The sequence below is a fragment of the Klebsiella sp. GG_Kp175 genome, from assembly GCF_040062325.1.
Lineage (GTDB): Bacteria > Pseudomonadota > Gammaproteobacteria > Enterobacterales > Enterobacteriaceae > Klebsiella > Klebsiella quasipneumoniae.
Window position 1 is genome coordinate 113,135 of sequence record NZ_JBEAFX010000001.1, and the last position, 54,986, is coordinate 168,120.

Annotated in this window: 61 protein-coding genes, 1 other RNA gene and 1 pseudogene (2 of these 63 running past the window's edge); 19 read left to right on the forward strand and 44 right to left on the reverse strand. The window is 57.1% G+C overall.

Annotation, left to right across the window (positions count from 1 at the left end; all coding sequences use genetic code 11):
• From ABLU73_RS00575 to ABLU73_RS00610, 8 genes are all read right to left on the reverse strand, one after another.
• On the reverse strand, positions 1–334 hold the 5' portion of the coding sequence (locus ABLU73_RS00575; RefSeq protein ID WP_264923571.1) for a biotin-independent malonate decarboxylase subunit beta. It extends 596 nt beyond the left edge of the window; the window shows 334 of its 930 coding nt (coding positions 1–334); the start codon lies at positions 332–334; its stop codon lies off the left edge, out of view.
• Positions 327–659, reverse strand: a complete 333-nt coding sequence (gene mdcC / locus ABLU73_RS00580; protein ID WP_017899902.1) for a malonate decarboxylase acyl carrier protein — start codon at positions 657–659, stop codon at positions 327–329. The genes ABLU73_RS00575 and mdcC overlap by 8 nt, the downstream gene beginning before the upstream one ends.
• 11 nt (positions 660–670) lie before the next feature.
• A complete protein-coding gene (gene mdcA, locus ABLU73_RS00585) occupies positions 671–2,338 on the reverse strand; it encodes a malonate decarboxylase subunit alpha (RefSeq protein ID WP_264923572.1) in 1,668 nt (555 codons plus the stop codon).
• A 12-nt stretch (positions 2,339–2,350) separates the two neighbouring features.
• Positions 2,351–3,559, reverse strand: coding sequence for a Na+-transporting malonate decarboxylase, carboxybiotin decarboxylase subunit (madB, locus tag ABLU73_RS00590; RefSeq protein ID WP_043520977.1), 1,209 nt, complete (start codon positions 3,557–3,559; stop codon positions 2,351–2,353).
• A gap of 167 nt (positions 3,560–3,726) precedes the next feature.
• On the reverse strand, positions 3,727–4,605 hold the full coding sequence (citG, locus tag ABLU73_RS00595) for a triphosphoribosyl-dephospho-CoA synthase CitG (RefSeq protein ID WP_043520976.1): 879 nt from the start codon (positions 4,603–4,605) through the stop codon (positions 3,727–3,729).
• Between the two features lie 203 nt (positions 4,606–4,808).
• Positions 4,809–5,816, reverse strand: a complete 1,008-nt coding sequence (locus ABLU73_RS00600; protein ID WP_004206166.1) for an LLM class flavin-dependent oxidoreductase — start codon at positions 5,814–5,816, stop codon at positions 4,809–4,811.
• Between the two features lie 143 nt (positions 5,817–5,959).
• Positions 5,960–6,838 carry a U32 family peptidase gene (locus ABLU73_RS00605; protein ID WP_114465674.1) on the reverse strand — a complete coding sequence of 293 codons (879 nt, stop codon included), beginning with the start codon at positions 6,836–6,838 and terminating at the stop codon, positions 5,960–5,962.
• Positions 6,839–6,843: 5 nt separating this feature from the next.
• Positions 6,844–7,839: a peptidase U32 family protein gene (locus ABLU73_RS00610; protein ID WP_004206164.1), complete on the reverse strand. Its 996-nt coding sequence runs from the start codon at positions 7,837–7,839 to the stop codon at positions 6,844–6,846.
• Between the two features lie 221 nt (positions 7,840–8,060).
• Here ABLU73_RS00610 and ABLU73_RS00615 point away from each other — a divergent pair, with 221 nt between their 5' ends.
• Both ABLU73_RS00615 and ABLU73_RS00620 read left to right on the forward strand, forming a co-directional pair.
• Positions 8,061–8,585, forward strand: a complete 525-nt coding sequence (locus ABLU73_RS00615; RefSeq protein WP_002918231.1) for an SCP2 domain-containing protein — start codon at positions 8,061–8,063, stop codon at positions 8,583–8,585.
• A complete protein-coding gene (locus ABLU73_RS00620) occupies positions 8,579–9,082 on the forward strand; it encodes an N-acetyltransferase (RefSeq protein ID WP_004206163.1) in 504 nt (167 codons plus the stop codon). The genes ABLU73_RS00615 and ABLU73_RS00620 overlap by 7 nt, the downstream gene beginning before the upstream one ends.
• Here ABLU73_RS00620 and ABLU73_RS00625 read toward each other — a convergent pair.
• On the reverse strand, positions 9,069–9,359 hold the full coding sequence (locus tag ABLU73_RS00625) for a GIY-YIG nuclease family protein (RefSeq protein ID WP_025999208.1): 291 nt from the start codon (positions 9,357–9,359) through the stop codon (positions 9,069–9,071). The genes ABLU73_RS00620 and ABLU73_RS00625 overlap by 14 nt on opposite strands.
• A gap of 49 nt (positions 9,360–9,408) precedes the next feature.
• Between ABLU73_RS00625 and ABLU73_RS00630 the strand changes: the two genes are divergently transcribed.
• Positions 9,409–9,852, forward strand: coding sequence for a YhbP family protein (locus ABLU73_RS00630; protein ID WP_004206161.1), 444 nt, complete (start codon positions 9,409–9,411; stop codon positions 9,850–9,852).
• On the opposite strand, the gene ABLU73_RS00635 is transcribed toward ABLU73_RS00630, so the two are convergent.
• Positions 9,814–10,350, reverse strand: coding sequence for a type 1 glutamine amidotransferase domain-containing protein (locus ABLU73_RS00635; RefSeq protein ID WP_004206160.1), 537 nt, complete (start codon positions 10,348–10,350; stop codon positions 9,814–9,816). The two genes, ABLU73_RS00630 and ABLU73_RS00635, sit on opposite strands and share 39 nt — an antisense overlap.
• Before the next feature lie 128 nt (positions 10,351–10,478).
• Here ABLU73_RS00635 and ABLU73_RS00640 point away from each other — a divergent pair, with 128 nt between their 5' ends.
• The gene (locus ABLU73_RS00640) at positions 10,479–11,126 is read left to right on the forward strand and encodes an NAD(P)H-binding protein (protein WP_048325826.1); all 648 of its coding nucleotides are present in this window, start codon (positions 10,479–10,481) and stop codon (positions 11,124–11,126) included.
• A gap of 75 nt (positions 11,127–11,201) precedes the next feature.
• The gene (locus tag ABLU73_RS00645; protein WP_004206156.1) at positions 11,202–12,242 is read left to right on the forward strand and encodes a permease; all 1,041 of its coding nucleotides are present in this window, start codon (positions 11,202–11,204) and stop codon (positions 12,240–12,242) included.
• 121 nt (positions 12,243–12,363) lie between these two features.
• On the opposite strand, the gene dolP is transcribed toward ABLU73_RS00645, so the two are convergent.
• From dolP to ABLU73_RS00665, 4 genes are read right to left on the reverse strand one after another with little or no spacing between them, the layout of a single operon-like run.
• Entirely contained in the window at positions 12,364–12,939 is a 576-nt protein-coding gene (dolP, locus tag ABLU73_RS00650) for a division/outer membrane stress-associated lipid-binding lipoprotein (protein WP_002918214.1), read from the reverse strand.
• Between the two features lie 9 nt (positions 12,940–12,948).
• The gene (gene diaA, locus ABLU73_RS00655; protein ID WP_002918211.1) at positions 12,949–13,539 is read right to left on the reverse strand and encodes a DnaA initiator-associating protein DiaA; all 591 of its coding nucleotides are present in this window, start codon (positions 13,537–13,539) and stop codon (positions 12,949–12,951) included.
• Positions 13,540–13,564: 25 nt separating this feature from the next.
• Positions 13,565–13,951: a YraN family protein gene (locus ABLU73_RS00660; protein WP_004206155.1), complete on the reverse strand. Its 387-nt coding sequence runs from the start codon at positions 13,949–13,951 to the stop codon at positions 13,565–13,567.
• Entirely contained in the window at positions 13,909–16,017 is a 2,109-nt protein-coding gene (locus tag ABLU73_RS00665) for a penicillin-binding protein activator (protein WP_064187864.1), read from the reverse strand. Before ABLU73_RS00665 ends, ABLU73_RS00660 begins: the two co-directional genes overlap by 43 nt.
• 63 nt (positions 16,018–16,080) lie before the next feature.
• On the opposite strand from ABLU73_RS00665, the gene rsmI reads away from it, so the two are divergent.
• Positions 16,081–16,944: a 16S rRNA (cytidine(1402)-2'-O)-methyltransferase gene (rsmI, locus tag ABLU73_RS00670; RefSeq protein ID WP_004144878.1), complete on the forward strand. Its 864-nt coding sequence runs from the start codon at positions 16,081–16,083 to the stop codon at positions 16,942–16,944.
• A gap of 149 nt (positions 16,945–17,093) precedes the next feature.
• On the opposite strand, the gene ABLU73_RS00675 is transcribed toward rsmI, so the two are convergent.
• From ABLU73_RS00675 to ABLU73_RS00720, 10 genes are all read right to left on the reverse strand, one after another.
• Positions 17,094–17,867, reverse strand: coding sequence for a DeoR/GlpR family DNA-binding transcription regulator (locus ABLU73_RS00675; protein ID WP_004206153.1), 774 nt, complete (start codon positions 17,865–17,867; stop codon positions 17,094–17,096).
• 110 nt (positions 17,868–17,977) lie between these two features.
• Positions 17,978–19,021 (reverse strand): galactitol-1-phosphate 5-dehydrogenase, encoded by a 1,044-nt coding sequence (gatD, locus tag ABLU73_RS00680; RefSeq protein ID WP_114505707.1) that lies wholly within the window; start codon positions 19,019–19,021, stop codon positions 17,978–17,980.
• Positions 19,022–19,070: 49 nt separating this feature from the next.
• A complete protein-coding gene (locus tag ABLU73_RS00685; protein WP_004206150.1) occupies positions 19,071–20,453 on the reverse strand; it encodes a PTS galactitol transporter subunit IIC in 1,383 nt (460 codons plus the stop codon).
• A gap of 5 nt (positions 20,454–20,458) precedes the next feature.
• On the reverse strand, positions 20,459–20,743 hold the full coding sequence (gene gatB / locus ABLU73_RS00690) for a PTS galactitol transporter subunit IIB (RefSeq protein WP_002918119.1): 285 nt from the start codon (positions 20,741–20,743) through the stop codon (positions 20,459–20,461).
• A gap of 26 nt (positions 20,744–20,769) precedes the next feature.
• Positions 20,770–21,237, reverse strand: coding sequence for a PTS galactitol transporter subunit IIA (gene gatA, locus ABLU73_RS00695; protein ID WP_004206149.1), 468 nt, complete (start codon positions 21,235–21,237; stop codon positions 20,770–20,772).
• Between the two features lie 14 nt (positions 21,238–21,251).
• Complete coding sequence (gene gatZ, locus ABLU73_RS00700; RefSeq protein WP_004206147.1) at positions 21,252–22,523, reverse strand: tagatose-bisphosphate aldolase subunit GatZ; 1,272 nt, start codon at positions 22,521–22,523, stop codon at positions 21,252–21,254.
• Positions 22,524–22,699: 176 nt separating this feature from the next.
• Complete coding sequence (locus ABLU73_RS00705; RefSeq protein WP_032456650.1) at positions 22,700–23,515, reverse strand: HPr family phosphocarrier protein; 816 nt, start codon at positions 23,513–23,515, stop codon at positions 22,700–22,702.
• A 10-nt stretch (positions 23,516–23,525) separates the two neighbouring features.
• Entirely contained in the window at positions 23,526–24,938 is a 1,413-nt protein-coding gene (locus ABLU73_RS00710) for a PTS fructose transporter subunit IIBC (protein ID WP_264923573.1), read from the reverse strand.
• A gap of 10 nt (positions 24,939–24,948) precedes the next feature.
• Entirely contained in the window at positions 24,949–25,863 is a 915-nt protein-coding gene (gene pfkB / locus ABLU73_RS00715; RefSeq protein WP_004206143.1) for a 1-phosphofructokinase, read from the reverse strand.
• Positions 25,864–25,887: 24 nt separating this feature from the next.
• Positions 25,888–26,742 carry a tagatose bisphosphate family class II aldolase gene (locus ABLU73_RS00720; RefSeq protein WP_004206142.1) on the reverse strand — a complete coding sequence of 285 codons (855 nt, stop codon included), beginning with the start codon at positions 26,740–26,742 and terminating at the stop codon, positions 25,888–25,890.
• 350 nt (positions 26,743–27,092) lie between these two features.
• Between ABLU73_RS00720 and ABLU73_RS00725 the strand changes: the two genes are divergently transcribed.
• Positions 27,093–27,896: a DeoR/GlpR family DNA-binding transcription regulator gene (locus ABLU73_RS00725; protein WP_072140524.1), complete on the forward strand. Its 804-nt coding sequence runs from the start codon at positions 27,093–27,095 to the stop codon at positions 27,894–27,896.
• Positions 27,896–28,846, forward strand: coding sequence for a sugar kinase (locus ABLU73_RS00730; RefSeq protein ID WP_004206140.1), 951 nt, complete (start codon positions 27,896–27,898; stop codon positions 28,844–28,846). Before ABLU73_RS00725 ends, ABLU73_RS00730 begins: the two co-directional genes overlap by 1 nt.
• Positions 28,847–28,900: 54 nt before the next feature.
• Here ABLU73_RS00730 and garD read toward each other — a convergent pair whose 3' ends face one another.
• Positions 28,901–30,472 carry a galactarate dehydratase gene (gene garD, locus ABLU73_RS00735; protein WP_004206139.1) on the reverse strand — a complete coding sequence of 524 codons (1,572 nt, stop codon included), beginning with the start codon at positions 30,470–30,472 and terminating at the stop codon, positions 28,901–28,903.
• A gap of 564 nt (positions 30,473–31,036) precedes the next feature.
• Here garD and garL point away from each other — a divergent pair.
• The 4 genes and pseudogenes from garL to rnpB all read left to right on the forward strand — a co-directional run bounded on the left by garL (position 31,037) and on the right by rnpB (position 33,343).
• On the forward strand, positions 31,037–31,807 hold the full coding sequence (garL, locus tag ABLU73_RS00740; RefSeq protein WP_004206138.1) for a 2-dehydro-3-deoxyglucarate aldolase: 771 nt from the start codon (positions 31,037–31,039) through the stop codon (positions 31,805–31,807).
• A 26-nt stretch (positions 31,808–31,833) separates the two neighbouring features.
• Complete coding sequence (gene garR, locus ABLU73_RS00745) at positions 31,834–32,724, forward strand: 2-hydroxy-3-oxopropionate reductase (protein ID WP_004206137.1); 891 nt, start codon at positions 31,834–31,836, stop codon at positions 32,722–32,724.
• 67 nt (positions 32,725–32,791) lie between these two features.
• A pseudogene (locus tag ABLU73_RS00750) lies at positions 32,792–32,928 on the forward strand (glycerate 2-kinase); the annotation flags it as partial.
• A 32-nt stretch (positions 32,929–32,960) separates the two neighbouring features.
• An RNA gene (gene rnpB / locus ABLU73_RS00755) (RNase P RNA component class A) lies at positions 32,961–33,343 on the forward strand.
• Between the two features lie 109 nt (positions 33,344–33,452).
• Here rnpB and ABLU73_RS00760 read toward each other — a convergent pair.
• Positions 33,453–33,917, reverse strand: a complete 465-nt coding sequence (locus ABLU73_RS00760; protein WP_080936100.1) for an OB-fold putative lipoprotein — start codon at positions 33,915–33,917, stop codon at positions 33,453–33,455.
• Positions 33,918–34,231: 314 nt separating this feature from the next.
• Between ABLU73_RS00760 and ABLU73_RS00765 the strand changes: the two genes are divergently transcribed.
• Positions 34,232–34,642 (forward strand): Spy/CpxP family protein refolding chaperone, encoded by a 411-nt coding sequence (locus tag ABLU73_RS00765; protein ID WP_049093398.1) that lies wholly within the window; start codon positions 34,232–34,234, stop codon positions 34,640–34,642.
• Between the two features lie 73 nt (positions 34,643–34,715).
• On the opposite strand, the gene ABLU73_RS00770 is transcribed toward ABLU73_RS00765, so the two are convergent.
• Entirely contained in the window at positions 34,716–34,883 is a 168-nt protein-coding gene (locus ABLU73_RS00770) for a hypothetical protein (RefSeq protein WP_004206134.1), read from the reverse strand.
• A 24-nt stretch (positions 34,884–34,907) separates the two neighbouring features.
• Positions 34,908–35,609 carry a pirin family protein gene (locus ABLU73_RS00775; protein WP_004206132.1) on the reverse strand — a complete coding sequence of 234 codons (702 nt, stop codon included), beginning with the start codon at positions 35,607–35,609 and terminating at the stop codon, positions 34,908–34,910.
• A gap of 104 nt (positions 35,610–35,713) precedes the next feature.
• On the opposite strand from ABLU73_RS00775, the gene ABLU73_RS00780 reads away from it, so the two are divergent.
• Positions 35,714–36,610: a LysR family transcriptional regulator gene (locus tag ABLU73_RS00780; protein ID WP_004144865.1), complete on the forward strand. Its 897-nt coding sequence runs from the start codon at positions 35,714–35,716 to the stop codon at positions 36,608–36,610.
• Between the two features lie 40 nt (positions 36,611–36,650).
• Here the strand turns inward: ABLU73_RS00780 and ABLU73_RS00785 are convergent, their stop codons facing one another.
• The 11 genes from ABLU73_RS00785 to ABLU73_RS00835 form a co-directional block, all read right to left on the reverse strand.
• Positions 36,651–37,019, reverse strand: a complete 369-nt coding sequence (locus ABLU73_RS00785) for a DUF805 domain-containing protein (protein ID WP_017900662.1) — start codon at positions 37,017–37,019, stop codon at positions 36,651–36,653.
• A gap of 126 nt (positions 37,020–37,145) precedes the next feature.
• Positions 37,146–38,132, reverse strand: a complete 987-nt coding sequence (locus ABLU73_RS00790; RefSeq protein WP_064178183.1) for a glutathione S-transferase family protein — start codon at positions 38,130–38,132, stop codon at positions 37,146–37,148.
• Positions 38,133–38,208: 76 nt separating this feature from the next.
• Positions 38,209–38,601, reverse strand: a complete 393-nt coding sequence (locus ABLU73_RS00795; protein WP_002917920.1) for a DoxX family protein — start codon at positions 38,599–38,601, stop codon at positions 38,209–38,211.
• A 350-nt stretch (positions 38,602–38,951) separates the two neighbouring features.
• Positions 38,952–39,248 carry a YqjK-like family protein gene (locus ABLU73_RS00800; RefSeq protein WP_017900664.1) on the reverse strand — a complete coding sequence of 99 codons (297 nt, stop codon included), beginning with the start codon at positions 39,246–39,248 and terminating at the stop codon, positions 38,952–38,954.
• Positions 39,245–39,643 (reverse strand): phage holin family protein, encoded by a 399-nt coding sequence (locus ABLU73_RS00805; protein ID WP_004206125.1) that lies wholly within the window; start codon positions 39,641–39,643, stop codon positions 39,245–39,247. Before ABLU73_RS00805 ends, ABLU73_RS00800 begins: the two co-directional genes overlap by 4 nt.
• 2 nt (positions 39,644–39,645) lie before the next feature.
• Entirely contained in the window at positions 39,646–39,951 is a 306-nt protein-coding gene (locus ABLU73_RS00810) for a YqjD family protein (protein ID WP_002917916.1), read from the reverse strand.
• Between the two features lie 45 nt (positions 39,952–39,996).
• On the reverse strand, positions 39,997–40,365 hold the full coding sequence (locus ABLU73_RS00815) for a DUF1090 domain-containing protein (protein ID WP_004206124.1): 369 nt from the start codon (positions 40,363–40,365) through the stop codon (positions 39,997–39,999).
• A 149-nt stretch (positions 40,366–40,514) separates the two neighbouring features.
• Positions 40,515–40,892, reverse strand: coding sequence for an EnvZ/OmpR regulon moderator MzrA (mzrA, locus tag ABLU73_RS00820; protein ID WP_348850059.1), 378 nt, complete (start codon positions 40,890–40,892; stop codon positions 40,515–40,517).
• Between the two features lie 8 nt (positions 40,893–40,900).
• Positions 40,901–41,563 (reverse strand): DedA family general envelope maintenance protein YqjA, encoded by a 663-nt coding sequence (gene yqjA, locus ABLU73_RS00825; RefSeq protein WP_004206121.1) that lies wholly within the window; start codon positions 41,561–41,563, stop codon positions 40,901–40,903.
• A 341-nt stretch (positions 41,564–41,904) separates the two neighbouring features.
• Complete coding sequence (exuR, locus tag ABLU73_RS00830) at positions 41,905–42,681, reverse strand: transcriptional regulator ExuR (RefSeq protein ID WP_004206120.1); 777 nt, start codon at positions 42,679–42,681, stop codon at positions 41,905–41,907.
• Positions 42,682–42,811: 130 nt separating this feature from the next.
• Complete coding sequence (locus ABLU73_RS00835; RefSeq protein WP_004206119.1) at positions 42,812–44,113, reverse strand: MFS transporter; 1,302 nt, start codon at positions 44,111–44,113, stop codon at positions 42,812–42,814.
• A 480-nt stretch (positions 44,114–44,593) separates the two neighbouring features.
• Between ABLU73_RS00835 and uxaC the strand changes: the two genes are divergently transcribed.
• From uxaC to ABLU73_RS00850, 3 genes are all read left to right on the forward strand, one after another.
• Positions 44,594–46,006 carry a glucuronate isomerase gene (uxaC, locus tag ABLU73_RS00840; protein WP_004206118.1) on the forward strand — a complete coding sequence of 471 codons (1,413 nt, stop codon included), beginning with the start codon at positions 44,594–44,596 and terminating at the stop codon, positions 46,004–46,006.
• 18 nt (positions 46,007–46,024) lie between these two features.
• The gene (locus ABLU73_RS00845) at positions 46,025–47,512 is read left to right on the forward strand and encodes an altronate dehydratase family protein (protein ID WP_004206117.1); all 1,488 of its coding nucleotides are present in this window, start codon (positions 46,025–46,027) and stop codon (positions 47,510–47,512) included.
• Positions 47,513–47,641: 129 nt separating this feature from the next.
• Positions 47,642–48,196, forward strand: a complete 555-nt coding sequence (locus ABLU73_RS00850; RefSeq protein WP_065882620.1) for a YgjV family protein — start codon at positions 47,642–47,644, stop codon at positions 48,194–48,196.
• 15 nt (positions 48,197–48,211) lie between these two features.
• On the opposite strand, the gene sstT is transcribed toward ABLU73_RS00850, so the two are convergent.
• The 5 genes from sstT to ABLU73_RS00875 form a co-directional block, all read right to left on the reverse strand.
• Entirely contained in the window at positions 48,212–49,459 is a 1,248-nt protein-coding gene (sstT, locus tag ABLU73_RS00855; RefSeq protein ID WP_264923575.1) for a serine/threonine transporter SstT, read from the reverse strand.
• A 267-nt stretch (positions 49,460–49,726) separates the two neighbouring features.
• Entirely contained in the window at positions 49,727–50,698 is a 972-nt protein-coding gene (locus ABLU73_RS00860; protein ID WP_004188496.1) for a TerC family protein, read from the reverse strand.
• Between the two features lie 272 nt (positions 50,699–50,970).
• Positions 50,971–51,960 carry a Gfo/Idh/MocA family oxidoreductase gene (locus tag ABLU73_RS00865; protein WP_032456647.1) on the reverse strand — a complete coding sequence of 330 codons (990 nt, stop codon included), beginning with the start codon at positions 51,958–51,960 and terminating at the stop codon, positions 50,971–50,973.
• Positions 51,961–52,033: 73 nt separating this feature from the next.
• Positions 52,034–52,534 (reverse strand): M48 family metallopeptidase, encoded by a 501-nt coding sequence (locus tag ABLU73_RS00870; RefSeq protein ID WP_023319188.1) that lies wholly within the window; start codon positions 52,532–52,534, stop codon positions 52,034–52,036.
• A 19-nt stretch (positions 52,535–52,553) separates the two neighbouring features.
• Positions 52,554–53,156 (reverse strand): XRE family transcriptional regulator, encoded by a 603-nt coding sequence (locus tag ABLU73_RS00875; RefSeq protein WP_004206112.1) that lies wholly within the window; start codon positions 53,154–53,156, stop codon positions 52,554–52,556.
• Positions 53,157–53,199: 43 nt separating this feature from the next.
• On the opposite strand from ABLU73_RS00875, the gene ABLU73_RS00880 reads away from it, so the two are divergent.
• Both ABLU73_RS00880 and rlmG read left to right on the forward strand, forming a co-directional pair.
• Positions 53,200–53,907: a B3/4 domain-containing protein gene (locus ABLU73_RS00880; protein WP_080841436.1), complete on the forward strand. Its 708-nt coding sequence runs from the start codon at positions 53,200–53,202 to the stop codon at positions 53,905–53,907.
• Between the two features lie 85 nt (positions 53,908–53,992).
• Positions 53,993–54,986, forward strand: partial view of a 23S rRNA (guanine(1835)-N(2))-methyltransferase RlmG gene (gene rlmG / locus ABLU73_RS00885; protein WP_065802869.1) — the 5' portion only. 137 nt of this gene lie beyond the right edge of the window; only the first 994 of its 1,131 coding nucleotides appear in the window; the start codon lies at positions 53,993–53,995; its stop codon lies beyond the right edge, outside the window.

The following is a 54,986-nucleotide window of genomic DNA, read 5'->3' on the forward strand; positions in this document are numbered from 1 at the left end:
AGATGAGGACGATCGGGCGGCGGGTAGGGTCGGTGGTCTGCGCCGCCAGTTCGTCCGCCAGCATCAGCGCGCCGACCATCTTGGCGCCGCCCACTTCACCCACTGCCCCCCCGATAAAGCGCCCCTCCTGGGAGATGACGATGGCCGGGTGCTGGCCCAACAGGCCGATACCGGTGACGATACCGTCGTCAAATTCAACCGCCTCATTGAGCACGGGCAGGTGCGGGCTGGTTCGCTTGGCCGCCGGGCCGATCAGTTCAGTAAAGGTGCCTTTATCCACCAGCGAACTGGCGCGAACCCGGGCGCTGGCTTCCAGAAAACGCAGATCATTCATGATGGGTTTCTCCCGGCATAGCCTGCTGTAACGCTTGCTGAATTCGTAAAGCCACTACCGCCGGCGTGGCGTTATTGTCATTGATGCTGACCTGCATGTTGCCCAGCGGTCCATTTTCCAGAAACCGTTTCAGCACAATCTCCCAGATATGATCGAAACCGGTCACCGGCGTGGATATAGTGACTTCAATACCGCCCGCCAGCGCTTTCGGCTCCAGCAGGACCTCCAGATCGCCAGAGCCTACCACGCCGCAGTGCACGGTTTGCGGCAGAGATGCTCTTTCGCGGGTGCCGCTGAAATGATGTGATATTTGATGTAGAGCCATGTCCTTTTCCCCTACCAGTTACGGAATCGAGCGGGCGGGTTATAGAGTCCGCCAGACCAGTCAACCAGATCGCGAATGCTTTTCGCCGCCAGCATCTGACGGTTGGCGCGGCGGCGATCAATGCCTAAATCTTCCGGCGTTTTGACAATGCCAGCCTCTCGCAGCTGTGCGGTCTGTGCCGGATCGGCGGCAAGGCCAATGCCGGTGTAGCCCGCCACGGCGCGAATGGCCGCCATGCGCTGTTCCAGCCCTTCGCAGCGGTGCAGATAGGCGATGCCCTCTTCGGTCAGTACATGGGTGACGTCATCGGCGTACACCATGACCGGCGGCAGGGCGAGGTTGGCTTTTTCCGCCAGTTCCCAGGCGTCCAGCTTGTCGACGAAAGCGGGCTGGCGCTTCTCGCGGAAGGTTTCCTGCATCTGCACCACCAGACGTTTGCCGCGCGGCATATCGCCAATCAGCTGCTGTTGGGTGGCCTTGAACTCTTCGCCGCATTTCAGCCAGGATTGCGTTGCATGACGGCGGCCTTTGGCGTCGCAGCCCATATTCGGCGCGCCGCCAAAGCCTGAAACGCGGCTGGCGGTGGCGGTGCTGCTGTTTCCGTACTTATCGATCTGCAGCGTGCCGCCGATAAACATATCGAGCGCGTAGTGACCCGCAGCCTGGGCGAAGGCGCGGTTGGAGCGAAGCGTGCCGTCCTGGCCGATATAAAAGACGTCCGGGCGTTCGGCGACATATTTCTCCATGCCCAGTTCACCGCCGAAGCAGTGCACCGACTGGATCCAGCCGCTTTCGATCGCCGGGATCAGCGTCGGATGCGGGTTGAGTACCATATGGGTACAGACTTTGCCTTTCAGCCCCAGCTCCTCGCCGTAGGTGGGCAGCAGCAGCTCAATGGCAGCGGTGAAGAAGCCAATGCCGTGGTTAATGCGCTCAACGCCGTATTCGGCATAGATACCTTTCAGCGCCATCATTGCCATCAGCACATGGGTGTCGGTAATAAGCCCCGGATCGCGGGTAAAAAGCGGCTCGACGTAGAACGGGCGCGGCGCTTCAATCACCGCATTTATCCAGTCGCCGGGGATATCAACGCGCGGCACTTTATCGACAATCTTATTGACCTGCGCGATCACAATCCCCTGGCGGAAATGGGTGGCTTCGGTAATAACAGGCGTATCTTCGGTGTTAAAGCCGGTGTAGAGATTGCCGTCTTTATCCGCTTCAAAGGCGGTGATTAGCGATACGCGCGGCGTGAGGTCGACAAAGTAGCGGCTGAACAGCTCCAGATAGGTGTGGATGGCCCCGAGCTTAATCTTACCGTCCTGGATCAGCTTCGCCAGACGGCCATCCTGCGGCCCGGCATAGGCGAAATCGAGCTTTTCAGCGATGCCCTTTTCAAACAAATCCAGATGGCTGGACAACGGTACGGATGACTGCACCATATGCAGGCCGGAGATCTTTTGCGGATCAAGCTGGCACAGGCATTCGGAGAGAAAATCCGCCTGTTTCTGGTTATTGCCCTCAATATTGACGCGATCGAAGCTTCGAATAACGGCTTCCAGCGCGGCGACAGTATCTTTGGCGTCGATAATTTTGCCGTCACGGAAATACGGGGCCAGCTGATTCAGGCGCTGTACCGTATCGTCCTTGAGTTGATGCCAGTTGTGCTCTTTTAGCATGGGTTGACTCCATTAATTCAGCAGGAATAGCGTGGAGATAAAGATGCCGGTGGCGATAGCCGAGACGATCAGACCGCTCACGCCCGCACCCATTGCCAGCGGCAGAATGATGGCGTAGGGGTTCTCATGGTTAACCTCTTTCTGCGCGATTTTTGCCGTCGTCGGCAGGCAGGAGACGCCCGCGATACCGATAGCCGGGTTATAACGCCCCTTCGAGATAAACCAGATAAACCAGCCGCCCAGCAGAGCGCCGACGGCGGAAATGGCCAGCGCGCCGATACCAAGGATCAGGATGATGGCCACTTTCGGGTCGAGAATCGTTTGCGCTTCGCACAGTGTGCCCAGCAGCAGGCCGAGAAACAGCGTTGCGGTATAGGTCAGCGTGGATTCCAGTAATTTCTGGAACGGTTCGATCTCCGCTTCTTTAATCGCGATTCCGAGGAAGAACGAGAGGATCAGCGGCGCGGCGACCGGCAGCAGCAGGCACAACAGCAGGCAGGCGCAGACGGTAAAGATGAATTTCGCTTTCTTCGATACGGTGGGGTATTCAATTTCAACTTCCATGCCACGGTATTTTTTCGGTACCAGCAGGCGCACCAGGTACGGATAACCGGCATAGGTCAGGCTCAGGTAGAGATAAGCGATAATGGCGATGGGGACGAACAGATTCGGTGCGAGGATAAGGGAGGCAAAGAGCACCATCGGCCCATCTGCGCCGCCGATAGTGGCAATCGACGCGGCTTCGTTGGCAGGCAGGCCGAATACTTCAATACCCAGCAGCAGCGCGGCGAAGGTTCCCGCCTCGGCGAACAGGGCGACAACAATGCTGGCCCAGGGACGGAGCAGAATAAAGCTGATGTCGCTCATTGCGCCAATGCCGAAGAAAACGATACAGGCGATGAGGCCATTGCTAAAGGTGAAGTTATAGACCGGCTGCAGAAAGTTTACCTGCATCAGGTTTACCAGCTCGTTAGGCTCGCTGACCATCGGGTCGAGAATTAAGGTCCCGGTTTGTCCCCCCGCCAGAAACAGTACCCCGGCGTTAACCGCGATCATACCGAGGCCCATCGGCACCATAATTAACGGTTCAAGCTTACGGCGGAATCCCATCCAGGCCAATATAAAGCCGAGAACAATGAGCAGAAAACGTGCAATGGCTATTTTCGGATCTTCTATAAAAAAAGTGCCAATGCCCGAAAAGAGCTTAACAAAGATATCCATAACTATATTCCTGATGGCAAAGGTAAAGTTCGTAAATTAATCGTCGGTGATATTTAATTTATTCATCATCTTGTTGACGCCAACAATGATGCCGACAACCGCAAATGAAATTACAATCGTTAAGCCATACGTTAATAAAGTATAAAAATAGATGTTCATATTCTTCCTTATGTCATATCTCCTTGCGGCTGGCGGCAAAGAAAATACATCGCCAGACACAGCGCTAATAAATCGGCCGAACCGCCAGGGCTGACCCACCTATCCAGGCACCATGAATTAAAATCAGCCAGTTCCTGCTCGATCGCAGGGTTAAACATTCCGCCCTGCGTCATCAGACGCCGGGCATATTGCTTCATTTCCGCCAGCGCCTGCTGGCCGCCGCGAAACAGCACGGTTGTGTCATCGCAATGGGCCATTAGGGTGAGCAGCGTATGAATTAGCGCTTCCCGCCAGGCCAGCCCGTTGTCCAGCGCCTGATGCAGCGCGGGTAAGCCAATCTGGCAAACCAGTGGGAAGCCTTGCTCTGCCTCGCCGCGCACGCCGGTAATGCCGAATCCGACATACAATTTCTCACCGTGGGTTTGCGCCGGGCGTTCGGTCAGGACGGAGAAATCCCGACGGCAGAGATCGCGGCAGAGTTCAGCGACGCACTGGCTTAAGGCGTGATAAGAGAGGGTTTTCCCGCGCCCGGAAAGCCATCCTGCCGCTGTCGCCAGAACCGCGCCGGAAAAAAGAATGCCGCGCTGAGTATTAACCTGCTGTGTTGCCCGCAACAGCGTATTTTCATATTGAATGCCAATGGCACGTATTGTTGTAAAGAGTTCCCCTGGTGAGCCCTGATGATTTTCCCCGGCATGGGCGCAGGCGCTAAAACAGGGGGCAATAGCCGATGTGCTGGTAATAAATAACCAGATATCCATATCTTTATGCGCCCCTTGTGAATGGGGTGTAACAAGGCCGGGTTTAGGCCAGGCGGAGACCTCCATTAACAGCGCTTTTAATAAGCACTCGCCGATCCACATAGCACGGGCAGTTGGTTGGCTCATGGGTATTCTCTTTTACCAGATTCAGGGTTGAAAAATAAAACAGAGGAAAATTAACACCGTTGAATGAGGGGGACAATTACGCCAGAGGTAATGTAATTACGCTCAACGTAATAAGACGGGGGTTATGCGAAAATATGAATGAAGACGATCACAAAATGGTTTAGCGGGCGAAAAGAAATGCGGCAAAAATGCCGCATAGCTCACTATCCCAACAATTCCTCTTTCACCTGCATCGCTAAATCGAAAGAATGCAGCCGCGCCTGGTGGTCGAAGATCTGGCCATTGACCATGATTTCGTCCGCCTCGGTTTCCCGCATAATCGACTCTAAGCCGTGGCGGACTTTAGTTTTATCACCCACCAGCGACATGCGCAGCGCCTGCTGCACGCCATACTGCTCGGACGCTGACCACAGCTGATGCATATTTTCCACCGGCGGCGGCAGCTGTCCGGTTTCGCCGCGACGCAGCTTCACAAACGCCTGCTGCATGGAAGTGAAGAGAAACTCCGCATCGCGGTTGCTGTCGGCGGCGATGATATTGATGCACACCATGGCATACGGTTTTTCCAGCCGCGCGGAGGGCGTAAAGTTGCTGCGATACAGGTGCAGGGCCTGGAACAGCATATCCGGCGCGAAGTGCGAGGCGAACGCGAAAGGCAAACCGAGCTGCGCCGCCAGCTGGGCGCTGTAGAGGCTTGAACCCAGCAGCCACACCGGAATTCGCTCCCCGTAGCCGGGTACCGGGCGCACGTGCGGGTTCGGATCGCGGGCGTCAAACCAGTCCACCAGTTCCGCCACGTCGCGCGGGAAGTTATCGACATCGCCGCTCATATGGCGACGCAGGGCGCGCATGGTGGGCTGATCGCTGCCCGGCGCGCGGCCAAGGCCGAGGTCGATACGCCCGGGATAGAGGGTGTTCAGGGTGCCGAACTGCTCGGCGATCACCAGCGGCGAATGGTTGGGCAACATCACGCCACCGGAACCCAGATGCAGGGTAGTGGTATTGGCGGCGAGATAGCCAATCAGCACCGAGGTCGCTGCGCTGGCAATGCCGACCATATTGTGGTGCTCCGCCAGCCAGTAGCGGTGATAACCGCGCGATTCGGCCAGCCGGGCGAGATCCAGAGAGTGGGTAAAGGCTTCTTTGGCAGAAGATCCTTGCGGGATCGGCGCCAGATCGAGCACCGAGAACGGAACAGATTTGTCAGTCATAAAGGCTCACTTTGCTACAGCATCGTCATCAGATTGAAGGTCTTCTTCCAGCCTGGCGCATCCAGGACGCGCCAGCCAGAAAAGCTGCATCTTTAATAATGCATTAAAATCTGATCACTGCTGTTAACAAAGTGAGCGGTTTATCAGGCCTGCAGCACCAGCCCGGGCAGCCGTTTCCAGTAGCCGTTGCAATCGCTGTTGCCGGTGAGCGCCAACGGCGCAGCGCCGTTTTCATTGGCGCGGAAGGCGTCGAGCATGGCGAAGGTCTCGTTGCCCATCGGCGACAGGCGTACCATATCCACCAGGCCGTGCATGGACGTCAGCTCATTGCCCAGGTTGTAGACATAGCCGCTCATGGTCTGGATACCGTTGAGCACGAACACCTGCTGGTTCTCCTGGGACAGCATGCTGCGTCCGGTTGGGTATTTGATGCAGCAGGTCTCGCACTCATCCTTTGGCCTATCTTCCGAGCGGGCGGTAAAGCAGCGGGCGGAATAAGCCAGCGGCAGATGGCCGTAGCTCAGCACTTCGACTTCAAACTGATTGCGAATGCCCAGCTCTTCGCACTGGGTCAGTAAATTAGCCAGCCAGTCGCGGGAAAGCTCCACCGGCATGCACCAGCGCACCATGCCCTGTTTTAACAGCAGGCGCAGGGTAACGGCGTTGTAGCAGTTCAGCGCATGCCCGGCGACGAACGGCAGCTTGCGTTCGGCGCAGAGGTTGACCACGCCCAAATCGCTGGCCTCAATCAGGAACTCACCGTTATCGACATAGCGCTTTAGCTCGCCCAGTTCGGAGGAGGCCTGCACCAGCGCGAGGGTAGACAGCACCACCTGTTTGCCGCTCCCGGCCAACGCTTTCGCCATCTCAATCCAGTCGTCGACTTTGGTAGCGCGGCGTTTGCTGCACACCGCTTCGCCGAGATAAATGGTGTCGGCGCTGCAGTTTGCTGCCTGCTGGTAAAAATTTTCCAGCGTCTCTTTTGGCCAGTAGTAAAGCACTGGCCCTAATGAATATTTCATGTTTCTCACTGCCATTTACGGTGGTAGGCGCCAAGGGTGGTTTGTGTCCCTTCGGACATGGAGCCAAGGGTTTCCATCCATGCGGATTGCGGCACGAAATTCTGTGGATCGGCTTTGCAGCGATCGATCGCCTGGCGCCAGACTTTCGCTACCTGGGTGACGTAGGCCGGGCTGCGCTGACGGCCTTCGATTTTCACTGAGGCGATATTGGCGGCCATCAACTCCGGCAACAGTTCCAGGGTATTGAGGCTGGTGGGCTCCTCCAGCGCGTGATAGCGCTCGCCATCGACCAGGTAGCGGCCTTTACACAAGGTCGGATAACCGGCGTTTTCCCCATCCTGATAGCGGTCAATCAGCACTTCATTGAGGCGCGATTCCAGCCCCTGTGGGGTTTGCTGCCAGCGCACGAAGCGGGCAGGCGAGCAGGCGCCGACGGTGTTGGGCGATTCGCCGGTCAGGTAGGAAGAGAGATAGCAGCGGCCTTCCGCCATGATGCACAGGCTGCCGAAGGCAAAGACTTCCAGCGGCACCGGCGTGGCGCGAGCCAACTGTTTCACCTGGTGAATAGATAACACCCGCGGCAGTACGACGCGCGCCACGTCGAAGTTGCGATGATAGAAGCGAATGGCCTCTTCATTGGTGGCGGAAGCCTGTACCGACACATGGCGTTCTATATGCGGATAGCGCTCCGCGGCGTACTCCAGCATGGCGATATCGGCCAGAATGAGCGCATCGGCGCCCAGCTGAGCTGCCATATCCACCGCGCGCTGCCAGCGGGCGTAGCCGTCGGGGTGGGCGAAGGTGTTGATGGCGATATGCAGCTTACGACGGTGCTGATGCACAAAGCTGACGGCTTCCTGCAGTTTCTTTTCGGTGAAATTAAGGCCGGCAAAGTGGCGGGCGTTGGTGTCATCTTTCAGCCCGATATAGACGGCATCGGCGCCGTTTTCGATGGCCGCCTTAAGCGCCGGAAGGTTACCGGCTGGGCAGAGCAGCTCCATAATTTTTCCTGAAAAATGCGGCCCGTCAGGGACGCTGAATGGTTAACGAGCAGGGATTTTAGTTAACCTTCTGGTGACAATTTTTGATTTGAGGCAGTTAAAAGTGTATTGGCGGCGCCAATAACGGGCTGCCGTCATCGCGTTTTTGTTGATTTACGCCGCTATGTTGTTTATGTGATATGGCACAATAGCGGCACAATTGCATTCATGGAGTAAAGCTTGTGTTGGATAAACTGCGTTCCCGGCTGGTCCACTTTGGCCCGTCTTTAATGAGCGTGCCGGTTAAGCTGGCGCCTTTTGCCCTCAAGCGCCAGGTGCTGGAGCAGGTGCTTAGTTGGCAGTTTCGCCAGGCGCTGGCGGAGGGAGAGCTGGAGTTTCTCGAGGGGCGCTGGTTAAGTATTCATGTGCGTGACATCGGTCTGCTGTGGTATACCTCGGTAGTCGATGGTCGCCTGGTGGTCAGCCAGCAGGCGGACGCCGACGTCAGCTTCAGCGCCGACGCCAGCGATCTGTTAATGATCGCCGCGCGCAAGCAGGATCCGGATACGCTATTCTTCCAGCGTCGTCTGGTTATTGAAGGCGATACGGAGCTGGGGCTGTATGTAAAAAATTTGATGGACGCCATTGAGCTCGAGCAGATGCCCAAAGCGCTGCGCGTGATGTTGCTGCAACTGGCGGATTTTGTCGAAGCTGGACTGAAGAGCCCGCAGAAACCTGAACAGACATCGGTAGGTGAGGCATGCTGATTCGAGTGGAAATTGGGATTGATGCACCGGGAATCGACGCGCTGCTGCGTCGTACCTTCGGCCGCGATGCCGAAGCGCAGCTGGTGCACGATCTGCGTGAAGATGGACTGATCACGCTGGGGGTAGTGGCGACGGATGATGAAGGCCAGGTGATCGGCTACGTTGCCTTCAGCCCGGTTGCGGTGGAAGGTGAAGAGCTACAGTGGGTCGGCCTGGCGCCGCTGGCGGTGGATGAACGCTACCGTGGACAGGGCATTGGCCGGCAGCTGGTCTATGAAGGGCTGGATTCGCTGAATGAGTTTGGCTATGCCGCGGTGGTGACGCTGGGCGACCCGGAGTTATACCGTCGCTTTGGTTTTGAACCGGCCGCGCGCTTCGATCTCCGCTGCCGCTGGCCGGACAGCGCGGAGGCGTTCCAGGTGCACCGCCTGGCGGATGACGCCCTCGAAGGTGTCCACGGCCAGGTCGAATACAGCGACCACTTTAATCGTTTTTGAGCCTTGCCAGCAGGGTTTCGACGGTATCTTCTCCGGCAACGAGGCGCTCTTTTTCGCGCTTCGTTAGCTGCTTAATGCGGTATTCCAGCCGCAAAGCAAGTGAGTGTTCACCAACTTCATGGCTAAAGGCCAGCTGCAGGTCGCCTTTGCCGCGCAACGCCTTCGCGCCTTTCCCTGCCTGATGCTGGCGAAAGCGGCGCGGCACATCGGTGGTGATGCCGGTATAGAGGCGATTATCCGCGGTTCGAATGAGATACAGAAACCAGCACACGGTTATAAAGTCACTATGGTAAGGTGTAGGCACCATAGCATAATGGAGAAGAAAGATGGATACGCTTGCCGCCATTGGCCGCTGGCTGAGTAAACAGCACGTCGTCACCTGGTGCGTCTCCCGCGACGACGAGCTGTGGTGTGCGAACGCCTTTTACGTCTATGACCCGGATAGCGTGGCCTTTTATCTGCTCAGCGATGAGCACACCCGCCACGGCCAGATGACCGGCGAGCGGGCGAAGGTGGCCGGCACGGTCAACGGCCAGCCAAAAACCGTGGCCCTGATCCGCGGCGTGCAGTTCCAGGGCGAGATCCGCCGATTGCGCGGCGACGAAGAGGCGCGTATGCGTCAGCGCTACGTCAAGCGCTTCCCGGTGGCCCGCATGTTGTCGGCGCCGGTTTGGGAGATTCGTCCGGACGAAATCAAGTTTACCGACAACACGCTGGGGTTCGGGAAAAAGCTACACTGGCGGCGCGATGCCGGCGCCGAGCAGGCGTAGCGCTTCGCGATTGAAGGCCGGCAGATCGTCCGGCGTTCTGCTGGTGACCAGCTGTTCGTTATCGACCACCACCTCCTGGTCGTAAAACTCGCCCCCGGCGTTTTTCACATCCACCACGATAGGCTTCACCGCCGTGAGCTTACGCCCGCGGATCACATCGGCGCTGATCAGCAGCTGCGGGCCGTGGCAGATGGCGAAGACCGGCTTCCCGCCGTTGACAAAATCGCGGGTAAAGGTGACAAAGCGTTCATCCCCGCGCAGCTGGTCAGGGGAATAGCCCCCGGGCAGCAACAAGGCATCAAATTCACCCGGTGTGACGTCATCAATGGCCCGATCGATGGCGACCTCTGCTTCTCCCTGTTTACCCTTCACCGTCTTGCCAGCCTGCTTTTCGATGGTCACGACCTGATGCCCGGCGAGCTTAAACGCCTCGGCGGGAGAGGTAAATTCAGAATCTTCAAAGTCGTCGGTAATGAGCACGGCTATCTTTTTACTCATGTTTCCTCCGCTATCTGGATGGTCAATGAGGTAATTCCATGATGATGGTGGATACTTACCTTGTAAGGTATTAAGCCTGGAACATGAGCCCGAAAGTGCAAGGCGGAGAATTCTGTAAAGGAGAATCAATGAGTCAGGTATTATTGACCGGCGCGACCGGGTTAGTTGGCGGTCACTTACTTCGGCTGCTGCAGAATGAGCCGAGCATCAGCGCCATCGCCGCCCCGACGCGTCGCCCACTGGCGCCGGCGGAAGGGGTTTTTAATCCGCACGATCCCCAGTTGACCGATGCCCTGGCGCAGGTGGTTGACCCGGTGGATATCGTTTTCTGCTGTCTGGGAACGACGCGCCGGGAGGCCGGGAGCAAAGAGGCCTTTGTCCATGCTGACTACACGCTGGTGGTTGATACCGCGCTGACCGGCAAACGGCTGGGTGCGCAACATATGCTGGTGGTCAGCGCGATGGGCGCCAACGCCCACTCGCCGTTTTTCTACAATCGGGTGAAGGGGGAAATGGAGGCGGCGCTGATCGAGCAGGGTTGGCCGCGGCTGACCATTGCCCGGCCGTCGATGCTCTCAGGCGAGCGGGAAAAAAAGCGGGCCAATGAGACCTTCCTCGAACCGCTGTTCCGACTCTTACCGGGGAACTGGAAATCCATTGCGGCCCGCGACGTGGCGATTGCCCTGCTGGCGGAGGCGCTGTCGTCTACTCACGAAGGGGTGCAAATTCTCTCATCGTCCGAGCTACGGGAGCGTGCCGCGCGGCAGGCGGAATAGCGGTTTGCAAACGCAGGCTTCCGGCGTAGTATTCACGGCTTCAATTCATATCCACATTTCTTGCTGGGGAATGCTATGGCTGGTCAGTCTTCATCTCAGGCGGCGTCACCATTTCAATGGTGGAAGCCCGCGCTTTTCTTTCTCGTCGTGATTGTCGGCCTGTGGTTCGTCAAATGGCAGCCATACTACGGGAAAGCCTTCACCGCTGCGGAAACCCACAGTATCGGTAAATCCATTCTCGCCCAGGCCGACGCTAACCCGCTGAAGGCGGCGTGGGACTACGCGGTGGTTTACTTCCTTGCCGTCTGGAAAGCGGCGGTGCTCGGCGTGCTGCTCGGGTCGCTGATCCAGGTGCTGATCCCGCGCGACTGGCTGCTGCGCACCCTGGGACAATCGCGTTTTCAGGGGACGCTGCTGGGGACGATTTTCTCGCTGCCAGGCATGATGTGCACCTGCTGCGCCGCGCCGGTCGCGGCCGGGATGCGCAAACAGCAGGTGTCGATGGGCGGGGCGCTGGCGTTCTGGATGGGCAACCCGCTGCTCAACCCGGCGACGTTGGTGTTTATGGGCTTCGTGCTGGGCTGGCAGTTTGCGTTGGTTCGCCTGGTGGCGGGCCTGGCGACGGTGTTGATTGTCGCGACGCTGGTGCAGAAATGGGTAAAAGAGGCGGCGACGCAGCCTGCCGTGGTGCCTGAAGCGCAAGCGAAAGCGGCCCAGGGCGGCTTCTTTAGCCGCTGGCTGCGGGCGCTGTGGACGTTGTTCTGGAACACCATCCCGGTTTATATCCTCGCGGTACTGGTGCTGGGGGCGGCGCGCGTCTGGCTGTTCCCGCACGCCGATGGCGTGGTGGATAATACCTTGTTCTGGGTCATCGCGATGGCGATTGCCGGCTGTCTGTTTGTGATCCCTACCGCGGCGGAAATTCCGATTGTCCAGACGATGATGCTGGCGGGGATGGGCGTTGCGCCGGCGCTGGCGCTGCTGATTACGTTGCCGGCAGTGAGCGTGCCATCGTTGATTATGCTGCGCAAAGCCTTTCCGGCTAAAGCGCTGTGGCTGACTGGCGGACTGGTGGCGCTGTGCGGGGCGATTGTCGGTGCGCTGGCGCTGGTGTAGTTTGCCGTAAACGTACGCATAGCCGGATTGGATGCCGGGTGGCGGCTACGCCTTACCCGGCTCACAACGGACAGGGGGCGGTAGCCCGGCTAAGCGCAGCGCCAGCCGGGAAATTGCAGCTTTATTTAATATAGGTAAAGGCGGTGGTCACCCGGGACACGCCGCTCACCCGGCTGGCGATATCCGCCGCCGCGCGGCCTTCACGGTCGGTCACCAGTCCCATCAGGAAGACTTCGCTGTTTTCCGTGGTCACCTTCACGTTCGAGGATTTGACCTGATCGGTGCTCAGCAGCTGCGAACGCACCTTGGTGGTAATCCAGGTATCAGAAGAGGCGGTGCCTAAACCAATCGGCTGGCCCTGGCGCACTTCGTTAAACACTTCCGTGGTTCCTTCCACGCCCATGGCGATTTGCTTGGCGCGGGCAGAGAGATCCGGCGTCGGCGACTGACCGGTCAGCAGGACTTTGCCCTGATAAGCGGTAACGTTGATGCGGGCCTGTTTCTTAATCTGTTCATCTTTCGACAAGGCGCTATTGACGCGCAGTTCCAGGGTGCTGTCATCGACCTGGGTTCCCACCGTACGCGGGTCCGTTGCGGCTTTAGTGCCGACTGCTGCCGTTCCGACAACCGCGGCGGCAACGCAGCCCTGCAGCAGTAGTGCTGAAAGCAGGATGGCGAGGGGCGAGAGAGCCTTCATGTGTTCTCCTTAATCGTCCTGGTGTGGAAAAAGAGTGTTATCTATCAAATCGCACAGACAGTTGACGGTCAGCATATGCATCTCCTGGATACGCGCGCTGCGGTGTGAGGGGATGCGGATTTCGACATCCTGCTGACCTAACAGGCCCGCCAGCTCACCGCCGTCATAGCCGGTTAACGCGACGATGGTCATGTCGCGGGTCACGGCGGCTTCCACCGCCTTGACGATGTCCCGACTGTTACCGCGTGTGGAGATTGCCAGCAGCACATCGCCAGCGTGTCCCAGGGCGCGCACCTGCTTGGCGTAAATCTCGTCATGCAGGCGATCGTTAGCGATGGCAGTTAAGACCACATTATCGGTGTTTAGTGCAATGGCGGGTAAACCAGGGCGTTCCGTTTCAAAACGATTAATCATGCTGGCAGCAAAATGCTGTGCGTTGGCGGCGGAAGTGCCATTACCACAACAGAGGATTTTGTTGCCGTTGAGCAGGGACTGCACGAGCGTCATCGCCGCCCGGGAGATGGCGTCCGGGAGTGCTTCTGCTGCGGCAATTTGGGTTTGAATGCTTTCGGTAAAGCAGGCTTTGATTCTGTCGAGCACGGGATCCCTTACTTCTGGTATTACGCTATTCGCCAAAGGCGTTTTTTAGCCATTGGATGTCGTTTCCGGTGAAGGCTACCACATCGAAACGGCAATCCACAGTCTCAAAGCTCCCATTCTGTCGGCAGAGCCACAAACGGGCGGCTTTAAGCAGGCGTTGCTGTTTTTGCGGGGTGACGCTGGCCGCCGCGTCACCGTACAGAGCGCTGCGGCGGTAGCGCACCTCGACAAAGACGGTGACGGCGCCGTCGCGCATAATGAGGTCAATTTCGCCGCCACGCTCGCGAGCATTGGCTGCAATAAAACGCAGGCCCTGGCTTTCCAGCCAGCGGCGAGCACGGTTTTCCCATGCATCGCCGGTCTGTTTGCTTAGCTGGCCGGGACGATTTGTCCCTGCTGGTATTTGAGCCATGACAGTTTCCTGGTAATCACGCAGTCCTGAGTCGCCGTCAGATCGCCGGTATTCCCGTTCAGCTCGAAGCCCGGCGTCTGGCGCATTTGCGTGAAGTGGTTTGCCAGCGACCAGGCGTCAGCGCCCATCGCATACAGACGCGCCAGCGAGTAGTCATTGCGCACCGCAGACAGCGCCTGCTGCATCAACGCCGGGTTGCTGCCAGCCAGCATCGGGATTTCGCTATACTGCAGGCCTTCCATCTCCAGACGGAAATCCGGACCTGCGGTGCCCTGTGCGCTGCGCGAGCTGGCGTACAGGGTGACATTGCTCTGGCTGCCGTTGCGCATCGCGATCATGGGTTTGATATAGCCAATCTGTTCCGGGGTGGCGAGGATATAGGCCGCGTCGACGCTGCCGCCGCTGCTAACCGGCATTTCATCCGCCGTGCCGAGGACGCTGTTCTGCGCTGATGGCAGGGTGGAGACTGGGGTGCCGCTCAGCGCAATGCCCCCTCCGCCGTTAACGCCGGCGCGCAGCTCCGCCGTGGAGCCAAAACGCTGCTGCAGGACGCTGGCGCCGCCCAGCTTCAGCCACTCGTCGGCAAACGCGTTGACCACACGATCGCCCAGCGCGCCGCGCGGAACCAGCAACAACGGCGTCTGTTTGCCCTGTTGATGGATGTGTCGGGCGGCGTCACGCGCTTCGTCTTCCGGTGACAGCGCGAAATAGCAGATATTAGCGCGGCCTTCGACCTTCTCCGGCTGGTTGAGCGCCAGCACGTTGAGCGGCGTATTGCTCTTGAGAACATCTTCGACATTCTCTTTTAGCAGCGGCCCGACGACGAGGGTGGCGCCGTCCTGCTGAGCCTGGGCAAGGAGCTGGCCGATCGGCTGGCTGGTGGTATCGTAAATTTTCAGTTCCGCAGAGGGATTGGCGGCGGTGGCGACCACTGGCTGCGGCTGTGCGGCCGGGGCGGTGACCGGCTGGGTGACCGGGGACGCGGTGGTCTGCGGCGTGGTGGTCGCTTCCGGCGCCTGAGCCGCCGGCTCCGCCGCTGGCGTTGCCTGAGTTTGCGCCGGGGCCTGCACCGGTTCGGCGCGACTTCCGGCAGCCGTCAGATCGCTAATTTCCGCCTGCGACGGGCTTACCACGTCATCGTTACCGGACGTGTTCGCCGCCTGAGCGACCTGAGCGGGAACCGCGCTGCCCGTCACCGACGGCGCGCCGTTTTTGGCGGCTTCGAAGCCCTGCTGGATGGTGCGGCCGAAGATCGAGGCCTGGCCGTTCAGCGGCAGGAAAAGCGCAATCTTGTTGATGGAGGCGGGCTTATAGTTTTGCATGTTCACCAGCGCCGTTGGCAGCATTTTGGCGCCAGGGTTTTGCGGGTAGCGCGTCTGCCAGTCTTTGACGCCGGCTTTCAGCAGCGTGGGATCGTTGCGGTTGTCAAACCACATCCGCTGCAGATCCAGCCAGCCCTGGAGGGTGTTTTCATCGGCATTGATCACCAGCGCATTGGCCTGATCCTGGGTCATCGCAGTCAGCGCTTGCCAGGTCGCGTCAATATTTTGCTGGCGCTGTTTGGCATCGCTCAGCAGCGGCTGCTGGGCGATTAAGGCGCGCAGCAGAGTCACCGAGGGTTTGCCCTGGCTGGCATCGATTTGCGCCTGCCAGTAGCGCGCCTGCTGAGGCTGCTCCAGGCTTGCCGGGTCAAGCTTAGCCAGCAGAGTACGGGCCCCCTGATAGTCGTTCTGCGCCAGCTTTACTTCTATTGCCAGCAGTGACTGTTCACGGGCCTGGGTGCTGTCCAGGTTTGACGGCAGCTGGTTAAACAGGTCGATGGCCTGCTGCTGCTTTCCTTCCTGCAGCAGTGCACGAATGGCGAGTAATTGCCAGTTGGTCTTGCTATCATTCGTGCTTTGCTGCATCTGCTGCAAGTAGAAACTGGAGTTGGCCTGCGACGTACCCTGCATAAACGCCGTGCTTTGATCCTGCGTGTGGGTGCCGCAGCCAGCAAAAAGAAGAGTCGCCAGCAATACGGGCAGACAGCGCGCGGGCTTAGAACGAAGAAATGTTGACGGTACCATAAGTGTCCAGTGATATTTTTTTGGCTCAATGCTCAATATTAAATCGGCAATACGGACGAGACAATGAAACAACACGAATCAGCGGATAATTCTCAGGGGCAGCTCTATATTGTGCCCACTCCGATAGGAAATCTGTCTGATATCACGCAGCGCGCACTGGAAGTGTTGCAAGCCGTTGATTTAATTGCTGCGGAGGATACCCGCCACACCGGTTTGCTGCTGCAACATTTTGCGATTAACGCCCGTTTATTTGCGCTTCACGACCATAACGAGCAGCAAAAGGCGGAAACACTTCTCGCTAAACTGAAAGAAGGGCAAAACATCGCGCTGGTCTCCGATGCGGGCACGCCGCTGATTAACGACCCAGGCTATCATCTGGTGCGTACCTGCCGCGAAGCCAATATCCGCGTCGTGCCGCTGCCGGGTCCTTGTGCGGCTATCGCCGCCCTGAGCGCCGCTGGCCTGCCTTCCGACCGTTTCTGTTATGAAGGCTTCCTGCCGGCGAAATCGAAAGGCCGTCGCGATACCCTTAAAGCGCTGGAAGAAGAGCCGCGCACCCTTATCTTCTATGAGTCGACCCACCGGCTGGTGGAGAGTCTGGAAGATATCTGCGCGGTACTGGGAGAATCTCGCTATGTGGTGCTGGCCCGCGAGCTGACCAAAACCTGGGAATCGATCCACGGCGCGCCGATTGGCGAGCTGGTGGCGTGGGTCAAGGAAGACGAAAACCGTCGCAAAGGCGAGATGGTGCTGATCGTCGAAGGTTTTAAGGCGCAGGAAGAGGCGCTGCCGGCAGCCGCGCTGCGGACTCTGGCGCTGCTGCAGGCGGAACTGCCGCTGAAGAAAGCCGCCGCGCTGGCCGCGGAAATCCACGGCGTGAAGAAAAATGCGTTGTATAAGTATGCCCTGGAGCAGCAGGGGGAGTGATCCTGTAGACCCAATTGAAGTCTGGCAAGCAGCCCCTCAGATAGTGAAGAGCTGCTTGAGCGTCCTCCTACATGTCGGAAGAAATGTCGGAAGAAAAGTGCAGATTCACTTGCGATACCAATGCTGAGTTTTCGCACCGCTAAGCGCAATCACACTATCTTCAGTTCCACCTTTTTGCTGCTTAACGCTGCACGGTCATTTTCGCTAATGCCGTCGTCGGTGATCACGCAGTCTATTTTTTCCATCGGCAGTACCTGGTTAAAGCCCCGGCGATTGAATTTGCTGGCGTCGAGCACGGCGATCACCTGATGCGCGGCGGCGGCCATCACGCTGCTGATGGAGTAACCTTCGTTAAAGGTGGTGATACCGTTGGTGGCGTCGATACCGTCGGCGCCGACAAACATCAAATCGGCGCAAATTCCCTGCAGCGAACGTTCGGCAATTGTGCCGTGCATCGAATGCGTTTTGTGCCGCACGGTACCGCCGCATACCACCAGGGTGATGTCTTTATTTTCCGCCAGGGTAAACGCGGCGGGCAGGCTGTTGGTGATCACGGTGATATTGGTCATCCGCACCAGCGCCTCGGCAATCAGCAGGGTTGTGCTGCCGCTATCGAGGATCACCGTCATACCTTCACGGATCATTGCCGCGGCGGCCTGGGCGATGCGCTTTTTGGGATCGCTGGCAAGCTGATAACGATCTTCCAGTACCACTTCCTGATTTTCGGCGTCGGTCAGGTCGCTGCCCGCACGGGCGGCGCCGCCGTGAAAACGGGTTAACAGCCCTTTCTCTTCCAGTAAGCGGAGATCGGCGCGAATCGTTACCTCAGAGATGCCAAAGAGATTCGAAAGGTCTAGAACCAATACGCTACCCTGCGTATTCACCATATCGACGATTTTGTTCCTTCGTTCAAATGAGTTCATCTTGATTTGCCTGATAATTAACTCATCTCAGTGTAATCGAAGGGTAACGAAAGTTGAACGATAATTTTCGAAAGGTTTGATGAGCCAGCGCCGAGGGCTGGCTCGGGCGGTCAGGAGAGTTTGAGCAGGATTTTGCCCTGCATCGGCGCGCCGTTGAGCGCCTGCACTTCACGCGCAAAGCTCTCCGCGTCACCGCGGTGGGCGATCAGCGGCGCCAGCTGCAGGCGTTTTTCTGTCAGCAGGCGGGTGGCCGTTTGCCACTCTTCTCCTGGCCACGGGCCAGAGTAGTTCATCCAGCTACCGACAATATTCAACTCCTTGCGCAGGATCTGCCCGAAGGTGGCGGCCGGGAGGGTTAAATCGTGATGGAGCGTGCCGACCAGCGCCAGCTGCGCCCGCGGCCCGGCGGCTTCAATCGCTAATGCGACGGTCTGCGGCGTACCGGCGGTCTCGAGGACTAACTGGTCGAACTGAATGGCTTCCAGCGCCTGCTGAATCGCCTGGCCGCTCATCTCGCGGCTGTTGAACACACGGGTTGTGCCAAGGGTTTTGGCCAGTTCCAGTTTCTGCGGATTGATATCGATCGCCGTGACGCTGTTGGCGCCCAGTTCGCGGGCGCACTGCAGCGCCAGCAGGCCAATGGTGCCGGCACCGATAATAATCACGTTTTTACCTTCGCAGCCCTGCGCCAGATGGAAAGCGTGCAGGCCGACGGTTATCGGTTCGATAAACGCGCCGTCATCAATTGGCATCTGGTCCGGCAGGCGGAACAGGTTGGCGCGCTTTACCACCACATATTCGGCGTTGCCGCCTTCGCTGCGTGAGCCGACGAACTGATACTGTTTACATAAAGAGAAATACTCGCGCTGGCACTGCGGGCACTGGAAGCAGGGCAGCAGCGGCACGCAGGCGACGGCATCGCCGGGCTGCAGGTCGGTTACCGCCGCGCCGTAGGATTCCACATAGCCGCTGAATTCGTGTCCCAGCGTAATAGGGTAGTAATGCGCGCCTTTGGCGAAAATGCGCGGGATATCAGAGCCGCATAATCCGGAACTGACTACTTTGACCAGGACATCGTTTTCCGTTTGCAGCGTAGGGATAGGGCGTTCTTCAACGCAGACGTTCCCCTCAGCATGGATTACCACTGATTTCATAACATTCTCCAGCTATAAGATTGAGGGGAGCGAACGCTCCCCTTTTAGATCAAGACATGCCTGTACTTTGTTGCGGGGCAGCGCTTTTTTCTGCTTTTTCCGCCGCGATGAAGCCGCGAGCGCGACGCCAGGTTAGTAAAACGCCGGCCAGATAAATGATACCGATGACCGCGAAGCCAACCACATTTTGCCAGGTAAAGAGCTGGATCAGCAGCCAGGTAATCGGCGAACCACCCTGGTCCATTGAGGCCACCATGCCGCCGGCTTTCAGGGCCCCGGCGTTTGCCGCCAGCTGGGTGTGCAGGCCAATCGTCTGGGTGGCGATCCACAGGGTGATACCCATAATGATGACCCCGGAAATCAACGTGCGGAACAGGTTACCCTGATGTACCGCCACTGCCATTGCCACGAAGAAGCCGATGGTGGCCAGATCGCCAAACGGCAGAACCTGGTTGCCAGGAACCACGACGGCGATAAGAATGGTCAGCGGGATGAAGATCAGGCTGGCCGAGACCACCGAGGTATGGCCGAGCAGCAGCGCCGGGTCGAGACCAATCAGGAACTCCTGGCCGCCAAATTTGGCCTGCAGACGCTTACGCGCCTGTTTGGCTATCGGCGTAAGGCCATCCATAATCGGCTTGATCACCCGTGGCATCAGCAGCATCACCGCTGCGGTTTTCACCGCCAGCTGAAGAATGCCCTTCAGGTCGTAGCCCGCCAGCGCGCCAATCACCAGCCCCATGACGAAGCCAACGGTAACCGGTTCACCGAAGGGACCGAAGCGTTTCTGAATGTCATCGGCGCTAAAGTGAATGCGGTTAAGGCCGGGGATCTTGTCGATGATGGTATCCACGAGGACAGCAACCGGCCCTAAATACGCCGAACTACCGTGGGGTATCGCAATACCCTCAAGGCCGAAGAAATCGCGGGTATCTTTGGCAAACCAGTCGCCCAGCTTATACACAAAGGCGGCATGCACCACCACGCCGAGAATACCTATCCAGTACGACCCGGTAGCGATGTGCAGCATCGCGCCGGTAAAGGTCATATGCCAGATGTTCCAGATATCGACGTTCACCACGCGGGTCATACGGGTAACCAGCATCACGATATTGACCACGATGGCCACCGGGATTGCCACCAGGGCGATTTGCGACGCCCAGGTCATCGGTGATGAACCCGGCCAACCGATATCGATCACATGAAGATTAATCTGGAAATGCTCCGCCATCGCCTTTGCCGCCGGGCCGATGGAGTCGAGCATCAGGCCAATGACCAGCCCGATACCGACGAAACCGATCCCGATATGCAGACCAGATTTAAAACAATCCCCGAGCTTCATCCCCAGTAATTTGGAGAAGATAATGATCACGATCGGCAGCATCACCGTCGGACCAAGATCGAGGATATAACGCATGATTTCGCTAAACATGGCGTTTACTCCGCGAGGATGCCGAGAATTTTCTGTTGTAAGGCTTCAATGCCGACGCCCGAAACGAACGGCATGCCGTGCACCACCGGAATGTCGCCGAAGGTTCGCTCCACGCGTGCGGTGGTGCAGATAAGATCCGCCCCGTCCATGTAGGTTTCGATTTCATTAACCCGGCACTGCACCAAATCCAGTTCAATATTGTGGTCTGCACATAGCTCTTTAATCTCTTCAGCCGCCATCGTGGAGGTGGCGACGGCACCGCCACAGGCGACGATAACTTTACGTTTCATAGGGTACCCCTTTTATTATCAGTATCTTATGAAGCCACGGCGTTAAGCTCGGGCTCAAGGATAAATTGCTGGAACCGCACCGGTAGCTGATCGTCGGAAGCGGCGAGCAGTGCCTCCAGTGTGTGCGGATTTTGTAGCTCACTAAATAACCGGCGCAGCAGCTTCAGCTGTGCCGCCGGGTTTTCAACAATCAGCGCGATGATGAGCGAAACATCGATTTCGCCGTCGTCGTCAGCGCGCTGAAAAGGGACCGGCATGTCCGGACGTATCAGGTAAATGGCCGGCGATTTCGCGTGAACCGCTTCGCAGTGCGGGATAGCGACAGCGTGTTGTTCCAGGGCGATGCCGGTGGGAAAAGTCGCTTCGCGTTCGAGCAGGGCGGCGGGATAGCTATCGTGTACGACGCCTCGCGCCAGCATCTCTGCGCCAATGTGTTCCAGTGCCTGTTGGCTGGAACTGAAATGAATGCCGGTACGAACAAACAGTTGACTCATATATCCTCTTAACTTCAGGCGGTTTCAGAAGAACAGCCGTAGCGATAGGCACGCAGGACATCCTGGATTTTGTCGAGGATCAGCGCGTGCGGCTCGGCGTTCAGTTCATTCAGCGACAGTCGTTCAAACTGCACCGGCATATACTGGCTGATAAGCCCCAGCGGCAGCTTAGCGTCGGTCAGATTAGCGATAAGTTTCTCAACGCTCTGGCGAATACGCGGATGCGGCCAGTAATAACGGATACGGTCGGAAAGGCTGAAGTGGATATCGACCATCGCCTGGCTCCAGGTGGGGCGATAGTATTTTTTCCAGTAGCCCGGCTCGTTAAGCATCACTTCGTCGATCACCTCCATTACGCGGCTGCGAGACTCCGGGGCGATCAGCTCATTTTCCATTTGGGCGAGGGCAAAGATGGCTTCACGCAGGGCAAAGGTGAGCGCCGGGCCGACTTTCAGAATGGCGAAGTGGTCGCGGACCAGCGCACGATAAGCCTGGCGGGTTTGGTAGTCGGTGGAGTGCGCTTCGTAGACCATCGGGGTGCTTTCGATCCAGGCGGAAAGCGCTTTCGCTTCCTGCGGCTGGTAATGAATGATTTGCGTATGGTCAAACTCCACGCCTGGCTGCACGACGATGGCGATCACGCGTTCCAGCGCGGCGTCGAGGCCCAGCTTGCGGAAGGCGGCTTCATGGGTTTCGAGCGTCGCGGCGGCATCCTGCGCCCGGGTGACATGTACGCTGCCGATGGTGCTGGCCTCACCGCCGGGAACCGGAACTTCGGTCCCGATGACGTAGGTCAGGTGGCGCTTTTGCTCAGCGCTGGCGGTCTCTTCGGCAGCCTGACACAGGCGGGCGGCGCGCTCAGCAACCACACCAGGATCCAACGGCACCGGATCGTCAGCACAGGACATTGACGCATCAAGATGGATTTTGCTAAAGCCGGCGGCGACGTAGGCCTTGATCAGGTCGATTGATTTTTCCATCGCCACGGCTGCTGGTTCATCTTGCCAGCAGTTCGGCCCGAGATGATCGCCGCCAAGAATAATGCGCTCAGCCGGGAAACCGACGGTACGCGCGATGTTGTAGACGAAGTCGCGGAAATCGGCCGGCTGCATGCCGGTGTAGCCACCAAACTGATTTACCTGGTTGGACGTCGCTTCGATCAGCACCTTGTTGTTGGTCGGCAGATCGAAACGTAACGCCGCTTCGATAACCAGCGGATGCGCTGAACACACTGAACAGATGCCGATATGTTCGCCGGACTTGTGGCGAGAGATAATGTCTTTCATTTGCAACCTCCGTTTTCTTTCGAATATATTCGTTATGTTTTGTTTTGGTCGCAAATGGCTTTGTTTTGAATTGTGATCTGTATCGATAAATAGTGATGTAACGCAGTGAAAGGCGTCGTCTTTCGAGACAAAAACGCCCTGACCAGGAAGGCAGGGCGTTTTTAATTTATTGAAAATTAACTAAATAGTCGGGAGAGCCAGCTGCGTTTCGTTTTGACGGTTTCCTGAGAGACCTGCTGCGGCTGGGCGGCAATTTCGCCGAGACCGGCGTTAAAAGCGTCGCCAATGGCTTTTAACGCCTGCTGCGCATCGTTGCCGCTGGCCATAAAGTGCAGACGATGACCCTGTTTGGCACCCAGCGATACGACGCGCATCAGATTTTTGGCATCAACAATCGCGGAGCGCGTATCCAGGTTTTCGACCTGGATTTGCGATCGCCACTGCTTGACGGCTTTCACCAGCACCGCGCTGGGGCGGGCATGAAGACCGTGCGGATTGCGCAGGGTAAAGGTGGCCTCTTCGTCAAAATGCGGCGCGGGTTGCGGTTCTTCGCCTGCCGGCAGAGGGATATCGCCAGCGAGAATTTCCAGCACCGCCTGAGGGGTATCGGCGCGCGTCAGCGCCTCAGGCACCCGATCGTCGCCCAGGGCATGGGTGAGCTGGCGCAAAATATCGAGATGCTCATTGTCCTGAGCCGCAATACCGACAATCAGATAGGCGGTTTGCTCCTCACCCCAGTCAATCCCCTGCGGACAAGCCAGCACCTTAACGCCCGTTTTGAGCACTGCGTCGCGACTGTGCGGCGTACCGTGGGGAATGGCGATGCCGTTGCCCAGATAGGTGCTGATTTGCTCCTCGCGCTCGCGCATGCCTTGCAGATAGGCTGCTTGCGTATGTCCGGCCTGAGTCAGGGCTGCAACGACACGCTGTAGCGCCTCGTCTTTCGTTTTGACCTGACGATCGAAACAAATATCGGCAGAAGTCAGTTGCATAGCGTGCTCCTTATTTCATGGCGCCAGCAAGAGCTGTCGCTTTGTCAGTGCGTTTTTGCCACAGCCGCCAGCATCCCAGCATAAGTGCGCCGCAGGCGGAACCGGCGAGAATGCACAGCACCCACATCAACGGTTTGCTGACCAGCGGCAGGATTAAGAAGCCGCCGTGCGGTGCCGGAACCTGAATATGCAAGCTGTAGCTGAGTACCGCAGAAATTGAGGAGGCGATCATCATCATCGGGATCACCCGCAGTGGATCCTTGGCGGCGAAGGGAATTGCACCTTCGGTAATGTGCGTGCAGCCGAGGATATAGTTGACCATCCCGGCGGCGCGTTCTTCCTCGCTAAAGCCTTTCGGAAAGAACGTGGTCGCCAGGGCGATGACCAGCGGCGGCGTAATGCAGGCGGCAGACACACCGGCCATAAAGAAATAGTTACCTTGCCCCAGCAGCAGCGTACCGGTGACATAGGCCGCTTTGTTGACCGGCCCGCCGAAATCGAAGGAACACATTGCGCCGACCACGATCCCCAGCAGGATGGGGTTGGCTTCCTGCAGAGAACTGAGCCAGTTCATCATGCCATTGTTGATCGCTGCCACCGGCTGGCCGAGCAGGACCATCATCACGCCAATCACCAGGACGCCGATCAGCGGCATAATGAAGATCGACTTCAGCCCTTCGTACTGCCGCGGCAGACCGTCGAGCAGATGACGGATCAGCAGCATAAAATACCCAGCTGCAAAACCGGCGATGATCCCACCGAGGAACCCGGCGCCGGTGGCGTTCGCCAGCAGGCCGCCGACAAAACCGGCAACCATACCCGGGCGGCCAGATATCGACCAGGCAATGTAGGCGGTAAACACCGGCACCATGATCGAGAACGCCTGCTGACCGACTTTCATCAGGGTGGCGGCAATCACGTTATACTGCGGTGAATTCGGATCGGCGGAGTAGATGCCCCACAGGAAAGAAACGGCGATTAAGATCCCGCCGGCGACAACGAACGGCAGCATGTTGGAAACGCCGCTCATCAGATGTTTGTAAATCTGTCGGCCGAAGGATTCTCGCTCATATTTCTCGGCGGGATCCGTCGTCGCGGAGAGTCCCTGGCGACGCTGCGCCTGACCGTTAACGACTTTATTAATTAATTCCGCCGGATGGTGAATGGCTTCTTTAACCGGCACCTCGATAACGGGTAAGCCATTAAAACGTTCGGCATTAACATCTTTATCGGCAGCGATAATTACGCCATAAATATCCTTTAGGTCTTCCGGCGTAATGGCATTGTCTACGCCGGAAGCGCCATTGGTTTCGACTTTTATTTCAACGTTTAATTTTTTCGCTGCGGTTTTTAAGGCCTCTTCAGCCATAAATGTATGAGCAATACCTGTAGGGCAGCCGGTAACGGCAATAATTTTTTTCATAATCGGACCTTTATAATTGGACGATCTGAAGTTGTTGTAATAATTCTTGCGTACGGTTTAATTTGCCAAGCCCGGCGGAGGCGGCAACATCGGCGCCGGTGGCGCTGGCCAGCGCCAGCGCCTGGGGAATATCGTCTGTGTTAAGCCATTGGCTGAGGAACGCGCCCAGCGCGGCATCGCCAGCGCAGGCCGAGCTGACCAGCTCGATTTTCGGGGCCGAGCAGAACCACAGCTGCTCGCCATTCGAAAAGTAGAGTCCTTGCGCGCCAAGGGTCAGCAGCACGTTACGGGCCCCGAGCTGGTGGAGCGTTTGCATTGCTTCGCGTACCCGCCGTGGGTTGCTGACATCCAGACCAAAGATCTCTTTCAGCTCGTCGTCATTGGGCTTAATCAATAGCGGACGCCACTCTAACAGCTGGCGCAGCACCGGGTGGCTGATATCTAAGATGACTTCACACCCTTTTTGCTGACACAGCACTAGAATCTCGCTATAAAACCGGCTCTCTATTCCCGGTGGCAGACTGCCGCTGATAACTAAATAATCACCAGGCGCGACGCACTGTAAATGATGAAGAATTTGTTCTTTTCCTTCATCGTCAATCCGCGCGCCGGGATTTACCAGTTTGTATTCATCGCTGCCGTCGTTAATAAAGATATTAATACGGGTGGGTTCAGCGACCCATGCCGGCGTGACGTTAATATGCTGTTTGCGTAGTTCCTCAACGATATAGCGGCCGGTAAAACCGCCGAATATGCCCATAACATGGGTTGGCTGCTGGTAATGATGTAATACCAGCGAGACGTTAACCCCTTTACCATTCGGGCAATATTCCGTCTGCCGGGTGCGGTTGACTGCCGCCGGCTGGAGCGGATCGCAAAAGATATTCATATCAATCGCGGTATTCAGTGTCAGGGTGTGGATCACGACAAGGCTCCTTCGATTCGCTGATTACAGTTGTCCTTCGCAGCCACAAACGTGAATCACTTTGCGAACGACCTCTTTCATTGCCGCTTTCGCCGGTTTCATATAGTGGCGAGGATCGTTGGCGCCCGGATTTTCCAGGAAGTAGGCTTTCAGTGCATCCGAGAAAGCAATTTTTAGTTCGGTGGCGACGTTGACTTTGCAGACGCCCAGAGAAATGGCGCGGCGAATATCACTATCCGGCAGGCCGGAAGCGCCATGCAGGACCAGCGGAACGTCAACGCGGTCGCGAATAGCCGCCAGGCGCTCAAAATCAAGCTTCGGTTCGGCGGTGTAAAGGCCATGCGCGGTACCGATGGCAACGGCCAGCGAATCAATACCGGTACGAGCGACAAATTCGCGGGCCTGTTCGGGGTTGGTATAGAGCGCATCTTTTGCATCGACCACCAGATCGTCTTCTACCCCGCCCAGACGGCCCAGCTCGGCTTCTACGCTGGCATCATAGCGGTGGCTCAACTCCACTACGCTTTTTACCAGCGCCACGTTCTCTTCGAACGGCGAGTGAGAGCCATCGATCATGACCGAGCGGATCCCTGCCTGGACTTTGCGTGTGATATCAGCCAGATCCTCATGATGATCGAGGTGCAGAGCGAGCGGGAGATCCCACTTTTTCGCCAGATCGCGGGCGATCGCCACCACGTTGCCGGTGCCGGCATAGCTATAGGTACCGGGCGTGCCGGCAAGGATCAGGGGGGAGTGTAGCTCAGCTGCCGTTTCAACGACGACCTGCATAGTTTCGAGGTTATGGATATTGAAAGCCGGCACGGCATAACCCTGTCGTTGAGCTTTCAACAGCATGTTTTTACTGGAAATGATGTACATTTTAGTCCTCTATTTTCAAGTTGTAAGTTATTTGTCTCTAATAACCTTCAATTTGAAAGTAATGTACCGATCGTCTCGGCTTTTAGGTGTGATCAACCGCACACAATGATGAATTGATTTTTAAAATGAAAGTTAATAACATTTTTAGTGTTTCTTTTTTAAAGTTTTCGCCGGGAAGGTGTTTTTTTGTAACTATATGATTATTATTGATTATTTTATTTATGGCGGAGTAGGTATACAGCCGCGGTTTGACATTGCACCAGGGAAATTTAAAAATGAAAGTTATTCCAGGAGAAAATAATAAGGCATAAACCGTGGCAAAACCGTCAACCAGCCTGCTGAAAAGGCGCTTGGACATCGCAGAGATCGTTCGTAAGAACGGCGAGATCAAAGTCGACGATCTGGCCGAAATGCTGGCTGTTTCCGGGGTGACAATCCGTAACGATCTCAACTACCTCGAGCAGCAGGGCTACTTGAAACGCTCCTTCGGCGGGGCGATTTATACTGCCCAGGCTGGCGCGCCGGTTGCGGTGACCCGGGAAGCACCGGCCGTCAGGGATAAAGCGCTGGAGACGGAAATGGCTCGCCAGGTGGCGGCGCAGATAGAAGATGGCGAAACGCTGTTTTTAGGTCAGGGTTCTATTTTGCGCAAAGTGATCCCCTTTCTGGCCAACAGAGAAGAGCTTTGCCTGCTGTTAAACGATCTGGGCCATGTCGCGCTGGCGCAGGAGTTTTTAAATGGGGAAACCGTTCTGCTTGGCGGGGTGCTGTCAGGCCAGGGGCGGATTGTGGAGGGCGATCTGGCGCTGAAGGCGTTAGGCCATTACCGCCCTTCACGTGCCCTGATAGCGGTGGATCATATTGCCGAAGACGGCACGCTGAGCGTGCGTAACGAGGTCACAGCACATTTACTAAACGAGGCTGTCGCCCAGAGTAAACGAGTCATTGCGATTGTCGCGTCCCGACCGGTCTATGGCGAGAAACGTTATGCTGTGGGTGAATTGCAACAGATCAGCAGCGTCGTGACCCCGCAGGTGGTCGCGGCAGAGTACCATGCCTGCTTCCTCGCTGCGGGTTTGACCAACAGCTATACCAACAATGAATGCCTGACATGGCTCAACACGGCTTTGCATAAGACAAACCAGGAGCGGTGATGAACGTAACCATTTGCACCATCGGCGAGCTGCTGGTGGAGTTTCTCGCCAAGGAAGAGAATCAGGGTTTTTCCCGCCCCGGTGAATTTTGGGGGCCCTATCCGAGCGGGGCGCCGGCAATCTTTGCCGATCAGGTAGCTAAGCTGGGTTTTGGTTCCGTGCTGTTTAGCTGCGTGGGCAGCGACGCCTTTGGTGAGATGAACATTGCGCGGCTGGAGAAAGACGGCGTTAACGTCAACGGTATCGCCATGCTGCAGAAAGCGACCACCGGTAGCGCCTTCGTCAGCTATCGTAGTCAGGCGCAGCGCGATTTTATTTTTAACATGCCCAATAGCGCCTGCGGTTTACTGACCGCCGACCACATTGATGAGGCGCTGCTCAACCGGTGTCAGCATTTTCACATTATGGGATCGTCGTTGTTCTCGTTCCGTATTATCGATGCGATGCGTAAAGCGATTGAAAATATAAAAGGCCGCAACGGGACGGTGTCGTTCGACCCCAATATTCGCAAAGAGATGCTTAACATCCCGGAGATGTCGCAGGCTTTTGAATATATCCTCGACTACACCGATATCTTCCTGCCGAGCGACGGCGAGCTGGATTACTTTGGCCTCAATCCGGAGCGCAATGAGCAGGTCCTGGTTGATAAGCTACTGAAACGCGGCGTGAAGCATGTGGTGATTAAACGCGGGCCGCGTGGCGCCAGCTACTTTAGCGCCAACGAGACACACCATGTCGCCGGCTTCAACGTGCCAGTGGTGGATCCGACAGGCGCCGGGGACTGCTTTGGCGCCACCTTTGTCAGCCTGTTCCTCAATGGCGCCACGCCGCAGGAGGCGCTGAGATGGGCAAATGCCAGCGGCTCGCTGGCGATTAGCCAGCGTGGACCGATGGAAGGTACCTCGACGCAGGCGCAGATCAGCGCTTTTCTTGCCGCACAGCACGCTTAATCAACAAGCCCGGATAAATCCGGGCTAAAAATGGTTAAAGCCTTACGCTCTCGATCAGGTCACCGGTGCCGGGTTGAATACCGCCAGTTGATTATGCAGACCCCATTGATCGGAGAAGGTTTTCTTGCGTCCGCTGGCGACGTCGAGAATAAATTCGAACAGCTTCAGCCCCACCTCCTCAATCGTCTCTTCGCCGGTGGCGATGGTGCCCGCGTTAATGTCCATTAAGTCATACCAGCGGTTAGCCAGCTCGGTGCGGGTTGCCATTTTTATCACCGGTACCGCCATTAGTCCGTAAGGCGTGCCGCGGCCGGTGGTGAATACCTGCACCGTGATGCCAGAGGCCACCTGCTGGGTGCCGCAGACAAAATCGCTGGCGGGGGTGGCGGCGTAAATCAGGCCACGTTTGGTCGGGCGCTGCCCGGGGGAAAGCACCTCAACGATGGCGCTTTTACCTGATTTGGCAATCGACCCCAGCGCTTTTTCCACCACGTTGGCCAGGCCGCCTTTCTTGTTACCGGGTGAGGGGTTGGCGCTGCGGTCGGTTTTGCCCATATCGAGATAGTTATCGTACCAGGCCATCTCTTCCAGCAGGCGTTTACCCACCTCTTCGTTGATCGCCCGCGGCGTCAGCAGATGGATAGCGTCGCGGACTTCGGTCACCTCTGAGAACATCACCGTCGCGCCGCAGCGCACCAGCAGATCGGAAGCGTAACCCACCGCCGGGTTGGCGGTCACGCCGGAGAAAGCGTCGCTGCCGCCGCACTGCATACCCACCACCAGTTCAGAAGCCGGGCAGGTTTCCCGCTGACGCTGGTTGAGTTTCGCCAGATGGCGCTCGGCGACCTGCAGAATGTCATCGACCATCGATTTAAAGCCCACGTGCTTTTCATCCTGCAGGCTGACGATACTGGCGCTGTCCACCGGGATGCTTTTGACATCTTCCGTCCCCTGCAGCAGCCGCTCGGGCTGCAGCTTTTCACAGCCAAGGCCAATGACCATCACTTCGCCGCCGAAGTTCGGGTTAAGGGCGATATTGTGGATGGTGCGTATCGGCACCACCGCCGCTGGCGCATTAATCGCTACGCCGCAGCCATAGAGGTGATTCAGACCCACCACGCCGTCGACGTTGGGATATTTCGGCAGCAGGTCGCGTTCAATGAGTTTCACCACGTAATCGACCACGCCCGCAACGCAGTGCACGCTGGTGGTGATACCCAGCAGATTTTTGGTGCCCACGCTGCCGTCGGCATTGCGGTAGCCTTCGAAGGTATAGCCTTCCAGCGGCGGCAGCGGGGCGGGCACTTTGGTGGCCAGCGGCAGGGTGTTCAACGGCGGGGCGGTGGGCAACGCCACTAACGACTCGTCAATCCAGCTTCCTTTGGGGATGTCGCGCATTGCCAAGCCAATGACTTCTCCGTAACGGATAATTTCACCGTGGGCTGGGATATCCACCAGGGCGACTTTATGACCCTGTGGAATGTGCTCGATGAGCGTCAGGCCGTCCGGGAAACGCGTTCCGGCGGTTAATCCCCGATCGTTGACAATAATCGCCACATTATCTGTCGGGTCAACTTTTATATAAAACGCGGTAGGCGATTGTTGTCGAATTGAAATATCAGCCATTGTCCAGTTATCTCCAAACAGGTGCTAAAAATATCATTAAATGGTAATTCTGGCGCTGTTAAGCAGAATAATGAAATAAAGCATGTCAGGTGTGTCGGCGTGAAGATGTGATCTGAGTCACTCCTTGTCGCCATGGACGCGCGCGGAGGGTGGGGAATCGTAAGAAGTGTGGATTAGCGCCCATAGCTTAAGGCGATTGCCCAATTAAGGCTTTAAAAAATGTGTTTATATTGTGCTTATGCATAGTGTCTGGCGAGTGGGAGCTGACTATACTGAGTCGTGTTTTTGTGACGTCCGATATGCGCATGGTTTGCCTTTTAATCGCGGGTTAATAATTTAGCAGTCACCTAACGAATATTAAAAGATGGTTAATTTGCGATGGGCTTACATTTTCCGGACTCAAGGGCAGGAAATAAAAAAGGACACCCATTCGCTGGTTTATTCTGCGGATAATATTTGGGGTCAGGCGATACGCTTTTCCAGCCTAATGGGGGTCTCTCGCCGGGCTGGTGATATAACGAATGAATTGCAGAAGTTAGCAACGATTAACGCAAGGTAAAAATCATGGATAACGCAATTTTCCCTAACAAATTTAAGGCCGCGCTGGCGGCTCATCAGGTGCAGATTGGCTGCTGGTGCGCGCTGGCCAATCCGATCAGCACCGAGGTGTTGGGTCTGGCGGGTTTCGACTGGCTGGTACTGGACGCGGAACATGCGCCGAACGACGTCACCACGCTTATCCCACAGCTTATGGCGCTGAAAGGCAGCTCCAGCGCTCAGGTGGTGCGCGTGCCGACCAACGAGCCCATCATCATTAAGCGCATGCTGGATATCGGCTTCTATAACTTCCTGGTGCCATTTGTCGAGACAGCGGAACAGGCGGCGCAGGCGGTGGCTTCTACTCGCTACCCGCCGGAAGGGATCCGCGGAGTCTCCGTTTCCCATCGCGGCAATATGTTCGGCACCGTGCCGGACTACTTCGCCCAGTCCAATAAAAACATTTCCATTCTGGTACAGATTGAGAGCCAAACCGGGGTGGACAACGTCGAGGCGATTGCCGCGACCGAAGGTGTCGACGGCCTGTTCGTCGGCCCGAGCGACCTGGCCGCCGCGTTAGGTCATCTGGGCAATGCCGCCCATCCTGAGGTGCAGCGCGCCATCCAGCATATCTTCGCCAGCGCGAAGAAGCACGGTAAGCCAAGCGGCATTCTGGCGCCGGTAGAGGCCGATGCGCGGCGCTACCTGGAGTGGGGCGCCACTTTTGTCGCCGTCGGCAGCGATCTGGGGGTCTTCCGTTCCGCAACCCAGAAACTTGCTGATGCCTTTAAAAAATAATCACCAGGATGAAGAGAGAGAACAATATGACAATCAAAGTGGGTTTTATCGGTCTTGGCATTATGGGCAAGCCGATGAGCAAAAATTTGCTGAAGGCGGGTTACTCGCTGGTGGTGTCTGACCGTAATCCGGAAGCGATTGCCGACGTGATTGCCGCGGGCGCAGAGACCGCGGCCACGCCGAAGGCGATTGCCGAGCAGTGCGATGTGATCATCACCATGCTGCCGAACTCGCCGCATGTCAAAGAGGTGGCGCTGGGGGAAAACGGCATTATTGAAGGCGCGAAACCGGGCACCGTGGTGATCGACATGAGCTCTATTGCGCCGCTGGCCAGCCGGGAAATTAGCGAAGCGCTGAAGGCCAAAGGTATTGATATGCTGGACGCGCCGGTAAGCGGCGGCGAACCAAAAGCGATCGACGGCACCCTGTCGGTGATGGTCGGCGGCGACAAGGCGATCTTCGACAAATATTACGATCTGATGAAAGCGATGGCCGGCTCCGTGGTGCATACCGGCGACATTGGCGCGGGCAATGTGACCAAACTGGCCAATCAGGTGATCGTCGCCCTGAACATCGCTGCCATGTCCGAAGCGCTGACCCTGGCCACCAAAGCCGGCGTCAATCCGGATCTGGTTTATCAGGCGATCCGCGGCGGTCTGGCGGGGAGTACCGTGCTGGATGCCAAAGCGCCGATGGTGATGGATCGTAACTTCAAGCCGGGCTTCCGGATCGATCTGCATATTAAAGATCTGGCCAATGCGCTGGATACCTCCCATGGCGTGGGCGCTCAGCTGCCGCTGACGGCGGCGGTAATGGAGATGATGCAGGCGCTGCGTGCGGACGGTCTGGGCACCGCTGACCATAGCGCGCTGGCATGCTACTACGAAAAGCTGGCGAAAGTGGAAGTGACTCGCTAACAAGAAGAGCCCCTGCGCGGCCTGGTGCAACAGTGCCAGACTGCCACGGGGGGGCGAGCATGGACGCGGTATTGATGCCGTATTCCGCGTGTTAACCTCAGTTGCGACGCAGGAAACGGCGTTTCGCGCGCGTTGGACAATATTTATCATGCATCGCGCAATATCGCCGCCACCTTGCTGGTCGGGATGACGACAGAGGGATGACAACGGGCGGTAAACCCACTATACTGCGCGCCGAAGCTGACCAGACAGTCGCCGCTTCGTCGTCGTCCTCCTTCGGGGGGAGACGGGCGGAGGGGAGGAAAGTCCGGGCTCCATAGGGCAAGGTGCCAGGTAACGCCTGGGGGGTGTCACAGCCCACGACCAGTGCAACAGAGAGCAAACCGCCGATGGCCCGCGCAAGCGGGATCAGGTAAGGGTGAAAGGGTGCGGTAAGAGCGCACCGCGCGGCTGGTAACAGTCCGTGGCACGGTAAACTCCACCCGGAGCAAGGCCAAATAGGGGTTCATAAGGTACGGCCCGTACTGAACCCGGGTAGGCTGCTTGAGCCAGTGAGCGATTGCTGGCCTAGATGAATGACTGTCCACGACAGAACCCGGCTTATCGGTCAGTTTCACTCCTTAGAAAACCCCGCTTCGGCGGGGTTTTTGCTATCTGAATCCGTGACGCGAATGAATGACTGTCCACGACGCTATACCAAAAACGCGCGGCGTAGCGGTCAGCTAGCGTTATTTAACCACCTTAGGATTCTGTAGCGTCGGTACCGTAGAATCTTGCACCTGATGAACCTGGCCGATAATCGTGGCGATGCTGCCGTTGCTTAAAGACTCGACGTCTGCGCTGTTATGCGATCCAAAATTAAAGGTCAGACGTTTATCCGTTTTATTCTGCTCATCGCGCATGGTCACGGTAAAATAGTAGCTGCCGGCGATGCCGCTCATTCTGCGAATGTCGACAATCACGCCGCGCACCTTAACCCATTTACCCAGATAATCGCTGCTGGCCTTCGCCGGATTGAGAGTAAACGGCTGCAGAAACTGCGCGACGGAATACGTTTGCATCGAAGCGACGGCGTCATCTCCCGGCTGAAATAATTTATCGCCTGCGGAATAAAAGGCTTTAGAGGCCAGGCCGCAGCCGCTTAACAACGATATGAAAAATACCAACGGTAATACACGAAAGCGTAATAACATACCTATCTCCTTATTTATTTTTTTAATGATATCCCTGATTCACTGGATAACGTGATGTGCGCTGATTAAATTAAAGAAAAAGTCACCACTGTCAACTATTTGATCTGCTTCTTTAATTGAAGGTGATGAGTTAATGTTGTTGAATGGATTGTACGAATTAACATAGTGACCTCATTCATGTAATCAATGTGTTTGGTGTTTTTATTCTTATCACGAATGAAAATAATCTTTAGCTATTATTTTTTACAATTATTCACTCCCGGCTGTAAAATAATAAACCGCTATTTCTGGCAATTTCACATCAGGATAAGACAATGAAATTAATAACCCGTATTGCGTTCGCCACCCTTCTGACCAGCGGTTTCTCTCTGACGGCACAGGCCGCGGACGTGCAGGCGGCGCCAGCGCCAGCGCAGGATCCTATTGTCCAGCACTTAAAACTCACCAGCGATCAGGTGGCGAAAATTAAAAGCCTGCATCAGCAGCTGGAAAATAATATGCAGCAGATTTCACAGCAAGACATTAAAGATGGCGCGCTGATTAACGTGATTGATTCCGGTAAATGGAATGAGAAAGCGGTGAAGGATCAGCTGGCGGCTTTCAGTAAAATCGATCAACAGGTACGTTATTATCGCGTGAAGTACTATTTTGATGTGAATCAGGTACTGACACCCGAGCAGCGTACCCAGGTGAAAAAAGATCTTGCCGACGCGCTGAGTGAATAATGCCATCGGCCCCTTTCGGGGCCGATATAAGTGGGAAGTCATCAAGGATAGCCGAATAATCCATACTGCAGGTTCAGGCGAGACTTTCTTCATCCCGCAGGCGAATCTCCGCCTCGGCAACAATGGCTTCCAGTTCGCTAAGCATCTCATCATAACCAAAGCTGACGACGCCGACGGTTTCCGGCGGCGTCGGGGCTAGCGGCGTCGGAGACGCCTTTTTTCTGTTTTTCTTCTTACTCACTGACAGACTCCATCACTTCCGTTGTTACACCGGTAAATCTATCAGCAAAGCGCGCAGCGGCGTATCGGCGACGAGGGTAATGTTAGCTTCGTCACGAATAAATGCCCCATCACCACAGGTGAGAGCCTGTTTTGGTTGTTCCTGCGCGACGGCATGGACCGTGCCGTGGATCGACTGCAGGTAGGCGCGTGGCCCATGCAATTGCACGTTGATCTGCTCACCTTTTTCCAGCGCGATATGATAGACCCAGGCTTGCTGGCGAAGCTGGAGGCTATTATTCCCCCCATCCGGTGAGGCCAGCAGCTGTAGCGGCGCGTTGGCGACCTCGATTTTCTGCTGCAACGGGTTTTCCCGCTGCGGGCAGGCATCGAGCCACAGCTGCATCCGCGTTAACGACTGCTCTTTGCTCAGATTATGCTCGCTATAGCTCACGCCAGGCTGGGTGGCGATAAGCAGTGCTTCACCGGCTTTTGCCTGCACGTGGTTGCCGTCGCTGTCGCGATACTCCGCTTCGCCTTCCAGAATCAGGTTCAGGATATCGACTTTTGGGTACGTTCTGGCCTGGAAGGAAGCGCCTGGCGCCAGCACTTCCTGATTGAGAACGCGTAAGGACGCGAAGCCCAGTAATTTCGGGTCGAAGTAGTGGCCAAAGGAGAAGGTGTAGCGGGCCTGCAGCCAGCCGAAGTCTGCTTGTCCGCATTGTTTGGCTGTTCGGGTAGTAATCATGTTCTTGACCTCTCTTTACACTAAATCAATGGTAAAGGTATGGACGCTGTATTGTTAGCCAGATATTCTGCCCGGTATGTTCAAATTTCCTGAATGAGAAAGCGATGGCCAAAGAGAGAGCATTAACGCTGGAAGCGTTACGCGTGATGGATGCGATCGACCGTCGCGGGAGCTTCGCTGCCGCGGCTGATGAGCTGGGACGCGTGCCTTCCGCCCTGAGCTACACCATGCAAAAACTGGAGGAGGAGCTGGACGTGGTGCTGTTTGACCGCTCAGGTCATCGCACAAAGTTCACCAATGTCGGACGGATGCTGCTGGAGCGCGGGCGCGTGCTGCTTGAGGCGGCGGACAAGCTCACCACCGACGCCGAAGCCCTGTCACGCGGTTGGGAAACTCACCTGACGATCGTCACTGAAGCGCTGGTGCCCACGCCGGATCTGTTTCCGCTGATTGAGAAACTGGCGACCAAGTCCAACACCCAGCTGTCGATTATCACTGAGGTGCTGGCCGGCGCCTGGGAGCGACTGGAGCAGGGGCGGGCGGATATCGTTGTCGCGCCGGATATGCATTTTCGTTCCTCCTCGGAGATTAACTCGCGCAAACTCTATTCGGTGCTCAGCGTGTACGTCGCGGCGCCGGACCACCCGATCCACCAGGAGCCTGAACCGCTCTCTGAGGTCACCCGCGTGAAATACCGTGGCGTCGCGGTGGCGGATACCGCGCGCGAGCGGCCCGTTCTCACCGTTCAGCTGCTGGATAAACAGCCGCGCTTAACAGTGAGCACCATTGAAGATAAGCGCCAGGCGCTGCTGGCCGGGTTAGGCGTGGCGACCATGCCCTATCCGCTGGTGGAGAAGGATATTGCCGAAGGACGCTTGCGGGTGGTCAGTCCGGAATATACCAATGAAATTGACATTATCATGGCCTGGCGACGGGACAGCATGGGCGAAGCGAAGTCCTGGTGCCTGCGCGAGATCCCTAAGCTTTTTGCCGGCAGATAGTCGAGAACGCTCCTCCCGCTAGCGGGAGGAGCAGGAAGATTTAGTATGAAAAGGGTTTTGGATCGGGCCCGAATCGGTTGTTGCCTTCCGTTCCGCGCTGGCAGTTAAAGATCAGAATCACCAGCCAGCCGATGACCGGGATCAACAGCAGCAGCAGCCACCATGCCGAGCGGTCGGTGTCGTGCAGACGCCGAAACTGCACCGCCCACCACGGTAAAAAGACCAGTATGCCATAGATGGTCGTCAGAATGCCTTCGCCGCCCGCCCGCTGCCAGCCCAGCATTTTATCGATGATGCTCAATACGCCGGTCAGGATGAGGTTGACCAGAATAAACATCCAGTACTCTTTGCGCCGCGCACGGCCGCCAAATCCTATATAGTTTTTTAATACCTTGAGATACCAGTCCATTTCTACGCCTCAATTAACCGTCAATCACTTGTTTTTTAAGCGATCGCAATAAGAATAGACGTGAATGAATGGTGGGTAAATATCTGTTTTATGAATTATTGGGCGCCATCACTGGCGCCCGACGGATCAACGGAAGCGCTGGTCGCGACCGTGCGGTTCGCTGAGATCCTGCTGCGGCCCAATGGAGATGATGCCGGTAGGGTTAATGGTTTTATGGCTGCGGTAATAGTGGTGACGAATATGCGGAAGACTCACCGTCTCCGCGATACCCGGCATCTGGTAGATGTCGCGCAGGAAACCGTAGAGATTGAGATAATCGCTGATGCGTCGTTTGTCGCATTTAAAATGGGTCACATACACCGGGTCGAAGCGTACCAGCGTCGTCCACAGGCGAATATCCGCTTCCGTCAGCTGATTGCCCGTCAGGTAACGATGCTGACCGAGGATCTGCTCCAGCCGCTCCAGTGAGGTAAACACCGCATCCACCGCTTCGTCGTAAGCCTGCTGACTGGTGGCAAAGCCGGCTTTATACACGCCGTTATTGACGTTGTCGTAGATCCAGCCGTTCAGCTCATCAATTTGTTCCCGCAGCGCCGGCGGGTAGTAATCCCCGGCTCTGGCGCCCAGGCCATCGAAGGCGGTATTAAACATACGGATGATTTCTGCCGACTCATTGCTGACGATGGTCTGCTGTTTTTTATCCCAGAGTACCGGGACGGTGACGCGGCCGGTGTAGTGCGGGTCGGCGTGCAGATACAGCTGATAGAGAAAATCGTGCTGATAAAGGTTGTCACCGGTGGCTTCCGGGAAGCTGTCGTCAAAGGTCCAGCCGTTTTCCAGCATCAGCGGATGGACCACGGAGACAGGAAGAAAGGGCTCCAGTCCTTTCAGCTTACGCATAATTAACGTGCGATGCGCCCACGGGCAGGCGAGAGAGACGTACAGATGATAGCGATCTTTTTCCGCCGCAAATCCCCCTTCGCCACTCGGGCCGGCCGCGCCATCGGCGGTGAGCCAGTTACGGAAGGCGGAAACGGAACGCTTAAAACGCCCACCGGTGGATTTTGTGTCATACCAGGTATCCTGCCAGACGCCGTCGACTAATTGTCCCATCTTTGTTCCTCCTTCAGACTTCAGATAGCAAAAGCGAGGAGTGGTCTCCTCGCTTTTTTCATTCAGTATAGTGCGCTTACCATTTCTTATTCAGTACACGGTCGATGCTGAATGCGCCCGGTCCGGTAATGGCCAGCAGCAGGTAACCGCCAGCGATGGTCAGGTTTTTCATGAACATCAGGGAGTTCACGCCTTCCGCAAAGTTGCTGTGGAACAGGAACGCGGTCAACAGGGTAAAGCCTGCGGTGAACAGCGCGGTGGTCCGGGTCAGGAAACCGAACAGAATCGCCAGTCCGCCGCCGAATTCAAGGAGGATGGTCAGCGGCAGCAGCGCACCCGGTACGCCCATGGCTTCCATATACTGCTGGGTTCCCGCATAACCGGTGATTTTGCCCCATCCTGCAGTGATAAACAGAATCGGCATCAGAATGCGCGCTACCAGTACACCAACATCTTCTAATTTTTTCATTTCTTACTCCAGAAAACCCAAAGGGCGGCGGTTTTGTTTTTTAGCGCAATCCCACGTAGTTACGCGGTGTTGCTGTCGATGGAGAGGATAGTAGCGAGGCGGAGAGGGAATTGTTAGCAAGGAAAACTGTAGATCTAGTTCAAAGTTTCTGAGTAATCGGCAAGAGGGGGGCGAAAGATTCCTGAACGCGATAGATCACTACCGCTCCTGGTATAGGCCTGGCCAGGCGGGTAAGAGGACTGGCTGACCGCGGATGGCGGCCAGGAGGCAAGCTGTTACGAACGGCGTTGCGTATCGGGCGGGGAAGTGGCAGAGCGGGACGCCGGGAAAAGCGCCCGCGCTCCGGGCGGCTAGCGGACTGTCGACTGGCGCAGGATCCCGCGGACCAGCCGCCAGGTACTCCATAAACCCAGTCCGCGTTTGGTCCAGCGCATTAAAAAATGCGGGTGCCGTACGGACCACACGGCCATCAGACCGCTGCCTACCATCAGCCACGAACGTAAACTGAGCAGCGTATGCCAGCCTCGGTCTAAGGGCGCAGTCGCATCCAGCCAGTGGCGGCGACAGGCGCTCAGCTCCAGCCGTTGCTGCTGGATCTGGCGCAGCAGCTGCGCCTTTTGCCGTTCACGCTCCTGTCGGCCATTCATGGTTTATCTTCCTCCAGAAGGGCACGGTCGTTCTCCAGCTCTTTCCGCGTCAGGCGCAGCAGCGTGGAGCGTCGCGCCTTACGTAAGGTAAGGATTCCGACAATCGCGGCGGCGAGTAGCAGCACGACGGTGGTGGCGATCATGACGTGCAGGCGGTACTGAGCGTCAACGGCCCAGATAACCAGCACCAGCAGACTCATGAGGCCAAACGCGGCAAACAGCAGCGTCAGTCCGGTCATGATCAGCAACTGGAAGAGGTTGGCTTTCTCCTCCTCCAGCTCCACGACGACCAGGCGCAGCCTTGTTTCCACCATTTCGACCAGCAGCGTAACGATACGCTGGCCAATGGAGAAGACGCGCTGACCCGGCCCCTGCGTGTGTTGTGTATTCGCCATAATCAGCGACGCGACAGCAGGACACCCAGCACCAGCCCGACGGCGGCGCCAATCCCGACCCCAGTCCACGGATTTTCGCGAACATAATCATCCGCTCGCGCGGCGGTCTCACGAGTTTGACGCAGAATCGCTTCGCTGGTCTCACCCAGGCGGGCGCGGCTCTCTTTCAGCGCGCTCTCCGCTTTACTGCGCAGTTTACCCATCTCTTCTTTCGACTTGTCCGCCGAGGAATTCAGTACTTCCTCCAGGGTGTCCGCCAGCGTTTTCAGTTCTGCACGAAGGTCGTCAGTCACATTCTCTTTAGCCATGTCGTTCTCCTGTAGCGTGGTCCGTATTGCGAAAGTTAATGGTGATTAGTAATCCCGAGACTCCAGCGTTTTCAACTCCTGTTGCGCTTCATTGAGTTTATGCTGGCGTTTGTTGATTTTGTCCGCATCGCCTTTCTTCCGGGCTTCCTGCAGATCGCGCTGACGTTCAGCGATCTCTTCCCGCTGTTTGGCAATTTTTTGCTGATGATCGGCTTTGAGTTTACTGTCGCTGCAGTTCTCCCGTACCTGACGTAGCGCGGTATTTAGCCCATCAATGCGACTTTGATTGTGATGCTTTTCGGCATAGCTGATCTCTCGTTGAATATCCTGCTCTTTTTCCTGGCAGGGAGAGGCGGCTATGGCGCTGGCGCTAAGTGAAGACAGGGCCAGAAGCAGAGCGATGCGGTGTTTCATGGATAGTACCTTCCATTGTCTTAGGGTATACCCGGAGGATAAACCCGTTCCCGTTGGTAAACGTGAATGCGTTGATTCACGCAGGTTTAAGCATAGTAACAAATGCGGGAAACCACCAGACTGCGTTGAAAACGCAGTCTGACGGCCGTTTACCCGAGCCGATGCGGCGCGTCGCGCAGGCGGGATAACCAGGCGGCGGGCGAGTTATCGTCCTCCAGCAAGGCGATAATATAACCATGTGGCAGAGCGCGACCGAGAACCTCTTTCGCCGCCGCGCCCTGGGCGGTGGAATCAAACTTAATCAGCAGGCCATCCTTTTGCGGCGTAATGCTCTTGAAGCGGATACCGTTAGCGTCGAGGTGATGCCAGACGGAGAAACCATCCGGCATACTGACGCCCTGGCCAACCGGACGGATCGCCAGCGTGGCCTCCTGCTGCTGCACCGCCAGCCAGAGCCAGAACAGCGAGCAGAGCAAAAGAGAGCCACCCAGCAGCCAGCTGAGCTGGCGCAGGGAAGGGCGTTTTATGACCATCATCAGCCCCGGCTTCTGTATTTTTTCTTCCACAGCACCACCAGCGAGCCGATCAGTCCGAAGACCAACAGCGCAACCGGCAGGAGCATCAGGCAGGACATCAGCTGATCTTCATACTTAAGGAAAACCGGGGTTTTGCCCAGCAGATAGCCCAGCGAGGTCAGGATGAGCACCCACAGTAGGCCGCTCATCCAGTTAAAGAACTGAAAGCGGGCGTTATTGAGACCGGAAAGCCCGGCGATGGTCGGCAGCAGCGTGCGCACAAAGGCGATGAAGCGGCCGATCAGCAGCGCAGAGAGGCCATGCTTATGAAACAGGTGATGCGCGCGCTGATGATAGTGAGAGGGCAGATGCGACAGCCAGTTTTGCACGATCCGTGTGTTGCCTAGCCACCGCCCCTGGATATAGCTCAGCCAGCAGCCGAGGCTGGCGGCGGCGGTGAGCAGCAGCAACGTTTCCGGAAAGCCCATCGCCCCTTTGGCGATCAGCACGCCCACGAGCACAAGCAGGCTGTCCCCCGGCAAAAACGCGGCAGGCAGTAACCCGTTCTCAAGGAACAAAATCATAAACAAGACAAAATACAGCATGCCAATCATGGAGGGATTCGCGAGCGTTTCGTAATCCTGAGCCCACAAGGCATTCAATAACTGGGTTAATAGTTCCATTCACGATTCCTGGTACATCGGTTAACGGCACGTCTGAGCGCGTGGCATGTAGGGCGACAAGATTTTTATGAGATTATGGTCGCTGCTTCGGCGCTCTGAACGCTTCCCTGTATAAAACTGAAGTAAGTCAATACCTACTCCCAGAACGGCAAAATGCATCTAATTGTAACAAATCGCCTGACTTTCCGTCAGAGAAATTGCAAGGTGTTGCTCGTTGATTTTGCTGATTGCGGCGATGTGAGGCGAGAGGATTTACACAGGCTGACACTATATATGTTTTGCTTACCTCAGCCTGCCTGGGGAACAGGCGCGCAGGGGCCGCGCGCCGGGGGGATAAAGGCTTATTTCGCGCCGTTGGCCGCCGTATCGAGATGAACCACCGGGTTTTCGGCAAATAAGTAGCGATCGGCATTAAATTCAAAGTCGTCGCTGGTTTCGTTAAACAGCATTTGCTTGGTATTTTCCAGATGCTGCCACATCGCCAGTTTGGCGGCGTTCGGATCTTTTCGCAGCAGAGCCTTCAGGATCTGATCGTGGTCGTCGCACCAGTTATCGACGGTGCGCAGGTCGATATGCTCATGCAGCTTTTTCCAGTACGGGTTATGCACGCGCTGGGTCCACATTTTTTCCACGATCGCCGCCAGGGCGCTATTCTGCGTGGCCAGCGCCACCTGGACGTGAAACTGCAGATCCCACTCGGAGTCGCGGAAACACTTCTCGTTGCGCGCTTTCTCCTGAATCTCCATCAGCTTCATGATGTCCTGCTTGGTCACCTGAGTGGCCGCGAATTCGGCGATATTGCTTTCAATAAGCTGCCGCGCCTGCAGCAGCTCAAAGGGGCCATAGTTGGCGAACTCAAGGCTTTCATCGGCCACTTGCTGGTATTTCGGATGGTTGGAGATAACGTGAATGCCCGACCCTTTGCGGACTTCGACATACCCTTCCACTTCCAGCATGATAATGGCTTCACGAACCACGGTGCGGCTAACGTTTTTTTCATCGGCGATAAAGCGCTCGGCGGGCAGCTTATCCCCTACAAGGTAGACACCTTGTTCGATGCGCGTCTTCAGCTCAGCGGCAAGCTGCTGATAAAGACGGCGTGGTTCAATGATTTCCATATTCGCTCCCGCAAGATGGCGACAATATTCGATTTGTTATACCACTTTTACGCGATTTCCACCACTGGCAGGGATGAAAAAGCCGCCTGAGAAGGCGGCTTGGCAGGCGATCACCTCAGCATAAGCGTCTCTAACTCTGGGTGGCCGGTTTGCGGCTGCTAAGCGGCGGCGTGTCATCGTCAGCCGGTTTGTTTTTCAGCACCGTCCAGATGACCAGCGCGCCCAGCAGGTCAAAGACCGCCAGTACGGCAAACAGCGGGCTGAAGCCGATGGTGTCTGCCAGCGCGCCGACGACCAGGGCGAACATGGTGCTCGCCAGCCAGGCGGCCATCCCGGTCAGACCGTTGGCGGTAGCGACTTCGTTACGGCCAAAGACGTCGGAAGAGAGGGTAATCAACGCCCCGGACAGCGCCTGGTGAGCGAACCCGCCGATGCACAGCAGGGCAATCGCCACGTACGGGCTGGTGAACAGGCCGATCATCCCCGGGCCAATCATCAGCAGGGCGCCCATGGTGACCACCATTTTACGCGACACGATCAGATTGACGCCGAACCAGCGCTGGAACAGCGGCGGCAGGTATCCACCGACGATGCAGCCGAGGTCGGCGAACAGCATCGGCATCCAGGCGAACATGGCGATCTCTTTCAGGTTAAAGCCGTAAACCTTAAACATGAACAGCGGGATCCAGGCGTTAAAGGTACCCCAGGCCGGCTCGGCGAGAAAACGCGGCAGGGCGATACCCCAGAACTGACGGTTGCGCAGGATCTGCCACGGCGACATTTTCTTCGCGTTATTGGTCTGGTGTTGAGACTCCTGGCCGCCAATGATGTAGTCGCGTTCTTCGTCAGATAATTTCTTCTGATCGCGCGGGTGTTTGTAGAAGATCAGCCAGGCGATGGCCCAGGCGAAGCTCAGCACCCCGGAGATAATGAACGCCATCTGCCAGCTGTGCATGACAATCGCCCACACCACCAGCGGCGGCGCGATCATGGCGCCGATAGAGGAACCCACGTTGAAGTAGCCCACTGCGATAGAGCGCTCTTTCGCCGGGAACCATTCGGAGCTGGCTTTCAGCCCGGCGGGGATCATCGCTGCTTCCGCCGCGCCCACCGCGCCGCGGGCCAGCGCCAGGCCACCCCAGCTGCCGGCGAGGGCGGTCGAGCCACAGAATATCGCCCAGGCGATAGCGAAGAAGGCATAGCCGACTTTAGTCCCCAGAATATCAAGGACATAGCCTGCGACAGGCTGCATGACGGTATAGGCAGCGGAATAGGCTGCAATGATATAGGAGTACTGTTGGGTCGAGATGTGTAACTCTTCCATCAGCGTCGGCGCGGCCGCCGCCACGGTGTTACGGGTCAGGTAGCCCAGCACGGTGCCCAGCGTCACCAGTGCGATCATGTACCAACGTAACCCTTTAATTTTACGCATGTAAACCTCATCGTCTGTAATTTCTCCGCACCAGGTGCGGCCTCTCCTGACGGCGATACGCGGTCGGGAAAGCGAAACGGAGGGTTCAGGAGGGCGGTCCCCTCTGGCCCGAACCTTACCATCAGTTGTTATGTAAAAAGTCGGTATCCATTCCGTATAAGCCGATGCCATCAACACCGGTAAAGCATTCCGTCGGTTTATATGTTGCGACGGCAGAAAGATAACTTGTCATACAACTTTAAAAGTTGAGTGCTGTCACAAAAGTGGGAAAGTTAGTGTGGTCTTTATGACTGGCGAGGAAAGCCAGATACGGCGCGCCCTGGCGAGACGTTTGCCGTGGAGAGGCGATTTTTTTTATCAGCGTTTATTGATCTAACTCACGAAAAACAGTTCGGTCTGTGGAAATTGGTGTGATAACTTTGTCAGCATTGTAGTCAATCATCTGAAAGGCTCCTGTTCCGGAGCGAAGAGGACACACGAATGACACCGTTTATGACCGAAGATTTTCTACTCGATAGCGAATTTGCCCGCCGCCTGTACCACGATTACGCGAAAGATCAGCCTATTTTCGACTACCATTGCCACCTTCCGCCGCAGCAGGTTGCCGAAAATTATCGTTTCAAAAATCTGTATGACATCTGGCTGAAAGGCGATCACTACAAATGGCGCGCGATGCGCACTAACGGCGTGCCGGAGCGTCTGTGTACCGGGGATGCCTCCGATCGCGAGAAATTTGACGCCTGGGCAGCCACCGTGCCTCACACAATTGGCAACCCGTTATACCACTGGACCCATTTAGAGCTGCGTCGCCCATTTGGTATTACAGGTAAGCTGCTGTCACCTTCCACCGCCGATGAGATCTGGGAACAGTGCAATGCGTTACTGGCGCAGGACGCCTTCTCCGCCCGCGGGATCATGAAGCAGATGAACGTGAAGATGGTCGGCACCACCGACGATCCGATTGATTCCCTGGAACACCATGCGGTTGTCGCCAAAGACACTTCATTTGATATCAAGGTGTTGCCGAGCTGGCGTCCGGATAAAGCGTTCAACATCGAGCAGGCGACCTTCAATGACTATATGGCTAAGCTGGGTGAAGTGTCCGACACCGATATTCGCCGTTTTGCGGACCTGCAAAGCGCGCTGACCAAACGTCTGGACCACTTTGCCGCTCACGGTTGCAAAGTCTCCGACCACGCCCTGGACGTAGTGCTGTTTGCGGAAGCGACCGACGCCGAGCTGGACGCCATTCTGGCGCGTCGCCTGGCTGGCGAAACCCTTAGCGAACGCGAAGTGGCGCAGTTCAAAACCGCGGTGCTGGTGTTCCTCGGCGCAGAGTATGCTCGTCGCGGCTGGGTGCAGCAGTACCACATCGGCGCGCTGCGCAATAACAACCTGCGTCAGTTCAAATTGTTAGGCCCGGACGTGGGCTTTGACTCGATCAACGATCGTCCAATGGCTGAAGAGCTGTCTAAGCTGCTGAGCAAGCAGAACGAAGAGAACCTGCTGCCGAAAACCATTCTCTACTGCCTGAACCCGCGCGATAACGAAGTGCTGGGCACCATGATCGGTAACTTCCAGGGCGAAGGGATGCCGGGCAAGATGCAGTTCGGCTCCGGCTGGTGGTTCAACGATCAGAAAGACGGCATGGAGCGGCAGATGACCCAGCTGGCGCAGCTCGGCCTGCTGAGTCGCTTTGTCGGGATGCTGACCGACAGCCGCAGCTTCCTCTCCTACACGCGCCACGAATACTTCCGCCGCATTCTGTGCCAGATGATCGGCCGTTGGGTGACCGCCGGCGAAGCGCCTGCGGATATCGCGCTGCTGGGCGAGATGGTGAAAAACATTTGCTTTAACAATGCGCGTGACTATTTCGCCATTGAACTGAACTAAGACCAGAGGTCGGTTGATATGCAATACATCAAAATCCATTCGCAGGATAACGTCGCGGTCGCGCTGGCGGATATGACGGCCGGTAGCGTGGTGACGATCGACAATGACCCGGTCACCCTCGGTCAGGATATCGTTCGCGGACACAAGTTTGCACTGCGCGCTATCGCGAAAGGGGAAAACGTCGTTAAGTATGGGCTGCCGATTGGCCATGCGCTGGCGGATATCGCGCCGGGCGAGCATGTCCATGCGCACAATACGCGCACCAATCTCAGCGACCTTGACGCGTATCGCTATCAACCGGAGCAGGTTGCCCAACCGCCGCAGCCAGCGGATCGCGACGTGCAGATTTATCGTCGCGCCAATGGCGACGTCGGCGTGCGCAATGAGCTGTGGATCCTGCCGACCGTCGGCTGCGTCAACGCCATGGCCCGCCAGATGCAGAACCGTTTTCTGAAAGAGGCAAACGGCGCTGAGGACATCGATGGAGTGCATCTCTTCAGCCATACCTATGGCTGCTCGCAGCTCGGGGACGATCACCTCAATACCCGCACCATGCTGCAGAATATGGTTCGCCATCCGAACGCCGGGGCGGTGCTGGTGGTGGGCCTTGGCTGTGAAAACAACCAGGTGGAGGCCTTTCGCGAAACGCTGGGCGAGTATGATCCGCAGCGCGTGCACTTTATGGTTTGTCAGCATCAGGACGATGAAGTGGAGGCGGGAGTGGCGCATCTCCACCAGCTGTATGACGTGATGCGTCAGGATAAACGTCAGCCGGGTAAGCTGAGCGAGCTGAAGTTTGGCCTCGAGTGCGGCGGGTCTGACGGCCTGTCCGGTATTACCGCCAACCCGATGCTGGGGCGCTTCTCAGACTACGTGATCGCCAACGGCGGCACCACCGTGCTGACCGAAGTGCCGGAGATGTTCGGCGCTGAACAGCTGCTGATGAGCCACTGCCGCGACGAAGCGACCTTCGACAAGCTGGTGACTATGGTCAATGACTTTAAGCAGTACTTTATCGCGCACGACCAGCCTATTTACGAAAACCCCTCTCCGGGCAACAAGGCCGGGGGGATCACCACCCTCGAGGATAAGTCGCTGGGCTGTACCCAGAAAGCGGGCTCCAGCCAGGTCGTGGATGTCCTGCGCTACGGCGAACGTCTGAAGGTTCATGGTCTGAACTTGCTGAGCGCGCCAGGCAATGATGCCGTCGCCACCAGCGCGCTGGCCGGCGCCGGCTGCCATATGGTGCTGTTCAGTACCGGCCGCGGCACGCCGTACGGCGGCTTTGTGCCGACGGTGAAGATCGCCACCAACAGCGAGCTGGCGGCAAAGAAAAAGCACTGGATCGACTTCGATGCCGGACAGCTGATCCACGGCAAAGCGATGCCACAGCTGCTGGAGGAGTTCGTGGATACCATTGTGGCTTTCGCCAACGGCAAACCGACCTGTAATGAGCAGAATGACTTCCGCGAGCTGGCCATCTTTAAAAGCGGTGTTACCCTGTAAAGGCGCATTCATATTGGCGCCCGGGCGGCGTTGATCGCGCATTGGCCTGATAGCGCAGCGTCATCGGGTAAGCAGCAGCGGCGTTTCAGCCTGTGAAGCGCCGTTTGTTTTTTCTCTCAGGGAGCTTTCATGACCGCGTATTGGCTGGCTCAGGGCGTCGGCGTTATCGCCTTTCTTATCGGCATTACCACCTTTATCAACCGCGACGAACGTCGCTTCAGGCTTCAGCTGGCGGTCTATAGCGGCGTTATCGGCGTCCATTTCTTCCTGATGGGCGCCGCGCCTGCCGGGATGAGCGCCGGGCTTAATGCGCTCCGCACGGTTATTTCCCTGCGCACCCGCAGCCTGTGGGTGATGACGATCTTTATCCTGCTGACGCTGATCCTCGGCCTTGGCAAGCTGCAGCATGCTATGGAGCTGCTGCCGATTATTGGCACTGTCGCCAGCACCTGGGCGCTGTTTCGCTGTAAAGGGCTGACCGTCCGCTGCGTGATGTGGTGCTCCACCGCCTGCTGGGTGACGCATAACCTGTGGCTGGGTTCGATTGGCGGGACGCTGATTGAAGGCAGTTTCCTGATCGTCAACGGCCTGAATATCATTCGCTTCCGCCGGATGCAAAAGCGGGGTATCGATCCGTTCAGGGTTGAAAACGCGGTGCAGGAAGAGAGCCCCTCCGCGCGGTAGCGGAGGGGAAAGGCATTAACTGCGCAGGGCGTTTTTCGCCAGCTGGTCGTCTTCCGCCATGCAGGCGGCGGCGGTAAACAGGGCGTCGGTGGAGGAGTTCAGCGCGGTTTCGCAGGAATCCTGCAGCACGCCGATGATAAAGCCGACGGCAACCACCTGCATCGCCACATCGTTCGGAATACCAAACATATTACAGGCCAGCGGGATCAGCAGCAGCGAACCGCCCGCCACGCCGGAGGCGCCGCAGGCGCACAGCGAAGCGACCACGCTCAGCAACAGCGCCGTCGGCAGATCCACCGGAATGTTCAGCGTATGGACCGCCGCCAGCGTCAGCACGGTAATCGTGATTGCCGCGCCCGCCATATTGATGGTCGCCCCCAGCGGAATGGAGACCGAATAGGTATCGCGATCCAGGTTCAGCTTCTCGCATAGCGCCATATTCACCGGAATATTGGCGGCGGAGCTGCGGGTGAAAAACGCGTAGACGCCGCTTTCGCGCAGGCAGGTCAGCACCAGCGGATAGGGGTTACGGCGAATCTTCCAGAACACCAGCAGCGGGTTAATCACCAGCGCCACCAGCAGCATACAGCCCACCAGTACCAGCAGCAGCTGGGCGTAGCCCCACAGCGTTTCAAAACCGGTGGTCGCCAGGGTGGAAGAGACCAGGCCGAAGATCCCCAGCGGCGCAAAGCGGATCACCACTTTAACGATAAAGGTCACCGCGTGGGAGATATCGTTGATCAGGTTTTTCGTGGTGTCGTTACCATGGCGCAGGGCGAAGCCAAGCCCCACCGCCCACACCAGAATACCGATATAGTTGGCGTTCAGCAGGGCGTCGACCGGGTTGGACACCATGCTCATCAGCAGACTACGCAGCACCTCAACAATCCCCGACGGCGGCGTGATGCTGTCGGCGGCGGTGGTTAAGTGCAGAGTCGACGGAAAGAGAAAACTGAACAACACCGCAGTCAGCGCCGCGCTAAAGGTGCCCAGCAGATAGAGAAACAGAATAGGGCGAATACTGGTTTTTTGTCCGTGCTGATGGTTGGCGATCGAGGCCATGACGAGCATCAATACCAGCACCGGCGCTACCGCCTTTAACGCGCCGACGAACAGGGTCCCCAGCAGGCCGACGGCGATAGCCGCTGGCTTAGAGACCAGCGCCAGCAGCACGCCAAGCACCAGGCCCATTAAAATTTGTTTCACCAGGCTGCCTTGCGCCAGGCGGGAGAGCCACCCTGATGGGGGAGTGCGTGTTGTCATAATTCATTCCTTCCAGTGATGTAGCAAGCCATCCCAGCCACGTATTATTTGTTACGTTTATGTCAGGATGTAAATAGATGTTTGCATAGCCGAGTATACGGAAAGAAAGCCTGGCGGGAAGCGTAAAATACTGTGATTTTAATCTGGATCTTATTTTTTAACTACGCAGTAACATAATTGTGACATGAGCAGGCATTCTCGTTATGAGAAGGTCAGCTATAGCCGATTACCGCGCCGCCAGCGGGAGCCGACGGCGCGCCAGGCAGGTTATTCAGGCAGTTTGCGCTGCTTGTCGTGCTGCTTGTTGACCCAGGCGTTAATCAACAGCGTGACGGTCAGGATGCCGCCCACGACCCCCAGCGAGATGGCGACCGGGATATGGTAGAAGTCGACGATCAGCATCTTCACGCCAATAAACACCAGGATCACCGACAGGCCATATTTGAGCATCGAGAAGCGCTCAGCGACCCCCGCCAGCAGGAAGTACATGGCGCGCAGGCCGAGAATGGCAAACAGGTTCGAGGTCAGCACGATAAACGGGTCGGTGGTGACCGCGAAGATCGCCGGGATACTGTCGACGGCGAATATCACATCGCTCAGCTCGACCAGAATCAACACCAGCAGCAGCGGCGTGGCGAACAGCACCCCGTTTTTACGGGTGAAGAAGCGCTCGCTCTCGATTTTATCGGTCATTCGCAGATGGCTGCGGATCCAGCGCACCAGCGGTTTGTCGCCGATGCCGGAATCATCCTCTTTCGCCAGCGCCATCTTCACGCCGGTAAACAGCAGGAAGGCGCCGAAGACGTACAACAGCCAGTCGAACTGGGAGATAAGCCAGCTGCCGGCGAAGATCATAATGGTGCGCAGAACAATCGCCCCGAGGACGCCATACACCAGCACCCGGCGCTGCAGAGCAGGCGGCACGGCGAAGTAGCTGAACAGCATCAGCCAGACGAAGACGTTATCGACCGCCAGCGCTTTTTCAATCAGATAACCGGTGAGGAAGGCCAGGGCCTGCGGATCGGCGACGGCGCGGCCCTGGGTTTGCACCAGATACCACCAGAACGCGGCGTTGAACAACAGAGAAAGTGTGACCCAGAGGATAGACCAGCCAGCGGCCTGCTTCATGGTCATGCTATGCGAACCGCGTCGTCCCTGAAGCAGCAGGTCGATCGCCAACATGATCGCGACGACGACAGCGAATCCACCCCATAGCAACGGCGTGCCGACAGTATTCATTTGATATTCCTTACATAAAAACAAAAACGGCTGACGTCGGAAGACGGCAGCCGCTGCGCTTTTATGCATAGACCTCGCCTTCCGGCAAGGTCTCACTTACAACAACCAAAGTTCATCGCGATGGGCTTTGGTGATTGCCCGGCGACCGGATGCGGTATTACACGCATCGTAATGACGATCGGCCGGCAAGGAAGTTACTCCCCTTTGCTCGTAACAAAATATGTCACGAGGCGGTTTTCGTCAATGGCGGCCAGACGGGCCTTTACACTCTTTTACGCCAGCGGCTGCGTATCGGCCGGGAAGATCACCCCGGTCTGGCGACGAATTTCGCTCGACAGTTTCGCCGTGATACGGCTCACAGCCAGGCCCGGATGGTCGACATCCTCTGTTTCCACCAGCCGCGCGAAGGTCTCCGCCTCATACAGCATAGTATTGATATGCTGCGGCTGCGTCAGGTCCTGGGCTTTGCCGCCGCGCGGCACAAACGCCAGCTTCTGGCACTCGGAGATTTTTTCGATCACCAGTACCCCCTCTTCCCCCTGAATTTCGCTGGGGATCGCCGAGTCGCTCACCTTGGAGTGATGCAGCGTCACGTCGAAGTCGTCATAGCTCAGCACCACGGTGCCCTGGGCGTCCACGCCGCTGTCCAGCAGGCTGGCGGTGGCATGAACGGCCCGCGGTTCGCCCCACAGCGCCACAGCGGACGCCAGGCAATAGAAGCCGATATCCATAATCGAACCGTTGGAGAACGCCGGATTAAAGGTGTTGGGGTTTTCGCCGTCGAGGTAGCGCTGATAGCGCGAAGAGTACTGGCAGTAGTTAATGAAGGCTTTACGCAGTTTACCCACTTTGCCGAGGGTTTCCTTCAGCAGCAGAAAGTTGGGCAGGCTGGCGGTTTTGAAGGCTTCAAACAGCACCACGTGGTTGGCTTTCGCCACCGCGATGGCCGCCTCGACCTCCTGTAGATTCGACGCCAGCGGTTTTTCGCAAATGACGTGCTTCTTGTGGCTCAGGAACAGCCGCGTCTGCGGGAAGTGCAGGGAGTTCGGGCTGGCGATATACACCGCATCAATGGCGTCGCTTTGCGCCAGCGCCTCCAGCGAGGTATACAGATGCTCGACCGGATAGTCATTGGCGAAGGCTTGCGCCTGTTCGAGGCTGCGGGAGTAGATGGCGGAAAGTTTATATTTGCCGGTTTCATGGGCGGCATCGACAAACTGCTTAGTGATCCAGTTTGTGCCAACAACTGCGAAACGTATCATAAACGGTGACGAACTCCATTAAAGGGAACCTGTCGCCACTCTATCATGCCCCCATGACAAAACCAGTGCGTGACTACGCAGAACGCTTCAACGAAAGGTGCGTCAGCCACAGGCGGGTGTCGAACTCCAGCTGGTGGTATTGCGGCTCCATATGGCAGCACAGCTGATAGAAAGCCTTGTTGTGATCCTTCTCTTTCAGATGCGCCAGCTCATGAACCACGATCATGCGCAGAAAGGCCTCCGGCGCGTCGCGAAATACCGTCGCCACGCGGATCTCCGCTTTGGCTTTCAGCTTGCCGCCCTGAACGCGGGAAATGGCGGTATGCAGGCCGAGCGCATTGTTCAGCACGTGGATCTTACTGTCATACATCACTTTGTTGATCGGCGCCGCGCCGCGCAGAAAGCGGTTTTTCAAGTCCTGGGTGTACTGATATAGCGCTTTATCGCTGTTAACGTCGTGCCCTTGCGGATAGCGCTTTTGCAGCACCTCGCCGAGGCGGTCTTGCTCGATTAACGTGGTCACCTGCGCCAGCAGCGATTCAGGATAGCCCTGTAAATAAATGAGTTTTGTCATCGTCTTATCATTACGTCTGTCAGGAGGGCAGTTCAGCCACGGTCATGGTAAAGACCAGCGGCGCAGTACCCTCATTGCGGTAACCGTGCTCTATTTCGGTGCGGGCCACCGCGGATTCTCCGACCGCCACCGTGCGGCAGGTCTCGCCAAGCGTCAGCGTCAGCGCGCCGGCTTCCACGTGCAGCAGCTCGAAGGTCGTCGCCGGGTGGCCGGGCGAGGTAAAGGCTTCGCCGGGCTGCATCTCCCAGCGCCACAGCTCAATCATATTCGGCCCGGCGGTGCCGGCGAGAAGCCTGGCGCTGCCTCCCAGCGGGCCTTGCCAGAGGGTGGGGATCTGCTCGGCGGGAATAATATGCAACGCGGGTTCGCTTGCCACATTGACGATATCCGCCACCGAAACGCCCAGCGCGGCGGCGAGTTTGCAGAGGATCGCAATGCTGGGGTTGGCGGCCTCTTTTTCCATCTCGACCAGCATACCTTTGCTGATGCTGGCCCGGCGCGACAGCTCGTCCAGCGACATTTTTTTCGCTTTACGGTAGGCCTTCAGCCGCGTGGCGACGGCGCGACTTACCTGGTCGACATCAGCTCCTGAATCGGTCGTTATATTGACTTTTACGTTCATTGGTCACTATGATGAAACAAATTGGTCATTACAGGATTATCGAATGCGTAGCGTGACGCCGTCAATCGAATCTGCGGTCAGCCGCCTGGCGCCGGGCTTTCGGGCATTAAGTATTGTGGTGGAGAGTGCGCCGGTGGCCAACCCCGCCATCGCGGAGCAGGTGCTGGCCGAGGCCTGCCAGGCGGTGCAGCAGGATGATGTGCCCTGGGCGCAAGCGCACCTGGCGGCATGGGATGAAGCCTTCAGCGCCTTCGGCGCGAAGGCGAAACGTACCCCCTGTTCGGCGCAGGCGCTGCGCAAGCGGGTGCTGAAAGAGGGGAGCCTGCCGGCCATCGATCCGGTAGTGGATATCTACAACGCGATCAGCATTCGCTATGCCGTCCCGGTCGGTGGGGAAAATCTGGCCGCCTACCGTGGCGAACCGCGGCTGGCCATTGCCCGCGGCGATGAGCCATTCGATACGCTAAAATCGGCAGAGCCGGTGGTGGAATATCCGGAGCCGGGCGAAGTCATCTGGCGGGATGATATAGGCGTAACCTGCCGACGCTGGAACTGGCGACAGGGCGTACGTACCCGGCTGGACAGCGGCGCGCAGACGATGTGGTTTATTCTCGAAAGCCTGCCGGCGATGCCGTTGTCGGCCCTGCAAGAGGCGGGAGAGCGGCTGGTAGGCTATCTGCAGCAGCTGATGCCCGGCGCCCGCGCGTCGATAACGCTGCTGCAAGCCGATGACGAGGGCGATCTACGCTGAGCGGCGATGATCAGCGATCTCTCTTCAACTGGACAGGATTTGCGTATAAACTCGCGGGTTTTACTATTCCGGAGGCGGAGAGGCGATGAGCCAGGCAGAGTTAAACGGTGAGTTATTCACATTAGAGCGGTTCCCACCTAACGCTGAAGAAGAAGCGCTTCAGGCGTGGGAAGCGGCGGATGAATATCTGCTGCAACAGGTGAATGACGTCGACGGCCTGACGCTCATCTTCAACGACGGCTTCGGCGCGCTCGCCTGCGCGCTGGCGGAGCGCAACCCCGTCAGCATCAACGATTCCTTTATTTCCGAGCTGGCGACCCGCCACAACCTACGGATGAACGGCATTGATGAAGAGAGCGTGCGCTTTCAGGATAGCCTGAGCCCGCTGCCGGCCTCGCCGGCGCTGGTGCTGATTAAGGTGCCAAAGCAGCTGGCGCTGCTGGAACAGCAGCTGCGCGCCCTGCGCCAAGTGGTGACGCCGGAAACCCGTATTATCGCCGCGGCGAAAGCCCGCGATGTGCATAACTCGACGCTGGCGCTGTTTGAAAAAATTCTCGGTACCACCACCACCTCGCTGGCATGGAAAAAAGCGCGTCTGATCCACTGCGTTTTCACCGCCCCTGAGCTGGCCGATGCGCCGCAAACCTACAGCTGGAAGCTGGACGGCACGCCGTGGACCATCCACAACCATGCCAACGTTTTTGCCCGCAGCGGTCTGGATATCGGCGCGCGCTTCTTCCTGCAGCATTTACCGTCTAATTTAGAAGGCGAGATCGCCGATCTCGGCTGCGGCAACGGGGTGATTGGCCTGCAGGCGCTGGCGCAGAACCCGAACGCGCGGGTCATGTTCACCGATGAGTCGCACATGGCGGTGGCTTCCAGCCGGTTGAACGTCGAGCACAACCTGCCGAACGATATCGACCGCTGTGAATTTATGGTCAACAACTCGCTCTCCGGCATTGAGCCGGACCGCTTTACGGCGATCCTGTGCAATCCGCCGTTCCACCAGCAGCACGCCATTACCGACCATATCGCCTGGCAGATGTTTAACGACGCCCGCCGCAGCCTGAAATACGGCG

Excerpts from the sequence above, each read along its gene's own strand:
- mdcC (WP_017899902.1), bottom strand. The coding sequence starts at position 659 with ATGGCTCTACATCAAATATCACATCATTTCAGCGGCACCCGCGAAAGA.
- mdcA (WP_264923572.1), bottom strand. The coding sequence starts at position 2,338 with ATGCTAAAAGAGCACAACTGGCATCAACTCAAGGACGATACGGTACAG.
- madB (WP_043520977.1), bottom strand. The coding sequence starts at position 3,559 with ATGGATATCTTTGTTAAGCTCTTTTCGGGCATTGGCACTTTTTTTATA.
- citG (WP_043520976.1), bottom strand. The coding sequence starts at position 4,605 with ATGAGCCAACCAACTGCCCGTGCTATGTGGATCGGCGAGTGCTTATTA.
- ABLU73_RS00600 (WP_004206166.1), bottom strand. The coding sequence starts at position 5,816 with ATGACTGACAAATCTGTTCCGTTCTCGGTGCTCGATCTGGCGCCGATC.
- ABLU73_RS00605 (WP_114465674.1), bottom strand. The coding sequence starts at position 6,838 with ATGAAATATTCATTAGGGCCAGTGCTTTACTACTGGCCAAAAGAGACG.
- ABLU73_RS00610 (WP_004206164.1), bottom strand. The coding sequence starts at position 7,839 with ATGGAGCTGCTCTGCCCAGCCGGTAACCTTCCGGCGCTTAAGGCGGCC.
- ABLU73_RS00620 (WP_004206163.1), top strand. The coding sequence starts at position 8,579 with ATGCTGATTCGAGTGGAAATTGGGATTGATGCACCGGGAATCGACGCG.
- ABLU73_RS00630 (WP_004206161.1), top strand. The coding sequence starts at position 9,409 with ATGGATACGCTTGCCGCCATTGGCCGCTGGCTGAGTAAACAGCACGTC.
- ABLU73_RS00635 (WP_004206160.1), bottom strand. The coding sequence starts at position 10,350 with ATGAGTAAAAAGATAGCCGTGCTCATTACCGACGACTTTGAAGATTCT.
- ABLU73_RS00640 (WP_048325826.1), top strand. The coding sequence starts at position 10,479 with ATGAGTCAGGTATTATTGACCGGCGCGACCGGGTTAGTTGGCGGTCAC.
- ABLU73_RS00645 (WP_004206156.1), top strand. The coding sequence starts at position 11,202 with ATGGCTGGTCAGTCTTCATCTCAGGCGGCGTCACCATTTCAATGGTGG.
- dolP (WP_002918214.1), bottom strand. The coding sequence starts at position 12,939 with ATGAAGGCTCTCTCGCCCCTCGCCATCCTGCTTTCAGCACTACTGCTG.
- ABLU73_RS00660 (WP_004206155.1), bottom strand. The coding sequence starts at position 13,951 with ATGGCTCAAATACCAGCAGGGACAAATCGTCCCGGCCAGCTAAGCAAA.
- ABLU73_RS00665 (WP_064187864.1), bottom strand. The coding sequence starts at position 16,017 with ATGGTACCGTCAACATTTCTTCGTTCTAAGCCCGCGCGCTGTCTGCCC.
- rsmI (WP_004144878.1), top strand. The coding sequence starts at position 16,081 with ATGAAACAACACGAATCAGCGGATAATTCTCAGGGGCAGCTCTATATT.
- ABLU73_RS00675 (WP_004206153.1), bottom strand. The coding sequence starts at position 17,867 with ATGAACTCATTTGAACGAAGGAACAAAATCGTCGATATGGTGAATACG.
- gatD (WP_114505707.1), bottom strand. The coding sequence starts at position 19,021 with ATGAAATCAGTGGTAATCCATGCTGAGGGGAACGTCTGCGTTGAAGAA.
- ABLU73_RS00685 (WP_004206150.1), bottom strand. The coding sequence starts at position 20,453 with ATGTTTAGCGAAATCATGCGTTATATCCTCGATCTTGGTCCGACGGTG.
- gatB (WP_002918119.1), bottom strand. The coding sequence starts at position 20,743 with ATGAAACGTAAAGTTATCGTCGCCTGTGGCGGTGCCGTCGCCACCTCC.
- gatA (WP_004206149.1), bottom strand. The coding sequence starts at position 21,237 with ATGAGTCAACTGTTTGTTCGTACCGGCATTCATTTCAGTTCCAGCCAA.
- gatZ (WP_004206147.1), bottom strand. The coding sequence starts at position 22,523 with ATGAAAGACATTATCTCTCGCCACAAGTCCGGCGAACATATCGGCATC.
- ABLU73_RS00705 (WP_032456650.1), bottom strand. The coding sequence starts at position 23,515 with ATGCAACTGACTTCTGCCGATATTTGTTTCGATCGTCAGGTCAAAACG.
- ABLU73_RS00710 (WP_264923573.1), bottom strand. The coding sequence starts at position 24,938 with ATGAAAAAAATTATTGCCGTTACCGGCTGCCCTACAGGTATTGCTCAT.
- ABLU73_RS00720 (WP_004206142.1), bottom strand. The coding sequence starts at position 26,742 with ATGTACATCATTTCCAGTAAAAACATGCTGTTGAAAGCTCAACGACAG.
- ABLU73_RS00730 (WP_004206140.1), top strand. The coding sequence starts at position 27,896 with ATGAACGTAACCATTTGCACCATCGGCGAGCTGCTGGTGGAGTTTCTC.
- garD (WP_004206139.1), bottom strand. The coding sequence starts at position 30,472 with ATGGCTGATATTTCAATTCGACAACAATCGCCTACCGCGTTTTATATA.
- garL (WP_004206138.1), top strand. The coding sequence starts at position 31,037 with ATGGATAACGCAATTTTCCCTAACAAATTTAAGGCCGCGCTGGCGGCT.
- garR (WP_004206137.1), top strand. The coding sequence starts at position 31,834 with ATGACAATCAAAGTGGGTTTTATCGGTCTTGGCATTATGGGCAAGCCG.
- ABLU73_RS00760 (WP_080936100.1), bottom strand. The coding sequence starts at position 33,917 with ATGTTATTACGCTTTCGTGTATTACCGTTGGTATTTTTCATATCGTTG.
- ABLU73_RS00765 (WP_049093398.1), top strand. The coding sequence starts at position 34,232 with ATGAAATTAATAACCCGTATTGCGTTCGCCACCCTTCTGACCAGCGGT.
- ABLU73_RS00775 (WP_004206132.1), bottom strand. The coding sequence starts at position 35,609 with ATGATTACTACCCGAACAGCCAAACAATGCGGACAAGCAGACTTCGGC.
- ABLU73_RS00780 (WP_004144865.1), top strand. The coding sequence starts at position 35,714 with ATGGCCAAAGAGAGAGCATTAACGCTGGAAGCGTTACGCGTGATGGAT.
- ABLU73_RS00785 (WP_017900662.1), bottom strand. The coding sequence starts at position 37,019 with ATGGACTGGTATCTCAAGGTATTAAAAAACTATATAGGATTTGGCGGC.
- ABLU73_RS00790 (WP_064178183.1), bottom strand. The coding sequence starts at position 38,132 with ATGGGACAATTAGTCGACGGCGTCTGGCAGGATACCTGGTATGACACA.
- ABLU73_RS00795 (WP_002917920.1), bottom strand. The coding sequence starts at position 38,601 with ATGAAAAAATTAGAAGATGTTGGTGTACTGGTAGCGCGCATTCTGATG.
- ABLU73_RS00800 (WP_017900664.1), bottom strand. The coding sequence starts at position 39,248 with ATGAATGGCCGACAGGAGCGTGAACGGCAAAAGGCGCAGCTGCTGCGC.
- ABLU73_RS00805 (WP_004206125.1), bottom strand. The coding sequence starts at position 39,643 with ATGGCGAATACACAACACACGCAGGGGCCGGGTCAGCGCGTCTTCTCC.
- ABLU73_RS00810 (WP_002917916.1), bottom strand. The coding sequence starts at position 39,951 with ATGGCTAAAGAGAATGTGACTGACGACCTTCGTGCAGAACTGAAAACG.
- ABLU73_RS00815 (WP_004206124.1), bottom strand. The coding sequence starts at position 40,365 with ATGAAACACCGCATCGCTCTGCTTCTGGCCCTGTCTTCACTTAGCGCC.
- yqjA (WP_004206121.1), bottom strand. The coding sequence starts at position 41,563 with ATGGAACTATTAACCCAGTTATTGAATGCCTTGTGGGCTCAGGATTAC.
- exuR (WP_004206120.1), bottom strand. The coding sequence starts at position 42,681 with ATGGAAATCATTGAACCACGCCGTCTTTATCAGCAGCTTGCCGCTGAG.
- ABLU73_RS00835 (WP_004206119.1), bottom strand. The coding sequence starts at position 44,113 with ATGCGTAAAATTAAAGGGTTACGTTGGTACATGATCGCACTGGTGACG.
- uxaC (WP_004206118.1), top strand. The coding sequence starts at position 44,594 with ATGACACCGTTTATGACCGAAGATTTTCTACTCGATAGCGAATTTGCC.
- ABLU73_RS00845 (WP_004206117.1), top strand. The coding sequence starts at position 46,025 with ATGCAATACATCAAAATCCATTCGCAGGATAACGTCGCGGTCGCGCTG.
- ABLU73_RS00850 (WP_065882620.1), top strand. The coding sequence starts at position 47,642 with ATGACCGCGTATTGGCTGGCTCAGGGCGTCGGCGTTATCGCCTTTCTT.
- sstT (WP_264923575.1), bottom strand. The coding sequence starts at position 49,459 with ATGACAACACGCACTCCCCCATCAGGGTGGCTCTCCCGCCTGGCGCAA.
- ABLU73_RS00860 (WP_004188496.1), bottom strand. The coding sequence starts at position 50,698 with ATGAATACTGTCGGCACGCCGTTGCTATGGGGTGGATTCGCTGTCGTC.
- ABLU73_RS00865 (WP_032456647.1), bottom strand. The coding sequence starts at position 51,960 with ATGATACGTTTCGCAGTTGTTGGCACAAACTGGATCACTAAGCAGTTT.
- ABLU73_RS00870 (WP_023319188.1), bottom strand. The coding sequence starts at position 52,534 with ATGACAAAACTCATTTATTTACAGGGCTATCCTGAATCGCTGCTGGCG.
- ABLU73_RS00875 (WP_004206112.1), bottom strand. The coding sequence starts at position 53,156 with ATGAACGTAAAAGTCAATATAACGACCGATTCAGGAGCTGATGTCGAC.
- ABLU73_RS00880 (WP_080841436.1), top strand. The coding sequence starts at position 53,200 with ATGCGTAGCGTGACGCCGTCAATCGAATCTGCGGTCAGCCGCCTGGCG.